At 70.5% G+C, this 57,488-nt stretch carries 48 protein-coding genes (2 of these 48 running past the window's edge); 25 read left to right on the top strand and 23 right to left on the bottom strand.

From position 1 onward, the window contains the following. A protein-coding gene (locus BKA14_RS16170; protein ID WP_184951763.1) for a hypothetical protein crosses the window boundary here: on the top strand, positions 1-728 show its 3' portion. It extends 7 nt beyond the left edge of the window; only the last 728 of its 735 coding nucleotides appear in the window; its start codon lies off the left edge, out of view; the stop codon is at positions 726-728. Positions 729-781: 53 nt separating this feature from the next. On the opposite strand, the gene BKA14_RS16165 is transcribed toward BKA14_RS16170, so the two are convergent. From BKA14_RS16165 to BKA14_RS16135, 7 genes are all read right to left on the bottom strand, one after another. Then, positions 782-1,219, bottom strand: coding sequence for an ATP-binding protein (locus tag BKA14_RS16165; protein WP_184951762.1), 438 nt, complete (start codon positions 1,217-1,219; stop codon positions 782-784). A 113-nt stretch (positions 1,220-1,332) separates the two neighbouring features. Then, positions 1,333-2,754 carry a non-reducing end alpha-L-arabinofuranosidase family hydrolase gene (locus tag BKA14_RS16160; protein ID WP_184951761.1) on the bottom strand — a complete coding sequence of 474 codons (1,422 nt, stop codon included), beginning with the start codon at positions 2,752-2,754 and terminating at the stop codon, positions 1,333-1,335. 14 nt (positions 2,755-2,768) lie between these two features. Continuing rightward, the gene (locus tag BKA14_RS16155; RefSeq protein WP_184951760.1) at positions 2,769-4,472 is read right to left on the bottom strand and encodes a cellulose binding domain-containing protein; all 1,704 of its coding nucleotides are present in this window, start codon (positions 4,470-4,472) and stop codon (positions 2,769-2,771) included. Continuing rightward, positions 4,469-5,740 carry a cellulose binding domain-containing protein gene (locus BKA14_RS16150; protein ID WP_184951759.1) on the bottom strand — a complete coding sequence of 424 codons (1,272 nt, stop codon included), beginning with the start codon at positions 5,738-5,740 and terminating at the stop codon, positions 4,469-4,471. The genes BKA14_RS16155 and BKA14_RS16150 overlap by 4 nt, the downstream gene beginning before the upstream one ends. 20 nt (positions 5,741-5,760) lie before the next feature. Continuing rightward, complete coding sequence (locus tag BKA14_RS16145) at positions 5,761-7,482, bottom strand: family 43 glycosylhydrolase (RefSeq protein WP_184951758.1); 1,722 nt, start codon at positions 7,480-7,482, stop codon at positions 5,761-5,763. Then, complete coding sequence (locus BKA14_RS16140; protein WP_184951757.1) at positions 7,479-9,476, bottom strand: family 43 glycosylhydrolase; 1,998 nt, start codon at positions 9,474-9,476, stop codon at positions 7,479-7,481. The genes BKA14_RS16145 and BKA14_RS16140 overlap by 4 nt, the downstream gene beginning before the upstream one ends. Before the next feature lie 67 nt (positions 9,477-9,543). Next, entirely contained in the window at positions 9,544-10,893 is a 1,350-nt protein-coding gene (locus BKA14_RS16135) for a glycoside hydrolase family 10 protein (RefSeq protein WP_203722950.1), read from the bottom strand. Positions 10,894-11,183: 290 nt separating this feature from the next. On the opposite strand from BKA14_RS16135, the gene BKA14_RS16130 reads away from it, so the two are divergent. Beyond that, positions 11,184-12,719: a sigma-70 family RNA polymerase sigma factor gene (locus BKA14_RS16130; RefSeq protein WP_184951755.1), complete on the top strand. Its 1,536-nt coding sequence runs from the start codon at positions 11,184-11,186 to the stop codon at positions 12,717-12,719. On the opposite strand, the gene BKA14_RS16125 is transcribed toward BKA14_RS16130, so the two are convergent. Next, positions 12,700-13,002, bottom strand: a complete 303-nt coding sequence (locus BKA14_RS16125; RefSeq protein WP_438861887.1) for a helix-turn-helix transcriptional regulator — start codon at positions 13,000-13,002, stop codon at positions 12,700-12,702. The two genes, BKA14_RS16130 and BKA14_RS16125, sit on opposite strands and share 20 nt — an antisense overlap. A gap of 261 nt (positions 13,003-13,263) precedes the next feature. On the opposite strand from BKA14_RS16125, the gene BKA14_RS16120 reads away from it, so the two are divergent. Together BKA14_RS16120 and BKA14_RS16115 are read left to right on the top strand one after the other, a co-directional pair. Continuing rightward, positions 13,264-14,208 carry a TerC family protein gene (locus tag BKA14_RS16120; protein WP_184951754.1) on the top strand — a complete coding sequence of 315 codons (945 nt, stop codon included), beginning with the start codon at positions 13,264-13,266 and terminating at the stop codon, positions 14,206-14,208. 179 nt (positions 14,209-14,387) lie between these two features. Next, positions 14,388-14,570 carry a hypothetical protein gene (locus BKA14_RS16115; protein WP_184951753.1) on the top strand — a complete coding sequence of 61 codons (183 nt, stop codon included), beginning with the start codon at positions 14,388-14,390 and terminating at the stop codon, positions 14,568-14,570. Between the two features lie 11 nt (positions 14,571-14,581). On the opposite strand, the gene BKA14_RS16110 is transcribed toward BKA14_RS16115, so the two are convergent. After that, entirely contained in the window at positions 14,582-15,595 is a 1,014-nt protein-coding gene (locus tag BKA14_RS16110; RefSeq protein ID WP_239093739.1) for a permease, read from the bottom strand. Positions 15,596-15,821: 226 nt separating this feature from the next. Between BKA14_RS16110 and ctaD the strand changes: the two genes are divergently transcribed. Both ctaD and BKA14_RS16100 read left to right on the top strand, forming a co-directional pair. After that, complete coding sequence (gene ctaD / locus BKA14_RS16105; protein WP_184951751.1) at positions 15,822-17,597, top strand: aa3-type cytochrome oxidase subunit I; 1,776 nt, start codon at positions 15,822-15,824, stop codon at positions 17,595-17,597. A gap of 15 nt (positions 17,598-17,612) precedes the next feature. Then, a complete protein-coding gene (locus tag BKA14_RS16100) occupies positions 17,613-17,954 on the top strand; it encodes an STAS domain-containing protein (protein WP_184951750.1) in 342 nt (113 codons plus the stop codon). Here the strand turns inward: BKA14_RS16100 and BKA14_RS16095 are convergent. Together BKA14_RS16095 and BKA14_RS16090 are read right to left on the bottom strand one after the other, a co-directional pair. After that, entirely contained in the window at positions 17,932-18,288 is a 357-nt protein-coding gene (locus BKA14_RS16095; protein ID WP_184951749.1) for an anti-sigma factor antagonist, read from the bottom strand. The genes BKA14_RS16100 and BKA14_RS16095 overlap by 23 nt on opposite strands. 68 nt (positions 18,289-18,356) lie before the next feature. Then, a complete protein-coding gene (locus BKA14_RS16090) occupies positions 18,357-19,520 on the bottom strand; it encodes a sigma-70 family RNA polymerase sigma factor (protein WP_184951748.1) in 1,164 nt (387 codons plus the stop codon). 165 nt (positions 19,521-19,685) lie between these two features. Here BKA14_RS16090 and BKA14_RS16085 point away from each other — a divergent pair, with 165 nt between their 5' ends. Beyond that, positions 19,686-20,270, top strand: a complete 585-nt coding sequence (locus BKA14_RS16085; protein ID WP_184951747.1) for a GAF domain-containing protein — start codon at positions 19,686-19,688, stop codon at positions 20,268-20,270. A 1-nt stretch (position 20,271) separates the two neighbouring features. Continuing rightward, complete coding sequence (locus tag BKA14_RS16080; RefSeq protein ID WP_184951746.1) at positions 20,272-20,979, top strand: GAF and ANTAR domain-containing protein; 708 nt, start codon at positions 20,272-20,274, stop codon at positions 20,977-20,979. A gap of 15 nt (positions 20,980-20,994) precedes the next feature. Here BKA14_RS16080 and BKA14_RS16075 read toward each other — a convergent pair whose 3' ends face one another. Genes BKA14_RS16075 through BKA14_RS16065 form a run of 3 tightly spaced genes read right to left on the bottom strand, consistent with a single transcriptional unit; the run spans position 20,995 to position 24,082 of the window. Continuing rightward, the gene (locus BKA14_RS16075; protein WP_184951745.1) at positions 20,995-21,810 is read right to left on the bottom strand and encodes a carbohydrate ABC transporter permease; all 816 of its coding nucleotides are present in this window, start codon (positions 21,808-21,810) and stop codon (positions 20,995-20,997) included. A gap of 2 nt (positions 21,811-21,812) precedes the next feature. Further along, the gene (locus BKA14_RS16070; RefSeq protein ID WP_184951744.1) at positions 21,813-22,784 is read right to left on the bottom strand and encodes a carbohydrate ABC transporter permease; all 972 of its coding nucleotides are present in this window, start codon (positions 22,782-22,784) and stop codon (positions 21,813-21,815) included. A 2-nt stretch (positions 22,785-22,786) separates the two neighbouring features. Next, positions 22,787-24,082, bottom strand: a complete 1,296-nt coding sequence (locus tag BKA14_RS16065; protein ID WP_184951743.1) for an ABC transporter substrate-binding protein — start codon at positions 24,080-24,082, stop codon at positions 22,787-22,789. Positions 24,083-24,293: 211 nt separating this feature from the next. On the opposite strand from BKA14_RS16065, the gene BKA14_RS16060 reads away from it, so the two are divergent. Then, positions 24,294-25,526 (top strand): endo-1,4-beta-xylanase, encoded by a 1,233-nt coding sequence (locus BKA14_RS16060; protein WP_184951742.1) that lies wholly within the window; start codon positions 24,294-24,296, stop codon positions 25,524-25,526. Positions 25,527-25,532: 6 nt separating this feature from the next. Here the strand turns inward: BKA14_RS16060 and BKA14_RS16055 are convergent, their stop codons facing one another. The 3 genes from BKA14_RS16055 to BKA14_RS16045 form a co-directional block, all read right to left on the bottom strand. Beyond that, a complete protein-coding gene (locus BKA14_RS16055; RefSeq protein WP_239093737.1) occupies positions 25,533-27,200 on the bottom strand; it encodes a glycoside hydrolase family 43 protein in 1,668 nt (555 codons plus the stop codon). 56 nt (positions 27,201-27,256) lie between these two features. Further along, the gene (locus BKA14_RS16050; RefSeq protein ID WP_184956773.1) at positions 27,257-28,693 is read right to left on the bottom strand and encodes an endo-1,4-beta-xylanase; all 1,437 of its coding nucleotides are present in this window, start codon (positions 28,691-28,693) and stop codon (positions 27,257-27,259) included. 413 nt (positions 28,694-29,106) lie between these two features. Continuing rightward, on the bottom strand, positions 29,107-30,600 hold the full coding sequence (locus tag BKA14_RS16045; RefSeq protein WP_438861886.1) for a non-reducing end alpha-L-arabinofuranosidase family hydrolase: 1,494 nt from the start codon (positions 30,598-30,600) through the stop codon (positions 29,107-29,109). A 308-nt stretch (positions 30,601-30,908) separates the two neighbouring features. On the opposite strand from BKA14_RS16045, the gene BKA14_RS16040 reads away from it, so the two are divergent. The 4 genes from BKA14_RS16040 (at position 30,909) to BKA14_RS16025 (ending at position 35,186) form a co-directional block, all read left to right on the top strand. Continuing rightward, the gene (locus BKA14_RS16040; RefSeq protein WP_184951740.1) at positions 30,909-32,333 is read left to right on the top strand and encodes a sigma-70 family RNA polymerase sigma factor; all 1,425 of its coding nucleotides are present in this window, start codon (positions 30,909-30,911) and stop codon (positions 32,331-32,333) included. A 426-nt stretch (positions 32,334-32,759) separates the two neighbouring features. After that, the gene (locus BKA14_RS16035) at positions 32,760-33,548 is read left to right on the top strand and encodes a polysaccharide deacetylase family protein (RefSeq protein ID WP_184951739.1); all 789 of its coding nucleotides are present in this window, start codon (positions 32,760-32,762) and stop codon (positions 33,546-33,548) included. A 3-nt stretch (positions 33,549-33,551) separates the two neighbouring features. Next, on the top strand, positions 33,552-34,619 hold the full coding sequence (locus BKA14_RS16030; protein WP_184951738.1) for an LCP family protein: 1,068 nt from the start codon (positions 33,552-33,554) through the stop codon (positions 34,617-34,619). Positions 34,620-34,910: 291 nt separating this feature from the next. Further along, positions 34,911-35,186: a hypothetical protein gene (locus BKA14_RS16025; protein WP_184951737.1), complete on the top strand. Its 276-nt coding sequence runs from the start codon at positions 34,911-34,913 to the stop codon at positions 35,184-35,186. Here BKA14_RS16025 and BKA14_RS16020 read toward each other — a convergent pair. Beyond that, positions 35,176-35,556, bottom strand: a complete 381-nt coding sequence (locus BKA14_RS16020) for a hypothetical protein (protein ID WP_184951736.1) — start codon at positions 35,554-35,556, stop codon at positions 35,176-35,178. The two genes, BKA14_RS16025 and BKA14_RS16020, sit on opposite strands and share 11 nt — an antisense overlap. A gap of 221 nt (positions 35,557-35,777) precedes the next feature. Here BKA14_RS16020 and BKA14_RS16015 point away from each other — a divergent pair, with 221 nt between their 5' ends. Next, positions 35,778-36,524 (top strand): isocitrate lyase/phosphoenolpyruvate mutase family protein, encoded by a 747-nt coding sequence (locus BKA14_RS16015; protein ID WP_184951735.1) that lies wholly within the window; start codon positions 35,778-35,780, stop codon positions 36,522-36,524. A gap of 91 nt (positions 36,525-36,615) precedes the next feature. Here BKA14_RS16015 and BKA14_RS16010 read toward each other — a convergent pair whose 3' ends face one another. After that, a complete protein-coding gene (locus BKA14_RS16010; RefSeq protein ID WP_184951734.1) occupies positions 36,616-36,903 on the bottom strand; it encodes a hypothetical protein in 288 nt (95 codons plus the stop codon). Positions 36,904-36,922: 19 nt separating this feature from the next. After that, entirely contained in the window at positions 36,923-37,387 is a 465-nt protein-coding gene (locus tag BKA14_RS16005) for an Hsp20/alpha crystallin family protein (protein ID WP_184951733.1), read from the bottom strand. A 116-nt stretch (positions 37,388-37,503) separates the two neighbouring features. On the opposite strand from BKA14_RS16005, the gene BKA14_RS16000 reads away from it, so the two are divergent. The 3 genes from BKA14_RS16000 (at position 37,504) to BKA14_RS15990 (ending at position 40,448) form a co-directional block, all read left to right on the top strand. Next, positions 37,504-38,118: an HSP18 transcriptional regulator gene (locus tag BKA14_RS16000; protein WP_184951732.1), complete on the top strand. Its 615-nt coding sequence runs from the start codon at positions 37,504-37,506 to the stop codon at positions 38,116-38,118. 723 nt (positions 38,119-38,841) lie between these two features. After that, entirely contained in the window at positions 38,842-39,345 is a 504-nt protein-coding gene (locus tag BKA14_RS15995; protein WP_184951731.1) for a SigE family RNA polymerase sigma factor, read from the top strand. After that, positions 39,342-40,448: a hypothetical protein gene (locus BKA14_RS15990; RefSeq protein ID WP_184951730.1), complete on the top strand. Its 1,107-nt coding sequence runs from the start codon at positions 39,342-39,344 to the stop codon at positions 40,446-40,448. The genes BKA14_RS15995 and BKA14_RS15990 overlap by 4 nt, the downstream gene beginning before the upstream one ends. A gap of 47 nt (positions 40,449-40,495) precedes the next feature. On the opposite strand, the gene BKA14_RS15985 is transcribed toward BKA14_RS15990, so the two are convergent. Then, on the bottom strand, positions 40,496-42,427 hold the full coding sequence (locus BKA14_RS15985) for an APC family permease (protein WP_184956772.1): 1,932 nt from the start codon (positions 42,425-42,427) through the stop codon (positions 40,496-40,498). A 425-nt stretch (positions 42,428-42,852) separates the two neighbouring features. Between BKA14_RS15985 and BKA14_RS15980 the strand changes: the two genes are divergently transcribed. The 8 genes from BKA14_RS15980 to BKA14_RS15945 all read left to right on the top strand — a co-directional run bounded on the left by BKA14_RS15980 (position 42,853) and on the right by BKA14_RS15945 (position 52,779). After that, positions 42,853-44,034, top strand: a complete 1,182-nt coding sequence (locus tag BKA14_RS15980; RefSeq protein WP_184951729.1) for a diaminopimelate decarboxylase family protein — start codon at positions 42,853-42,855, stop codon at positions 44,032-44,034. Positions 44,035-44,228: 194 nt separating this feature from the next. Then, the gene (locus BKA14_RS15975; RefSeq protein WP_184951728.1) at positions 44,229-44,573 is read left to right on the top strand and encodes a hypothetical protein; all 345 of its coding nucleotides are present in this window, start codon (positions 44,229-44,231) and stop codon (positions 44,571-44,573) included. Positions 44,574-44,761: 188 nt separating this feature from the next. Beyond that, on the top strand, positions 44,762-44,851 hold the full coding sequence (kdpF, locus tag BKA14_RS45060) for a K(+)-transporting ATPase subunit F (protein ID WP_184951727.1): 90 nt from the start codon (positions 44,762-44,764) through the stop codon (positions 44,849-44,851). Continuing rightward, on the top strand, positions 44,851-46,497 hold the full coding sequence (gene kdpA / locus BKA14_RS15965) for a potassium-transporting ATPase subunit KdpA (protein WP_184951726.1): 1,647 nt from the start codon (positions 44,851-44,853) through the stop codon (positions 46,495-46,497). Before kdpF ends, kdpA begins: the two co-directional genes overlap by 1 nt. After that, on the top strand, positions 46,494-48,614 hold the full coding sequence (gene kdpB, locus BKA14_RS15960) for a potassium-transporting ATPase subunit KdpB (protein ID WP_184951725.1): 2,121 nt from the start codon (positions 46,494-46,496) through the stop codon (positions 48,612-48,614). Before kdpA ends, kdpB begins: the two co-directional genes overlap by 4 nt. Positions 48,615-48,665: 51 nt before the next feature. Further along, on the top strand, positions 48,666-49,517 hold the full coding sequence (locus BKA14_RS15955; RefSeq protein ID WP_184951724.1) for a potassium-transporting ATPase subunit C: 852 nt from the start codon (positions 48,666-48,668) through the stop codon (positions 49,515-49,517). Between the two features lie 116 nt (positions 49,518-49,633). Then, positions 49,634-52,114, top strand: a complete 2,481-nt coding sequence (locus BKA14_RS15950; protein WP_184951723.1) for a DUF4118 domain-containing protein — start codon at positions 49,634-49,636, stop codon at positions 52,112-52,114. Then, positions 52,111-52,779, top strand: a complete 669-nt coding sequence (locus BKA14_RS15945; RefSeq protein WP_184951722.1) for a response regulator — start codon at positions 52,111-52,113, stop codon at positions 52,777-52,779. Before BKA14_RS15950 ends, BKA14_RS15945 begins: the two co-directional genes overlap by 4 nt. On the opposite strand, the gene BKA14_RS15940 is transcribed toward BKA14_RS15945, so the two are convergent. Beyond that, entirely contained in the window at positions 52,761-55,748 is a 2,988-nt protein-coding gene (locus BKA14_RS15940) for a TIM-barrel domain-containing protein (RefSeq protein WP_184951721.1), read from the bottom strand. The two genes, BKA14_RS15945 and BKA14_RS15940, sit on opposite strands and share 19 nt — an antisense overlap. Before the next feature lie 54 nt (positions 55,749-55,802). Further along, on the bottom strand, positions 55,803-57,488 hold the 3' portion of the coding sequence (locus tag BKA14_RS15935; protein ID WP_184951720.1) for a substrate-binding and GGDEF domain-containing protein. It continues 141 nt past the right edge of the window; the window shows 1,686 of its 1,827 coding nt (coding positions 142-1,827); the start codon falls outside the window, past its right edge; the stop codon is at positions 55,803-55,805.

The raw sequence follows: 57,488 nt of genomic DNA, 5'->3' as shown, positions 1-57,488 counted from the left end.
ATCTCCACAGCCGCTTGCAGCACCTGGCCGGCCCCGCCGACGAGACGACGGCCGACGTCATCCAGGACGACCTGGCCCGCGGTCGCCGGGCCGTCCGGCGCAACCAGGCCCTCCGGGTCGCCGCCGGGTCGGCGCTCAGCATCGCGGTCGCCGCGACCGCGCTGTCACTGGGCCCCGGCCTGCTCGACGGACCCACCGGAAGCTCACCCACCACGGCCGCCGCCATCCAGCTCGTGAGTTACACCGGGAAGCAGCCCGACCTGTTCACCATCGACACGGTGCCGCAGGGGTTCTTCGTCCAGGGCCAGAACGAGTACGAGCTGGTGATCGCACCGGAAGAGGCCAGGACCCCCGACCCGGCGAAGCCGTACCTGTCCGACCCCGGCGTCTACACCGGCAAGATCGCGGTCTATCTCCAGAACAAGGATTTCACGGTCGAGCCGGCCGGTGACGAACAGTTCAGAATCGGCACCAAACCGGCCGCTCTGCGGTACATCCACAACGACGAGGGAACCCCGGACGAGGGGAAAACCGTCGAGGCGATCCAGATCTTCGTCGTTCAATCGCCCCGGGTCTACCTCACCGTGCAGTTCGATGCGGTCACCGGCCTGACCAAGGAACAAATGATCAAGGTCGCGGGCGGCATCAACCTCACCGCCGAAGCGGTCGCCGAGGCCGAAAAGGGATACGCCGCGCAGACCACCACCGTCAAGCCCGGTAAGGACTGACTCTCACCGGCGGGGCCCTGCCGCGACGACGTAGTCGTCACAACAGTGCCCGTTCATGAGCCGCGCCGGGCGAAGGCGGCCCAGATGTGCTTGGTGGTCGGACCGGCGTACCAGCCGACCTGCAGCGACATGTCCATGGCGAGCTTGAGCCCCCGCCCGCCGGCGTCGATCGGCCGGGTGTGGGCCAGCTCCGGAATCTTCGACAGGTCACGGTCGGCGACGTCGAGGATGAAGCGTTCCTCGGTGCGCATGAGCCGGATCTCGGTCGGCGGCCGGCCGTGCTTGATGGCGTTGGTGGCCAGCTCGGTGGCGACCAGCACCATACAGTCCGCGATCTCCGACCCGTGCTCGTCCATGGTGAGCTCCTGCCGGGTCAGGGCCTCCCGGAGCGCCGCCCGCAGGTGTTTCAGTTCGGTGCTGTTGTTGAGGATCCAGACGTGCAGCTCGGTGGCGTCGGGCGGCGGCGGCGAGGTGACGAGCTGCTGATCCATGGCTGTCACCTTGCCCTTATCGCCGCCGGTTCAGTCCTCTTTTCGAGTTGATTCACACCTCATCCGGCGCGGCCGCCGCGACCCACGATCGCGACGGCCGTACACCGAAGGGGTCAGCGTTGCTGGGTGAGCAGGCCGGGCCGGTAGGGCAGCAGGCCGTAGTCGCCGCCGGAGCTGGGGGAGCGGCCCTGGTAGAGCAGTTGCAGGTTGCAGGGGTCGATGGTGTTGGTCTGGTCGGCGCTGACGCGCAGCAGCTCGCCGTGGCTGATGTCGTTGGTCCAGGTGGCGCCGCTGTTGGCCTTGCCCGCGAACGGGTTGCTGTAGGTGGCGGCGTTCGGGGTCCAGGTGCCGCTGAGGCTGGTCGCGGTGAACGAGCGGAAGTAGCGCTCCCACGAGCTGGTCCGGGCCTCGACGATCATCAGGTACTGGTTGCGGCCCTGCACCTTGTAGACCTGCGGAGCCTCGAACAGGTTCTCCGAGGTGTCGCTCATGATGGTGGTGTAGTTCGAGCCGAAGCTGCCGGGGAAGTTGCCGATCGGCATGATCTGGCGGTAGATCTTGCCGTTGTCACCGGCGAAGAACAGGTACATGTTCTGGTCGTCACCGATGATCGTCTGGTCGATCACACCGGTGCCGGAGTCGGTGATCTTCGCGGTGGACAGCGTCTGCGCGGCCGACCAGCCGTTGGCGTTGGCCGGGTTGGTCGAGGTGCGGTAGGAGAACGACGTCGGGCCCCACTGGTGGGCCAGGACCCAGATGTTCTTGGGCGCGAAGTAGAACAGCGACGGCGCGACGGTGCCCTGGTTCATGGTGTTCTGGGTGGCCGAGCCGAGTTGGTTGAGGTTGTCGACGAGGCTGAAGTTCATCGAGCCCCAGCCGCCGGTGGCGCTGCTGCTGTGGGTGGTGGCGTAGACGAGCTGCTTGCCCTGGTAGGGCGCGATGGTGAAGTCCTTGAGGGAGGCCCACCCGGACTTCGGCTGGGCCAGCGGGCCGGTGGAGCTCCAGCGGTACGACGACGGCAGCGCGCACGTGGCGGGCGGTGTCGTCGGGGGCGGCGTGACCGGCGGTGTGGTGACCGGCGGCGTCGTGACCGGTGGGGTGGTGGCCGGCGGGGTGGTGGTGCCGCCCGTGCAGGTCACGCCGTTGAGCGCGAAACTCGAGGGCACCGGGTTGGCCGAGGTCCACGTGCCGGTGAAGCCGAACGACGCCTGGCCGCCGGTCGCCACCGAGCCGTTGTAGCCCACGTTGCGAGCGGTCACGGCGCTGCCGGACTGGGTCACCGTGGCGTTCCAGGCCTGCGACACCGACTGCCCGGACCCGTACGACCAGGTCAGCGCCCAGCTGCTCAACGGGTCGCCCAGGTTGGTGATCGACACGTCGGCGTTGAAGCCGCCCTGCCACTGCGACGACACGGCGTAGCTGACCGAGCAGCCCGCGGCGGCGGCGTCGGCGGGCAGCGCCACGAGCGCGCCGGTTGCCGCGAGCAAGCCGACACCGGCCGCGGTGAGACCGGCCTTTCTGTTTCCGAGATGCATCGAAGGGTCCTTTCCTAGTGGGTCAGCACGACCGTGGAGATGCTGCGAGCGGGGACGGAAACGGTGACCTGGGAGCCGTTCACGCTGGTCGGCTGGGCCACGGCGTTGTCCGTACGGGAGGTCAGGTAGTGCTCGGCCCGGGTGATGGTCTGCGGCGCCTGGAGCACGGCGTTGCTGACGGCCGAGTTCGAGCGGTTGAGCACGACGAGCGTCGTCTTGCCGCCGCCCTGATAGGCGGTCACCTCGAGCGGCGACGCCTTGGTGCTCTTGGCCAGCGCGACCCGCTGGTAGCCGGGGCGCACGTACTTGGCGAACTGCGAGAACGCGTAGCCCCGCTTGAGCGGGACCCCGGCGCTGGTGCCGTACGCGGCCTCGCCGTCACCGATGAACGAGTAGTAGCGCTTGCCGTACCACCAGATGTAGGCGTTCCAGTTCGCCTCCATCGACTTGTGGACCGTGCGCATGATGTCGTCGAGCGTCTCGTCCCACACGGCCTGGTTACTCGGGTTGCCCCAGATGGTGGAGCCGTTGCCGTCGGCCTCGTGGAAGTTCCATTCGGTCATCCACACCGGCTTGTTGTTCTGCTCGGCCAGCGTGTACGGCTTGAGCCGCCCGGAGTCCTCGGTGCCGTACAGGTGCCCGCCGATGTAGCCGATGTTGTTGCGCGCGCTCGCGTCGTTGAGCGTCGGGTCGGTGTAGCTGTAGTTCATGTTCACCGCCTCGGCCACCATCAGCTTGGTGTTCTGCACCTTGGCGCCCTGGTCGCGGACGAAGGTGCGCAGCTCGGTGCCGCTCCAGTCCATCGAGTCGTAGTCGGGATGCCAGTCGGGCTCGTTCTGCACCGACGTGACGTCGATCGGCACGCCCTGGCCCCGCATGTATTGCACGTAGCTGTTGAGGTGGCCGGCGTAGTCGTCGTAGTAGTCGGTCTTGAGCTTGCCGCCGTTGACCCGGCTGTTGTTGGTCTTCCACGCGGCCGGGGCCGTCCACGGCGACGCCAGGATTTTCACCCCGGAGCCGGACGACTTGGCCGTCTTCAGCGCGTTGACCTGCGTCGGCCATTCACCGGAGACCGGCGAGATGCCCGTCCGGACGATCGACAGCCCCAGCTGCCCCGCGCCGAGCCCGACCAGCGTCTGGGTCTCCGCCGTGGACCACGCGCCACCCCAGATCGGCGTCGCGGCGCCGAAACCGTCGACCGTCTGGTACTTGGTGGCCGCGTTCACCGTGATGTCCGCGGCGCCGGACGGCGGCGTGGTCGGTGGGGTGGTCGGCGGAGTCGTGGGCGGGGTGGTCGGCGTCGTGGCGCCGGTGCACGTCACACCGTTGACGGCGAAACTGGCCGGCGCCGGGTTGGTGCTGCCCGACGAGCCGCTGAACCCGAACGACACGCTCTGGTTGGTCGCGACCGAGCCGTTGTAGCTCGCGTTGCGCGCCGTGACGGCCGAGCCGGACTGGGTGACGGTGGCGTTCCAGGCCTGGGTGACGGTCTGGCCGGCGCCGAACGTCCACGTCACGGCCCAGCTCGTGAGCGGGTCGCCGAGGTTGGTCACGGCGACGTCGGCGTTGAACCCGCCCTGCCATTGCGACGACACGGCGTACTTGACCGAGCAGCCCGCGGCGGCGGCCCCGGCCGGCAGGGCCACCGCGACGGCGGCCGAGGCCAGCAGCACGCCGGCGGCCGAGGCGAGGGCGGTGGTGACTCTGGTTCTCATCATGCTCCCTGGAATTGCGAGAAGAACTTCCAGACCTCGCCCTTGGTCCACGTCGTGACGCCGCTCTCGGCGGTGGTGCCGTCCACGTGGCCGGGCAGGTGACCGCCGTCGAACGCGGCCCAGACGACCGGATGACCGGCCCGGCATCCGGCGTACGCGGTGGTGATGTGGGTCCGGCTGCCGGCGGCCGGCTCCCGCGGGTTCTGCGGGGTGCAGCCGTTGGTGGCGACGAACTTGTCGCGCAACGCCCGGCCCTGCGCGATGGACAGCACGGTGTCGCTGATCCCGTGGATGCCGAGGTACGCGACGGGCTGGGTGCCGCCGCTGCAGCCGCTGATCTGGGCGCCGGAGAACACCGCGACGGCGCGGAAGACCGCAGGCCGGGCGCAGGCCAGGGCGTAGCTCATCCCGCCGCCGTAGCTGAACCCGGTGGCGAACCGCAGCTTCGGGTTGACGCACAGGTCGCTCTCGATGCGCCGGATCATGTCGTCGACGAAGGTCACGTCCTCGCCGCCGCTGTTGGCCCAGCCGGCGTTGAGGCCCTGCGGCGCGACCAGGATCGCCGTGTTGTTCGACTGCTCCTGCTGGCCGTAGTAGGACCAGGCGGCGCCGCTGGTGCCGCCCGAGCTGACGTCGGTGGCCGACCCGCCCCGCCAGTGGAAGGCGAAGATGATCCGGTACGGCGTGCTGTTGTTGTAACCGCGCGGCACGCGCAGGATGAAACTCCGGCTCTTGCCGCCGCTGGAGATCGTGTGGGTGCCGTCGGCCAGCGTCGGAGTCCGTCCGCAGCCGCCGCTGCCCGTGGGCGGTGTCGTCGGCGGAGTTGTGGTCGGCGGGGTGGTGGGCGGTGTCGTCGGGGTGGTTCCGCCGCCGCAGGTCACGCCGTTGACGGCGAAGCCGGTCGGCGCCGGGTTGCTGCCGGTCCAGGAGCCGTTGAACCCGAAGGAGACGGTGGCTCCGGTGGCGATCGTGCCGTTGTAGCTCGCATTGCGCGCAGTGACCTGCGAGCCGCTCTGGGTCACTGTCGCGTTCCAGGCCTGGGTGATCTGCTGACCCGCGCCGTACGCCCAGGTCAGGGTCCACCCGTGGACGGGGTCGCCCAGGTTGGTCACGGCAACGTCAGCGCCGAAGCCGCCCTGCCACTGCGAGGTCACGGTGTAGCGGACCGAACATCCGGTCGCCGCCTGCGCCGGGCCGGTCGCGACGGCGATGCCCGTGGCGGCCAGCACGGCGGCCAGGGCTGCGGCTTTGAGTGGGCCGAGGTGTCGCATGACTTCCTCCTTTCGTCGGGTCAGGCGGTGGCGCAGCTCAGCGCCGGCGTTGCGGGGCTGCCCGTGGCCAGCAGACCGAAGGTGGTCGAGGCGCCGGGGGCAAGGCTGCCGTTGTACGAGGCGTTGCCGACCGTCACGTTCGAGCCGCTGGTGGTCAGCGAGCCGTTCCAGACCTGGCTCACGCTCTGCCCGGAGGCGAGGGTCCAGCCGACCCGCCAGCCGGTGACCGCGGCTGCGCCCGCAGTCACGGTGACCTCCGCCTGGAAACCGCCGTTCCAGGTGCTGGTGACGCGCAGGGCGGCCGTGCAGCCGGCGCCGGTGGGCGGCGGCGTCGTGGGTGGCGGGGTGGTCGGGGGCGGGGTGGTCGGCGGTGGCGTCGTGCTGCCGGCCCGGGTGAACTGCCAGCGGTCGACGTTGAACAGGCTGCCGCTGCCGCCGGTGAAGCGCAGGTACAGATCCTGCGTTCCGGACGCCGTCACCGGGCAGGTGACGTCGGCGAAGGCCTGCCAGCCACCGGTGCCGGGCACGGTGCACGTGCCGGCCAGGGTGCCGGTGCTGCTGCCGAGCCGCAGTTCGATGCGGCCCCCGCTGGTGGCCGAGGCCACGCGGGCCGTGAAGCTCGCGGCGCCCGTACCGAAAGCAACGCCCTTGATTTTGATCCAGTCGCCGTTGTCGATGAAGCTCACGCTGCGCCCGCCGGCGGTCAGGGCCTCGGTCTCGACGCCGGACTCGGTGGCGATCGTCTCGGCTTCCTGCCGGGTGTACGGGTCGAGGGTGCCGACCTGCGGAGCCCCGGCGGTGGTCATGGTGATGGACGGGATGGTGCCGTCGGAGCGGTAGCTGAACTTCTCGACCGCGACCGAGCGGGTGTAACCGCCACCGCCGGGCAGGGCGCCGTTGTGGTAGAAGAAGTACGAGCTACCGGCGAAGTCGATCAAGCCCGGGTGGTTGGTGAAGCTGCTGCCCTGGGTGGGCATCACGGTGCCGCGATAGGTCCAGGGCCCGAGCGGTCCCGGCGCGGTGGAGTAGGCGATGAATTCCGAGCAGCATTTCGCGGCGTAGACGAGGTAGTAGAGGCCGCCGCGCTTGTAGACCCACGGCCCCTCCTCGTAGAGGGTGGGGCGGTTGGCGTCGCCCGTGCGGGTGCCGAAACCCGCGGTGGTCAGCGGGATCTTGGCCGGGCTGCCGCTGAACGAGATCATGTCCGGGTTGAGCTTGACGTACCACAGGTTGGGGTTGCCCCAGTAGAGATAGGCCTGACCGTCGTCGTCGATGAACACGCTCGGGTCGATCTCGTTGGTGTCGGCCAGCGGGCGGCCCAGCGCGTCACGGAACGGGCCGGTGGGGCTGTCGGCGACGGCGACGCCGATGGCCATCCGCCCGGTGGCGCGTACCTTCATCGGGACGTACCAGTAGAACTTGCCGTTACGCTCGACGGCCTGCCCGGCCCAGGCGTTGTCGCTGGCCCAGCTGAAACTGGCCAGGTTGAGCGGCGAGCCGTGGTCCGTCCAGTTGACCATGTCGGCGGACGACCACACCCGCCACTCCTTCATGGTGAAGTAGGTCGAGCTGTCCTCGTCGCGGCCGGTGTAGAGGTAGACCCGGCCGTCGTGCACCAGGGGAGCCGGGTCGGCGGTGTAGACGGTCTGCACGATCGGGTTGTCGGCGCGCGCCGGGCCGGGAACGACCAGGACGGTCAGGACGAGCGCGCACAGGGCGATCAGGCTGCGGGCTCGGCTCATGGCGTGCTCACCGCGAACTGGTTGACGGTGACCGCGCCGCCCAGCGCCTGGGTGGCGTGGTTGAACAGGCCGAAGCGGTAGCCCATGAAGAACTGCCAGTCGTTGTTCAGCGTGAAGGCCGGGCCCAGACCGGTGAACGTGGTGCCGTTGGTGCTGTACGAGAACGTCGCCGTGCGCCCGGATCCGGGCCGGATGTCGGCGCTGACCCGTAGCCAGATCCGTCCGCCACTGACCGGCGCGCCGGCTCGTTCGCTGCCGGTGCCGGTGGTCGCCCACCCGCTGGTCGACATGGTCAGCCCGTCGGTCATCGAGACCCGGGTGGTGCCGTTGTCCTTGCGGATGCCGATCCACGCGGACCGGTCGCGCAGCATGGCCAGCCCGGCCCGGTCGCCGTTGGCCATCGCCGAGTAGTCGAGCTGCACGGTCGCCGTCGACGACGGGCCCTGGATGCGGCGGGTCAACGTGTTGCGGGCGTTGTAGAGGTCGTTGGTGACGGTGGCGGTGGACAGCCGCAAACCGTTGCCCACACTGACCTTGGACGTGTCCGGGTTGTGGTTCCACTCGTACTGCGGGCCCAGCGTGCTACCGGTGAACGAGTCGCTGCCGGTCATCGGGGTTACCGGGCGCCACGGCAGGTTGGGTCGTGGGTAGCTCGCGCCCCAGCGGCCGTTGACGGTCTGCAGCACGGGCCAGCCGTCGCCGCTCCACGTGATCGGGGCCAGCGTGGGCATCCGGCCGCCCGGGTAGGCGTCGGTGAAGGCCATGTACCACCAGTCGCCGTTCTGCGTCTGCACGAGACCGCCCTGATGCGGCACGCCGCCACCGGAGATCGGGCCGGGCAGGTTGAGCAGGACCTGACGCTGCTCGTACGGGCCGAACGGGCTGGTCGAACGCAGCACGTACTGGCCGTTGGCGGGCCGGGTGAGCCAGATGTAGTAGTAGTTGCCGCGCTTGTACATCCGCGCGCCCTCGAGCGTGCCGATGCTCGACGGAGTGGTGTAGACGGTCTGCGACCGCACCTCGGAGGTCAGGTCGGAGGAGAGTTGCGCGACGCTGATCGTTCCGTTGCCGTAGGCCACGTACGGGGTGTTGTTGTCGAACAGCAGCCCGGCGTCGTAGTAGCACTTGTTGATGCGTGCCTTCTTGGACCACCCGCTGCCCGCGCTGGCCGACGTGTAGACGTATGTGCGGTTGAACTCGGTGCAGCCCAGCCAGTAGTAGGTGCTGTTGGCCGGGCGGTAGTTGAAGGCCGAGGCCCAGATGCCCTTGACGTAGGCCCGGCCGCCGGACAGGTCGTAGGCGCCGGAGTCGAAGTCGAGCCGGGGCACCGAGTGGCCGTAGTACTCCCAGTTGACCAGGTCGTACGAGCGCAGGACGGGCGCACCGGGCGAGTAGTGCATGGTCGAGGCGGAGTAGTAGTACGCGTCGCCGACCCGGATGATGTCGCCGTCGGCGAAGTCCTGCCACACGACCGGGTTGGTGAACGTGCTGGGGGCCGACGGGTCGGGTGGTGGCGTGGTGGGCGGGGGTGTGACCGGTGGTGTGGTGACCGGCGGCGTGGTGACCGGGGGCGTCGTCGGCGTCGTGGCTCCGGTGCAGGTGACGCCGTTGAGCGTGAAAGCGGCCGGGGCCGGGTTGGCCGCACCGTTTCCGTTGAAGCCGAAGGAGACGCTGCCGCCGCTGGGCACGCTGCCGTTGTAGGCGGCGTTGGTCACCGTTACCTGCGAACCGGACTGCGTGACCGAGCCGTTCCACAACTGCGCGACGGTTTGCCCGGCGGTGAAAGACCAGCCGAGCTGCCACCCGGTGAGCGGGTCGCCGAGATTGTCGACGGTCACGGCGGCGCCGAATCCGCCCTCCCACTGGTTGGTGATCGAGTATGTGACCCGGCAGCCCGCGGCGGCCTGGGCGCTGGTGGTGACGGCGGCGCCGGCGGCGCCGACTGCCATGACGAGGCTCGCGGAGAGCCAGAGGCGCATGCGGGTGCGGGACATCTGCGGCTCTTTTCTGGGCGCAGGGGTCCCGCCGGCCCGGCCACCCCGGGCCGGCGGGAGACGGGGGTCAGGCTGCGGCGCAGGTGAGGGTGCCCGGGCCCGTGCCGGTGCCCTGGAAACCGAACTCAGTGGAGCTGCCGGCCGGGACCTGCCCGTTGTAGGCGACGTTACGGAAGCTGACCGCGCCCGACGTGCCGGTGTTGGTCGCGCTCCAGACGCCGGTGATCGCGCTGCCGGACGGCAGGGTCGTGGTCACGGTCCAGCCGTTGACGGCGGCCGAGCCCGCGGTGACCCGGACGTTGGCGACGTAGCCGCCGTTCCACGAGTTGAGCGTGACGGTGGCGCTGCAGGCGCCGCCGGTCGGCGGCGGGGTGGTGGTCGGCGGTGTGGTGGGCGGGGTGGTGGTGGGCGGCGTGGTGGTGCCGCCGGCGTTGAGCGCGTTGAGCACCGAGGTGTACGCGGCCTTCTTGTTGCCCGAGCCGTCGAAGAGCAGCGGGTTCTCGCCGCCGCGCCACGAGTCGGTGTCGCGGATGCCCCACACGGTGATGCCGGTGCAGCGGGACACGGCCAGGCACGCCCGGGTGACCGTGGCGTAGATGTTGGCCTGGTTGCCGCCCTGGGCGACGTCGAGCTCGGTGATCTGCACGTCGACGCCCAGGTCGGCGAAGCGCTTCAGGTTGGCCTGGTAGGTCGAGTCGATGCCGGTGCCCAGGTGGGACTGGAAGCCGACGCAGTCGATCGGGACGCCGCGGGACTTGAAGTCGCGGACCATGTTGTAGATGCCGGTCGACTTCGCGTTGATGCCGTCGGTGTTGTAGTCGTTGTAGCAGAGCTTGGCGGCCGGGTCGGCGGCCCGCGCGGCCCGGAACGCGGCCTCGATCCAGTCGTTGCCGGTGCGCTGCAGGTTCGAGTCGCGACGGGCGCCGGAGCCGCCGTCGGCAAAGGCTTCGTTGACGACGTCCCAGGCGTAAATCTTGCCCTTGTAGTGGGAGGCGACCTGGGTGACGTGGTTGATCGCGGCGTTTCGAAGTGCGGAGCCGGACAGCGACTGGGCCCAGCCGGGCTGCTGGGCGTGCCAGAGCAGCGCGTGGCCGCGCACCTTGGCCCCGTTGGACAGGCCCTCGTTGAGGATGCGGTCGCCGTTGGTGTAGTTGAACCGGCCCTGTTGCGGCTCGGTCGCATCCCACTTCATCTCGTTCTCGGGTGTGACCGAGTTGAATTCCGTTCGGAGGATGCGGGTGTAGGTGGAATCACCGAGCCGGCCGGCGGCGATCGCGGCGCCGAAGTAGCGGCCGGACTGGGCGGCCGAGGCGCCGAGCGTGCTGGCGGCCTCGGCGGTGCCGATCACGGCGATGCTCGCGGCGACCACCGTGCTCGCGGCCGCCGCCGCCAGCAACAGGCGGCGGGGCCGGGTCATGCGGGGACTCATCAGGGATGGCCTTTCTGCGGGGGACGGAAAGCCGGAGCGCAAACGGGGAATGGGAGCGCTCCCAGCTCAATAAGGGATGTTGCCAGGATGTTTCCGGACACTCAAGGCGAAGTGCCTGCGACTCAATTCGAGGAGGCCGCGTAACACTTTTTAAGCACGTGTACGGACACAAAAATAGACGGGACGACCATTCGTCCGGGGCCGACACTAATGTGATTTCGGGGCTTTCGTCGATATCATCGGTGCGCATTCATCGATGACGGCAATACGGAGGCGTGGTGGCGGACAGCAGCGGAGCCGGACGCCACGCCCGTATGGAAGGCTCCGGCCGGGGTGACGCCGTAACAGAAAATCCGGTCGCTCTGGTGCAGGCGGCCCGCGCCGGCGATCGGCTCGCCGCGGACGCCCTGATCTCGGCCCACCTGCCGCTGCTCTACCGGGTCGTCGGCCGCGCGCTGGACGGGCACGCCGACGTCGACGACGTGGTGCAGGAGACGGTGCTGCGGGCGCACCGCGACCTGCCGGCCCTGCGGGCGCCGGAAAGCTTCCGCTCCTGGCTCGTCGCCATCGCTATGCACCAGGTCAGCGGCCGGTTGCGGGCCTGGCAGGTGGAGCGCGAACGAACGGCCGCGCTGACCGACGCCGAGCAGATCGCCGACCCGGGCGCCGAGTTCGCGGGGGTCACCGCGCTCCGGCTGGAACTGTCCGCGCAGCGCCGGCAGGTGGCCGAGGCCATGCGCTGGCTCGACCCGGACGACCAGCAGCTGGCCGCGCTGTGGTGGCGCGAGGTGCTCGGCGAACTCGACCGGGCCGAGGTCGTGGCCGCGCTGGGGGTGAACGCGGCGCACGCGCGTGTCCGCATCCAGCGGATGCGCCGGCAGCTCGAGCTGTGCCGGCATCTGGTCGTCGCGCTCGAGGCGCGGCCCCGCTGCCCCCGGCTGGACGAGGTGCTGGCGGGCTGGGACGGCGTGCCCAGCCCGCGCTGGCGCAAACGACTGGCCCGCCACCTGCGCGACTGCGACGTCTGCGGGGCCACCGGGCCCGACCTGCTGCCGCTCGAACGGCTGGTGGCCGGGGCGGCCGCGGTGCCGCTGCCGGTGGCGGTGGGCGCCGCCGTCGGTGGTGCGACCGCCGGGGCCGGGTCGGCCGTGGGTGGCGCGACCGCCGGGGCCGGCTCGGCCGTGGGCTGGCTGGGGCAGGCGGTCGGCGTCAAGGTGGCGGCCGCGGTGCTGGTCACCGCGACAGTGTCCGGCGGCGTGTACCTGGCCCGGCCCGAACCCCGCCGAGGGGCCGCCCCGCCGGCCACCCCGGTCCGCAGTTTCCCGGCCCTCGCAGCCTCCCCGTCCCTCCCCGACGCGCCCGCTGACCCCACCCCCTCCCGGACGGCTTCGCCCCGTCCGGCGAGGCTGGTGGCGCTCGGGCCCGCGGTCCTGCGGCCGGTCGCCCGCCCGGGCGCCGTGGTGGCGCTGAACGGGGACAGGATGGTGGCGGCATCCGGAGTGCCGGCTGTGGAGGTCACGGTGATTCCCGGCGTCGCCGACCCGGACTGCCTGTCGATGCGCTCCGCCGACGGCCGCTACGTGCGGCACGCCTCGTTCCGGATTCTGCTCAACACCGACGAGAACCGTGACCTGTTCCGCCGCGACGCCACCTTCTGCCCCCGCCCCGGCCCGCAACCCGGCACCGTACGGCTGGTCTCGCTGAACTATCCGGACCGGATGGTGCACCTGCGCGGCAACGAGCTGTGGCTGGATCCGGAGCAGACCGATCAGGCGTACGTCGCGGACTCGGCCTTCACGATCGCGGACCGCTAGCCGGCGCGAACAGGGCCAGCAGTTCGCCGATGTGATGGCCGGCCTCGGCGGGGTGCCGGAACGGGCCGGCTGCGTCGATCGTGTACTGGTTGCGCCGGCCGACCCGTTCCCGGCGCAGATAGCCCGCCGCCTCGAGGTCGGCCACGATGGCCTGGGCGGCGCGCTCGGTGATGCCGACGGCGCCGGCCACGTCGCGCAGCCGGGTGGTCGGCTCGCGGGCGATGGCCAGCAGCACGTGGGCGTGGTTGGTCAGAAAGGTCCAGCCCCTCGCTCGGTCGGTCACCTGGTCACGCGCTCCCCACGTACGCAGCCGAAGCCCTCATCGTAGTGGCCTCGCCGGCCCCGGTTTGACATACGAACTCTGCTTCATGAATACTGGATCGTAGTTCGAGGGGGAGTACCCGAAGCTCAGCGCGTCGCCGTCAATACGATCCGGGCCGTCCCGGTTCCGGCGCCGCAGTCACCGGCCCGCGGTGACCCGGGGAGACCGTCGTCCGGCACCACCGGTCCCGTCGGGGTCCGGTGTGGACGAGGGGAGCCCCCGTTGACTGTGTCCTGGTGGGTCTGGGCCGCGCTGATGCTGGCCATCGCGGCGATGCTCGCCATCGATCTGTTCCTGCACCGCGACAACCACGTCATCGGATTCCGCGAGGCGGCGATCTGGTCCGGGATCTGGATCGCGGCCGGACTGCTGTTCGGCGTGCTGCTGCTGGCCTGGCAAGGCGGTGACGTGGCCGGCACGTACTTCGCCGGCTACCTGATCGAGAAGGCGCTGTCGATCGACAACGTGTTCATCTTCGCGTTGATCTTCACGACGTTCGCCGTGCCCGCGGCGCTGCAGCACAAGGTGCTGTTCTGGGGCGTCATCGGCGCGCTGGTCTTCCGGTTCGTGTTCATCTTCGTCGGCGCCGAACTGCTCGAGACCTTCTTCTGGACGGCGTACGTCTTCGGCGCCTTCCTCATCTACACCGGCTACAAGATGGCGTTCCGCCACGGTGAGCAGACACCGCCGGACCGCAACCCGGTCGTCCGCCTGGTCCGCCGGATCGTGCCGACCGACCCGCAATACCACGGAGCCAAGTTCTTCACCCGGATCGACGGCAAGCGCGTGGCCACCCTGCTGTTCGTCGTGCTGATCGCCGTCGAGGCCACCGACCTGATCTTCGCCGTCGACTCGGTGGCCGCGATCCTGGCCATCACCACGAGCACCTTCATCGTCTGGAGCGCCAACGCCTTCGCCATCCTGGGCCTGCGCAGCCTGTACTTCTGCCTGGCGGGGCTGCTGCGCCGGTTCGTGCACCTGCACTACGGGCTGGCCGTGCTGCTCGCCTTCGCCGGCGTGAAGCTCATTCTGTCCGAGACCCCGATCGGCAAACTGCCCATCCCACTCACCCTCGGCGTCATCGTGATCACGATCGCGGTCTCCATCGTCTCGAGCCTGCGCAGCACCCGTGAGGCCGCAGCTCCGGCTCCGCCGGGCAAGAGCTAGGTGTTCTGCCCGGCGAGGTCAGCCCGCGGCCGGATTCAAGCGCCGCCAGATGCGGACTTCGCCGTGGTCCCGGTCCCACGCGCTGGAAGTGTTGCGGGAAATGGGTTCGGCAGAGGGGTTCCGTTGCTCGAGCCGGTGGCGTCGTTGCCTTTCCCCGGCCGGGGCCCGGCAGCGTGCTGGTGAGCCCGGACCGTCGCCGAGCCGACGCGGTCGTCGAACCGCACGCCGACCTGGACGACATCGCCCGCGCGGCCGACATGGTCGCCACGGACCTGCGTGCCGTGCTGGGCCGCGACGACATGACCGCCCGGTTCACCCTCTCGGTGGCCGCCCGCCGCCGGGCCCTCGCCCGGGTGCGCTGACCCCCGCTGCTTCACGCGGGCAACAACTCCAGTACGGCCGCGCCGGTCAGGCCGCCGATCACCACCACGGCCGCCGTGGCCAGGGTGACCTTCCAGCCGAAGGCACGCCACACCATCGCCGCGCCGGGCAGGCTGACCGCGGGCAGGGTGATCAGCAGCGCGCCCACCGCGCCGAGCGAAAGGCCGGCCAGGGCGAGCCCCTGCGCGATGGGGATCTCGCCCGCGGTCGGGATGACCATGGCGGTGCCGACGATCGCGGCCACCAGCACGACCAGCAGCCCCGAGCCGGCCGCGTCGAGCGGGAACAGCCAGCCCCGGAACGCACCGACCAGCATGATCACGACGAGGTACTCCGGGATGAGCACCACGGCCATGCGGACCAGCACGCGCAGATAGCGCCCGAAGGTCACGGGCGGATCGGGCGTCTCGGCCTCCGGCCCGGCGGGGGCCGTCCGCGCCTCGGCGAGCCGGGCCACCAGGGCCGACCCGGCCACCACGACCAGCACGCCGACAACGATCCGGGTGAGGGTCCACTGCCACGGCGCGACGAGCCCCAGGAAGATCAGCACGGCCGGGTTGAGCAGCGGGTTGCCCAGCCAGTAGGCGACGACGGCCGAGGTGGACACTCCGCTGCGCCGCAACCCGACGACGACCGGCGCGGTGCAGCAAGCGCACATCATGGAGGGGGTGGACGCCACCCCGCCGGCCACCGCGGCGCGCAGCCGGCCCGGCCGGTTGAGCACCCGCAGCAGCCAGGCCCGCGGGACCAGGGTCTGCAGGGCGGCGCTGATCAGCAGGGCGGCCAGCAGCGCACGCCACACCGCCTGACTGTAGGCCCGGGTGAAACTGGTCGCGGCCGACCACGAGGGCGCGTCCCCGGGCTGCACGCCGCCGGTTCCGAGGATGCTCGACCCGCTCCACGTGTGTCCCGTGGCCAGGCCGGGGACCTTTCCGGCGTACGGGAGCCATTTGGCCCACAACAGCAGAGCGGCCGCAACTGTGGCCGCGATCAGCACGCCGGTCACCGGCCGGGTCCGTCCCGGTCCACTGCGAAGGTGCGAGCCGGTCGCCTGCGACATGTGGCCCCCTGGTTCCGGTCCATCGATGAGCGTCGCGGCTACCCCGGCCCCGGCGACCTGAAACAAGATCAGAAGCGGAATTCCGGATTACTTCGAACGGGTACGTTTGCGGCGGATCCGCAGGGGTAGGCGCGCGGCCGATGCCCCCTTTGGACCTTGAGGAGTCGCTGCCGTGACCTCAGTAACCCCCCGTCCTGTGGTGACGCGGCCCTACCCGGTACGGCGGCAGGTCAAGGGGTCGGCGCTGGCCCGGATCCTGCGGACGACCGACGCGAAACAGATCGGGATCATGTACATGGTCACGTCTTTTCTGTTCTTCCTGGTCGGCGGGGCGATGGCGCTGCTCATGCGGGCCGAGCTGGCCCGCCCCGGCATGCAGATCCTGTCGCCGGAGCAGTACAACCAGATGTTCACGATGCACGGCACGATCATGCTGCTGTTCTTCGCGACGCCCATCGTGTTCGCCTTCGCCAATTACGTCGTCCCGATCCAGATCGGCGCCCCCGACGTGGCCTTTCCCCGGCTCAACGCGTTCGCGTACTGGCTCTACCTGTTCGGCGGCCTGACCGCGTTGTCGTCGTTCCTCACTCCCGGCGGCTCGGCCGATTTCGGCTGGACGGCGTACGCGCCGCTGAGCGATTCCCTGCACTCACCCGGGCCCGGCCCCAACATGTGGGTGATCGGCCTGGCCCTGAGCGGCCTGGGCACGATCCTGGGCGGCGTCAACATGATCACCACGATCCTGACGCTGCGGGCTCCCGGCATGACCATGTTCCGGATGCCCATCTTCACCTGGAACATCCTGCTCACCAGCCTGCTGGTGGTGCTGGTGTTCCCGTTCCTGGCGGCGGCCCTGTTCGCGCTGGCCGCCGATCGCGTGCTCGGGGCGCACGTGTTCGACGCGTCGACCGGCGGGCCGATGCTGTGGCAGCACCTGTTCTGGTTCTTCGGCCACCCCGAGGTGTACGTGGTGGCGCTGCCCTTCTTCGGCATCATCACCGAAGTCATCCCGGTCTTCAGCCGCAAACCCGTGTTCGGCTACAAGGGTCTGGTCGCGGCCACGCTCCTCATCGCGGGCCTGTCCATGTCGGTGTGGGCGCATCACATGTTCGCCACCGGCCAGGTCCTGCTGCCGTTCTTCAGTCTGCTCAGCTATCTGATCGCTGTGCCCACGGGCATGAAGTTCTTCGTCTGGATCGGCACGATGTGGCGGGGGCAGATCAGCTTCGAGGCGCCGATGCTGTTCGCCCTCGGCTTCCTGGTCACCTTCCTGCTGGGCGGGCTGACCGGGGTGCTGCTGGCCTCCCCGCCCATCGACTTCCACGTGCACGACTCGTACTTCGTGGTTGCGCACTTCCACTACGTGCTGTTCGGCACCATCGTGTTCGCCGTGTTCTCGGGCATCTACTTCTGGTTCCCGAAGATGTTCGGCCGCATGCTCGACGACCGCCTCGGCAAGGTCCACTTCTGGCTGACGTTCGTCGGCTTCCACGCGACGTTCCTGGTGCAGCACTGGCTGGGCGCCGAAGGCATGCCCCGCCGCTACGCCGACTACCTGCCCGACGACGGCTTCACGACGCTCAACACGGTCTCCACCATCGGCTCGTTCGTCCTCGGCGCGTCCACTCTGCCGTTCCTCTACAACGTGTGGAAGTCGTACCGGATCGGTCAGGTCGTCACGGCCGACGACCCGTGGGGCCACGGCAACTCCCTGGAGTGGGCGACGTCGTCCCCGCCGCCGCTGCGCAACTTCGACCGCATGCCCCGCATCCGGTCGGAACGGCCGGCCTTCGACGCGAAGTTCCCCGAGCTGGCCGCGGGCGGCCAGTCACCCGAGGGGCCGCCGGAGGGCGGCGCACGCCCGGGAACGGCGGAGTCGCACGGCGGCAGCCGCCACCCGGACGAATCCGGCCGGCGGCAGACGGCCGGCACCGACGAGCGCGACTGAGGCGGGGTGATGCACATGGTGGACGACGGTTCGCCGCTCGACGTCCGGCTGCGCGAGCGGGACGGTGATGCGATGGTGGTGACGGTGACCGGTGAGGTCGATGCCGACAATAATGATCAACTAAGGCAGCAAATCCTGGACCTGATTCCCCGCGGCGCGGCCGATGTCGCGCTCGATCTGAGCGGGCTGAGCTTCCTCAGCTCGGCCGGTATCCAGACGCTGCTCGAGTGCCATGAGAAGGTCTCGCGGCAGGGCGGGCGGTTCGTCGTCAGCCGTGCCCACGATAACGTCCGGCAAGTGCTGGTCATCTGCGAGCTGACGGAGTTCTTCCAGCTCACAGCGGCTGATGCTCGGTAGCGGCGGCCTCCGGTTCGGTAGTGACCGCCAGGATGTGGTGGACCCCGCTGATCTTGATGACCTGCAACACGATTCCCGCGGCGTTGACGACCCGGAACGCGCACCCGCGCCCCGCGGCGGCCGCACGTCCGTGCAGCAGGGCGCGAATACCGGCGGCGGCCAGGAACGAGACCCGTCGCAGGTCGACGACGATCTCCACCACGTCGGCCTGCCCGGCGGCGTTGGCCATCACGACGACGAGGCCGTCACTGGTGTCCTCGTCGAGTTCACCTCCCACCATCAGCCGGTACACACCCGCTCCGTCGTTGCGCTTGGTCACGGCAAAGGGCGTCACTGAGGGTTCCTCCGGGCAGAATGTGCCGCTGTGGCGCGGCCGGGACGGAATGGCCGATCAACGGAGGATCAAACGTTGCCGTCCGCTGTCATCATCGGGCCCAGCCCGGCCACCGCGGCCATCTGACGCAGGAGCGGCGGCGCGGCCACGATGCTGACGGCGACGCGACGGACGCGGCCGGCGTCGTAGGCGTTCCGCAGCGCCCAGGCTCCGGCCGCGGTCAGCAGCGGCACTCCACCGAGGTGGATCTCCACCACGGTGCCCGCGGACGCCCGGCCGATCACCCGCAGCAGGTCGCGTTGCAGCGGGTCGGCGTTGTCGCGATCGACCTCGCCGAGCACGACGACCCGTACGGATCCGGTGGCCGTCCGGCGGATGTCCAGAACCGGGCCCGCACCGGGCGTGCCGGCTCCGTCGGGCTGCCAGGCCGGCACCTCGTCGGTCAGCATGGCCGTCCGCAGCCAGGCCAGAGTGCGGTTGATCAGCCGGGACACGTGCATCTGCGAGATGCCCAGCTCGCCGGCGATCTCCGACTGGGTGCGGTTGCCGTAGTAGTGCTGGACCAGGATGTGTTTGTCCCGCGGGGACAGCCGATCGATCAGGCGGCGCAGGGTCAGCTGGTCGGCGACCAGTTCGAGGTCCCGGTCGGAGCCGCCGAGCAGATCACCGAGGGCCGTGCCGGAGTCGCCGACGGGCAGGCTCAGCGACATGGGCCGATAGCCGGCGCGGGAAGCTGACGCCTCGGCCAGCTCGGCCACGGTGACGCCGCAGCGCGCCGCCAGTTCGGCCTCGGTCGGCGGCCGGTGCAGCTCCGCGGTCAGCGCCTCGGCGGCCCGCGCGGCCACCCGCGACAGGTCCTGCAACCGGCGCGGCACCTGCATGCTCCAGGTGTGATCACGGAAATGGCGTTTGAGCTCGCCGTCGATGGTGGTGACCGCGTACGCGGTGAACGATCCACGCTGCGGGTCGTAGCGGTCGATCGCCTTGACGAGGCCGAGCCGGGCCACCTGCTGCAGGTCGTCCGAGGACTCCTGCCGGTGCCGGTAACGGGCCGCCAACCGGGCCGCGAACGGCAGCAGCCGGCGGATGACGTCGTCGCGCAAGCGGCGCGCCAGCACCGGATCGAGTCCGGCGCGTTCGCGGACGTACTGCTCGGCGATGACGTCGAGATCGTCGGAAAGCTCGACCGGCGGAAGCATCCGGGTCGAACTGCCACTGTGGTCCGTGAGCATGCGTCACCCTCCGTGACACCAGGCTCCGCGGACACAGGGCGAAGAGGTCGTTGAAAACTCACACTAGCCGCATTGCGCCGGATCGACACCTCAGGGTCACCCGTTTCGTCTCCGGCAGGCCGGGCAACCCCGCCGGGTCCCGATCCTCGCCCGGAAGGAAAGACTGTGCCCGTAGACCACCGTGCGCTCTCGTCGTCCCTGGGCGGCCTGTTACGAGCCGTGGACCTCCCGGTTACCACCGGCAGCGCCGCGCTGGTCGGCCACCTCAACGGGGTGCTGGAGGCGGCCCAGGACGTGCTGCAGATCGACGCGACCGGCCTGATGCTCCTCGACGAGGACCAGCACCTGCGGCTCGTCGGCGTCTCCGGACCGGCGGCGGAGACCCTGGAACGCGGCCAGCTCGAGCAGGGCCAGGGGCCCGGCATCGACTGCGTCGCGCGGAACACAACCGTGGAGGTCGGTGACCTCGGTGGTGCCGGGGCGTATGCCGGGCTGTGGGAGTGGCTGACCGCGCACGCGGGTGACGGCCACCCGGCGCGGTCGGTGTTGTCGGCGCCGGTGCGGGTCGCGGGCGCGGTCGTCGGCACGCTCAACGCCCTGCGGACGGGGCCGCAACCGTGGACTGCCGACGACATCGCGGCCGCGGAGGCGTACTCCGGGATCATCGGGGTGTTGCTGCGCCTGCAGTCCGGGAGCGGCGGAGGGCCTCTGCGTCCCGGGCGCCCGCCCGAGCCGGCCGGGGGGCGTTGACATGCCGCCCGTCGATCCCGAATCCCTCGCGAGCAGTCTGCGCCGCCTGGCCACCGGCCCCGAACACGACGTCACCGCCGCGATCGACGAGGCCGTCCGGGCCTGTGCCGCGTTGTTCTCGGTGAGCGGCGGCGGGCTGATGATAGTCGACGAGAACAGCACGCTGCACTACGTCGCGGCCAGCGACGAGCGTGGACACGTCCTCGAGAAGGCGCAGTCCGCCACGGGCACCGGTCCCTGCGTCGAAGCGTTCGTCCGCGACGAGGTCGTGGTCGCGAACGACCTCCGTTCCGACCCGCGGTGGCCTGAGGTGACGCCCGTGCTGACCCGCGAGGGTGTGCTCGCCGTGCTGGGCTGCCCGCTGCGGCTGGGCGGCGTGCCGGTGGGCACTCTCGACGTCTACCGCAACGAACCGCACACCTGGGACGAGTCGGAGCGGACCGCGCTGATCCGCTACAGCGAGGTCATCGAGGCGATGCTCAGCACCGCCCTGAATGCCCAGCGAGCGGGGGAGCTGGCTGGTCAGCTCCAGTACGCGCTGGACTATCGGGTGGTGATCGAGCGTGCCGTCGGCTACCTGATGGCCCAGCACCGGGTGGACTCCGTCACCGCCTTCAACGTCTTGCGCAGCACCGCCCGCGACCAGCGGCGCAAAGTCGCCGACGTGGCGCAGGAGCTGCTGGACACGGGCACGATCACCCGGCGCTGAGCGATCACGGCGGGGTCAGCCCTTGACCGCGCCGGTCAGGCCGCCGACGATGCGCCGCTCGAACAGGCTGAAGAAGACCAGCGCCGGGATCATCGACAGTGACGTGAAGGCCAGCACCCGGGCCGTGTCGACCGAGTACTGCGAGGCGAAGGCCTGCACCCCCAGCGGCAGGGTGAACGTGTCCTGGTCGTTGAGGATGAACAGCGGCAGCAGATAGCTGTTCCAGCTGCCGATGAAGGCCAGAATGCCGGTGGTGATCAGGCCGGGCACCGACAGCGGCAGCACCATGCGCCAGAAGAAGCCGAGCCGGCTGCACCGGTCGATCATCGCGGCCTCCTCGATCTCCTTGGGGATGGCCCGCAGGAACGGGACCAGGATGATGATCGTGGTCGGCAGCCCGAAGGCGATCTGGGGCAGGATCACCCCGGGCAGCGTGTTCACCAGGCCCAGGTTCTTGATCAGGATGTAGAGCGGAGTGATGGCGACCGTGGCCGGGAACATCAGCCCGGCGGCGAACAACGCGTACATCGCCCCGCGGCCGCGGAACCGGTAGCGGGCCAGCACATAGCTGGCCATCACGCCCAGCGTGACGACGGCGACGGTCGTGACGACGGCCGCGATCGTCGAGTTGCCGACCTGGCGCCAGAAGGCGTCGCTGGCCAGGATCTCGGTGTAGTTCTCGGTCACCCACGGGTCGGGCAGGCCGGCCGGCGAGACGGTGATCTGCGAGTTGGTCCGGAACCCGCCGACGATGATGTAGATGACCGGCCCGAGCATGAGGCCGATCAGCAGCAGCGCGACGAGGTACACGATCGGGGTGCGCCGGGCCATTGCTAGCTTCCTCCGGTGAGGGCGCCCTCGGTGTCGCGGCGCAGCACGAAGCGCTGATAGATCAGCGCGATGACCATCGAGATGATGAAGAGCACGACCGCCACGGCGTTGCCGTACCCGTAGTTGGCCGCGTTCCGGCCCTCGACGACCATGTAGGTGGCCATGGTCGAGGTGCCTGCGGTCGAGGCGACGTACTGGCCCCAGATGATGTAGACGAGGTCGAACAGCTGCAGCGATCCGATGATCGACAGGAACGCCCAGATGCGGATGGTCGGGCCGAGCAGAGGCAGCGTGATGTGCCGCTGGATCTGCCAGAACGACGCGCCGTCGACCGCCGCCGCCTCGGACAGCTCGTCGGGGATGTTCTGCATGCCGGCCAGGAACAGGATCACCGCGAACCCGACGTACTTCCAGGTCAGGATGAACATCAGTGACCAGATGGCCAGCTTCGGGTCGGCCAGCCAGTCCGCCGTCAGTCCACCCAGTCCGATCGACTCGAGGATGTCGTTGCCCGCGCCGTTGGTCTGCAGGATCAGCGCCCACGCCGTGCCCGTGATGACCTCGGAGATCACGTACGGGACGAAGATGAGCACGCGGATGACCGACTGACCCCGCATCCGCCGGTTCAGCAGCAGGGCCAGCGCGATCGCCACCGGGCCCTGCAGAACCAGGGACAGCACCAGGATCTCGGCGTTGTGCCACAGCGCCTCGTGGAACGCCGTGTCCTGCAGGATGGTCTTGTAGTTGTCGAGCCCGACGAAGTTGGTCGGGACGCCGTAGCCCTTCCACTTGTAGAAGCCGTAGTAGGCGGCCATCAGCACGGGGAAGATCACGAAGCTGACGAAGACCAGGATCGCCGGGCCGGACAGCGCCGCGATCTCGAGGCGCTGTCCCCAGCCGATGCCGCGGCGGCGAGGGCGCAGCGGAGGCGGCGCCTGGACGCCACCTCCGCTCCGCAGACGGGTGACCGTCACGCTCAGCCCTTCTTGGCCGCGTCGTTGGTGGCCTTGATGATCCCGGCGACGTCGCCCTTGCCGGCGAGCAGGTTGACGACCCCGACGTTCAGCGCGTTGCCCACGTTCTGGCCGTAGATCGTGTCGAGCCACTGCGAGACGTACGGCGCCTTGTTGTAGGCGTCGAGGACGGCCTTGAGGTAGTCCTCGGTGACCGCGCCCTGCGCCTCCTTGCTGACCGGCAGCGAGTTGAAGGCCTTGTAGTACGCCTCCTGCAGGGGCTTGGTGAGGATGTAGTTGAGGAAGTCGGCGCACTCCTTCGGCGCCTTCTCGGAGCACGAGAAGCCGTCGGCGCCGCCCATGATGGCCGCCGGGTCACCCTGGCCGCCGGACACCGCGGGGAAGGGGAAGAAGCCCAGGTCGGGCAGCGGCTTCTTGTCCTTGGTGAGGCCGGCGATGACGCCCGGGTCCCACGAGCCCATCAGCTCCATGCCCGCCTTGCCGTTGGCGACCAGGCCGGCCGAGCTGCCCGCGCCCTGCTGGGCCGAGGTGGTCAGGAAGCCGTTGTTGAAGGGCTGGGTGTCGGCGAACGCCTTGAGGTCGTTGCCGGCCTTGGTCCAGCAGGGATCGGTGAAGTTCTTGTCCTTGGCCGCGGCGTCGAGTGAATCCTTGCTGCATGCGCGCAGGGCGTAGAAGTAGTACCAGTGGGCGGCCGGCCAGGCGTCCTTGGCGCCCAGGGCGATCGGCGTTCCGTTGGCCTTGAGCTTGGCTGCGGCCGCGGCCAGCTCCTCCATCGTGGTCGGCGTGGCCGTGATGCCCGCCTTCTTGAAGATGTCTTTGCTGTACCAGAAGCCGCCGGGAAGGATCGACACCGGCACCGCGTACGTCTTGCCGTCGAGCTGCCCGGTGCCGAGGGCGGCATCACCCACCGCGGCCTTGGTCTCCGGGGTGACGAGGTCGGTGATGTCCTTCAGCTGACCCGCCTCGACCATGGCCGCCATCTTGCCGCCGCCGCGCTGCAGGAAGATGTCGGGCGCCGATCCCGAGTTCAGCGACGTCTGCAGTTTGCCGTCCAGGTCCTCGTTCTGGATCGACTGGATCTTGATCGTGACGTTCGGGTTGACCGTCTTGAAGTCGGCCACCGCCTTGTCCCAGAACGCCTTGCCGGGACCGGTGGTGGAGTTGTGCCAGAGCGTCATCGTGACGTTGCCGCCCGAGCTGGAATCGCCGCTGTCGTCGTCGCCGCCGCTGCAGGCGGCCAGGCCCGCAGTGCTCAAGGTCAGGGCGGCAGTGATGGCCAAAAATCTTCTGGGTGCCACGAAGTCACCTCTCGGAACCGAAAGTTTCGGAGTGTTTCCGGAATGTGAAGCCAAGCTATGAAGTGATCAATGTGCATGTCAAGATGTTCAACACGATGAGGTGGAAGTGTTGTTAACGCGCACTTCCCGAACTCTCGGCTGCCCGTCGGACTGAAACGTTTCGCAAACCTTCGGAAGTTCCAATTTCCCAGTACACGGCAGGGGGTCCGCAGTGACGGCACCACAGATCGACCACCGGATCGGCGCAGCCGCAGTCACCGTGCTCGACACCGAGGGCCGGCCGCTGAGCCATCGCGACGTCGTCGTCGAGCAACGCGCCCACGCCTTCTCGTTCGGCAACATCGGCTTCGAGCTCATCCCCATGGCGAACGGGGAAGCCGGCCCGTCCACGGCGAACGCCGGCCTGTGGTTCGACGTCTTCAACACGGCGACCCTGCCCTTCTACTGGGGTCCCTTCGAGCCGGAACGGGGGCGGCCCGGCACCGAGCGGCTGCGCCGGACCGCGGAGTGGTTCGCCGCCCACGGGTGCCGGGTCAAGGGCCACCCTCTGGTGTGGCACACGCTGACGGCCGACTGGCTGCGCGACCGCCCGGCCGACGAGGTCGAGGCGGCCGTTCGCGCGCGCATCCGGCGGGAGACGGCCGACTTCGCCGGCGTGATCCAGGCCTGGGACGTGGTCAACGAGGCGGTGATCATGCCGGTGTTCCGCAACGAGCGGCATCGCAACGCGATCACGCGGCTGGCCTGGGAGCGGGGCCGGCTCGCCCTGATCCGCCTCGCCTTCACCGAGGCCCGTGCGGCCGGACCGGCGGTGACGCTGCTGCTCAACGACTTCGACATGTCCCCGGCGTACGAGTGCCTGATCGAGGGTGTCCTCGAGGCGGGCGTCCCGGTCGACGCCATCGGCCTGCAGAGCCACATGCACCAGGGCTATTGGGGCGAGGAGAGGACCCTGGCCACGATCGAGAGGTTCGCCCGGTTCGGGCTGCCCATCCACTTCACCGAGACCACGCTGCTCTCCGGCGAGCTGATGCCGTCCCACATCGAGGACCTCAACGACTACCAGGTCCCGTCGTGGCCGTCCACGCCGGACGGCGAACAGCGGCAGGCCGACGAGATCGTGCGGCACTACCGCACCCTGCTCTCGCATCCGGCGGTTCATGCGATCACCTACTGGGGTCTGTCGGACAACGACGCCTGGCTCGGTGCCCCGTGCGGGCTGATCCGGGCCGACGGCACCCCCAAACCCGCCTATGAGGCGTTGCGGGGCCTGATCAAGGGGGAGTGGTGGCTGCCGCCGACGACGATGCGCACCGACGCCGCCGGACACGTGGAGGTGCGGGGCTTCTACGGCGAATACCGGCTGAGCGCGGCCGGCCGCGCCGCGTCCTTCCCCGTCACCCTGCCCCGAACCGACGTGTCCCTGCGCCTGCAAGGCTCCTGAGCGGCGTCAGGACGCGCGATAGGCCGCCCGGTCGAAGTCGGCGTAGCCGCCCTCGGCGCCCAGGTCCTGCACCCAGAGTCCGGCGAAAGCCCCGGTGAACCCCCATGCCTCCGGTTCGCCGGGCACGATCGTCGCCGCGTACTCGTCGGACAGGGTGGTGGCGTCGAACGCGCGGCCCAGGTCGTACCAGACCGGTGTCTCGCCCGGGTTCGTCGTGTAGGCGAAGGTCAGCAGCGGCCCGTCCAGGCGCAGGCGCAGCCCGACGCGCGGGATGCCGTCGACGACTGTGCGCAGACCCGGCGCCGTGGTGACCCGCCCGCTGTCGCAGACGAGCAGATCGAGCACCGGGGTGCCGTCGTCGTCCGCCGTCAGGTGCAGGTAGTACCAGTTGCGGGTGTTGTAGTAGGCCGTGATCCCGGCCAGCTGGCGGGCGTTGCGGGGCGTGAACTCGCACGTCGCCTCGAACGTGCACCGCCGGGCTGTCACCCGGCGCGCGACCAGGCTCGGCCGGTGCCGGGCCATCGGTGACCGGCCACCGTGGATGCGCAGATGCGAGGGACGCGCGGACAGGTCGACCCAGTCCGGCGTGGCCGGGCGGCGCAGGGTCGACCAGTTGGGCCCGAGCACGGGCGCGTCGAAGTGGTCGTCCTCCAGCAGCTCGGAAGAGGGTGGGCGGGTGGTGAGCGCGGTGCCGGCCGGGGCCGGGACCAGCTCGGCGGGCACTCCGTCGGAGATCCGGGGCCAGGCGCCGTCCGCCCATTCCACCCTCTGCAGCGCGGCTTCCCGGCCGAGGACACAGCGCCCGTACGGGGTGTAGGGCCGCGCCACGAGGTGCGCCAGGTACCACTCGCCGGCCGGCGTCTGCACGAGGCTGCCGTGCCCGGCCTTCTGCAACGTCAGCTCGGGCCGCCCCGACGAGGTCAGCAGCGGTCCGCCCGGATCCACCTCGTACTCGCCGAACAGGTGCCGCGACCGGGCCACGGTGACCTGGTGGGCCCAGCTGGTGCCACCCTCGGCGGTGATCAGGTAGTACCACCCGTCCTTGCGATAGACGTTGGGTGCTTCCGTGAGGCCGGCGCCGGTGCCCGTGAAGATCAGGCGGGCCGGGCCGGTCAGGCGGCGCTCGTCCCGGTCGTACCGCTGGATCTCGATGCCCCCGAAGCGGTCGCGGCCGGGCCGCCAGTCCGCGCGCATCGACAGCATCCAGGTGGTGCCGTCCTCGTCGTGGAACAGCGACGCGTCGAAGCCGCGACCGTGCAGCACCACCGGGTCCGACCACGGGCCGGCCATGCTGGGCGCGGTGACCAGGTAGTTCTGCGGGTCCCAGTAGCCGCCCGCGAACGTGGCCACGTCGGTGTAGAGCAGATGGAACAACCCATGGGCGTACGTGAGGTTGGGCGCCCAGATGCCGCAGGAGTCGGCGGCCCCGGTCAGATCGAGCAGCCGCGTCTCCGTCAGCACGCCGCCGAGCGGCTGCCAGTGCACCAGGTCGGTCGAGTGATGCACCCGTACGCCCGGGAACCACTCGAACGTCGACGTGGCGATGTAGTAGTCGTCGCCGGCCCGCACGATCGACGGGTCCGGGTGGAAGCCGGGCAGCACCGGGTTCCGGATCATCCAACGGTCCGTCCCGTCGTCGCCGACGGGGGAGAGACCGGGCTGGGCAAGCGTCATGAAAAATCCTCCACCGGTGGTGGCGCGGCGGCGCCGGGGCCGCCGCGCCGTCGCGGTCAGCTCAGGCTGAAGCGCTGGTTGGCCTGGCCGTTGCAGTCGTAGATCTGGACCTGCTGGCCGTTGCCGGTGCCCCACACGTCCAGGCACCGTCCGGACTGGACGCCGGTGATGGTGCCGTTGCTGTTGACGTTCCACTGCTGGTTGGCCTGGCCGTTGCAGGCGTAGATCTGCACGGCCGAGCCGTTGCCGGAGCCGGCCGCGTCGAGGCATCGGGAGCCGTACACGGTCAGTTGCCGGCTCGACGTGAGCGTCCACGTCTGGTTGCTCGCGCCGTTGCAGTCATAAAGCTGAACCCGGGTGCCGTTGTTCTGCGTCGCGCCCGGCACGTCGATGCAGCGGCCCGATTGCGCGCCCAGAATCCTCGTGCCGTTGCCCGAGGGCGGCGGCGTGGTGGTCGGCGGGGGAGTCGTGGTGGTCGGCGGAGGAGTCGTGGGGTTGGTCGGTCCGGCCGCGTTGAGGGCGTTGAGCACCGACGTGTAGGCGGCCTTCTTGTTGCCGTTGCCGTCGAACAGCAGCGGGTTCTCGCTGGAGCGCCACGAGTCGCTGTCCCGTACGCCCCACACGGTGATGCCGATGCAGCGCGCCACGTTGAGGCAGGCCTGGGTCAGCCCGGCGTACTGGGACGTCGAGGAGTTGGTGACGTCGACCTCGGTCAGGGCCACGTCCACGCCGAGCGCGGCGAAGCTGGACAACGTGGTCTGGAAGTTGCCCGGCAGTGAGCTGCCCCCGGTGAAGTGGGTCTGCAGCCCGACGCAGTCGATCGGCACGCCCCGGGACTTGAAGTCACGGATCATGTTGTAGACGCCCTGCGTCTTGGCGTACGTCCAGTTCTCGATGTTGTAGTCGTTGTAGCAGAGCTTGACCGACGGGTCGGCGGCGCGAGCCGTGCGGAACGCCACCTCGATCCAATCGTTGCCGGTGCCCTGCAGGTTGGAGTTGCGCCGGCTGCCGTTCTCCTCGAACGCCTCGTTGACGACGTCCCAGGCGGCGAGCTTGCCCTTGTAGTGGGCCATCACGCCGTTGATATGGTCGATCATGGCCTGGCGCAGGGTGCCGCCGCTGAGGTTCTGCATCCAGCCCGGCTGCTGCGCGTGCCAGGCCAGGGTGTGGCCGCGCACCTTGAGGCCGCGCTGGGTGGCCCAGTTGTAGATCTGGTCGCCCGCGCTGAAGTTGAACTGGCCACGGTTGGGCTGGGTGGCGTCCGGCTTCATCTCGTTCTCGGCCGTGATCATGTTGAACTCACGGGCGGCGATGGTGCTGTACGTGGAGTTGCTGAGCCGGCTGGCCGCGATGGCCGTGCCGAAGTAGCGGCCCGATTGCGCGGCCGCGGCGCCCAGGGTGCTTTCGGCGGCGCTCGCGTCCGGCATCACCGCGATCACGCCCGCGGCCGTGACGGCGGCGACCGCGCCGCTGAGCAGCAGTCGGAGCCGCATCGAGCGGCGTCGGGGATTGGCTGCCACAACAGTCTCCCTTCTCGGTTCCGTGTTCCGGGCAGGGGGCAGCGCACAGTTCTCTGCGGTGCGGGAAGGTGCGCGAGCCCGGAGCAAGAACGACAGGCTTCGATTTCGCGTCATGGTGGCACGAGAAACACCGGCGAAACAATATGTTCCGGAAAACTATCGGAAGTTGCTGTCTCGGCAGCTCCCGGCCATCAGGCGTTGAGCTGGGCTTTCACGGTAATTCCGGATCCGCTGGACGGGCGACTCGGTGCTGCGGGCGAGGTCAGGTGGATCTCTCTCCGAAACTTCCAGCTCTGATGATGCTGCGAAAAACGAACGGTGAAAATCTGTTACGCCGGAGGGTCCCCGTACGGCCGCGGACGCGCCGGCCGTACGGGGAAACGGGGTCAGCGCTGACGGGTCAGCAGACCCGGCCGGTACGGCCACTGGCCGTAGTCGCCGCCCGAGCCCGGGGCCCGGCCCTGGTACAGCAGTTGCAGGTTGCAGGGGTCGACGGTCATGGTCTGGTCGGCGCTGGTGCGCAGCAGCTCGCCGTGGCTGATGTCGTTGGTCCAGGTGGCGCCGCTGTTGGCCTTGCCCGCGAACGGGTTGCTCTGGGTGGCCGCGTTCGGCGTCCACGAGCCGTTCAGGCTGGTGGCGGTGAACGAGCGGAAGTAGCGGCCGTTGGAGCCGTCGGCCTCGACGATCATCAGGTACTGGTTCTGACCCTGTACCTTGTACACCTGCACCGCCTCGAAGAGGTTCTGCGGGGTGTCGCTCATGATCGTGGTGTACGAGGAGCCGAAGTTGCCGGGGAAGTTCCCGATCGGCATGCTGGCCCGGTAGATCTTGCCGTTGTCGCCGGCGAAGAACAGGTACATGTTCTGGCTGTCACCGATGATCGTCTGGTCGATCGGGCCGGTGGGCGAGCCGGTGATGCTGCCGGTGAACAAGGGCTGCGCCGCGGACCAGCCGTTGGGGTTGGTCGGGTCGTTCGACGTGCGGTACATGAACGGGGCCGCGCCCCACTGGTAGGTCAGCACCCAGATGTTCTTGGGCGCGAAGAAGAACAGCGACGGCGCCACCGCGCGCTGGCTCATCGCGTTCTGCGACGCCGAGCCCATCTGCGACCAGCTCGAGAACAGGCCGAAGTTCATCGAGCCCCAGTCGCTGCCGGTGCCGACACCGTGCGTGGTGGCGTACACGAGCTGCTGGCCGTTGTAGGGCGCGACGGTGAAGTCCTTGAGCGACGCCCAGCCGGACCTGGGCTGAGCCAGCGCACCGGTCGACGACCAGCGGTACGACGACGGCAGCGTGCAGGAGCCCGACGGCGGCGGTGTCGTCGGCCCGGAGCCGCCGCCGACGCGGACCAGCTGCCACTGCTGGTTGGCGCCGTTCCAGTCGCTGTACTGGACGATGTTGGCCCCGTCGGCTGTGGAGCCGCCCTGCACCTCGACGGCCTTGCCGCTGTTGCGGTTGATCAGCTGGATGTAGCCGTCGACGTCCTGCACGCTGAACTGCTGGTTGGTGGTGTTGTTGTCGGTCCACTGGACGATCTGGCCGCCGTCCGCGGTCGACAGGTTGTAGACGTCGAGCACCTTGCCGGACAGGCGCGACTTGAGGCGGTACTGCCCGCCGCCGGAGTCGACGAACTGCCACTGCTGCTGGGTGCCGTCGTTGCGGGTCCATTGAGTGATGCGGGCGCCGTCGGTGGTGGCCAGGTTGTAGACGTCGAGGGCCTTGCCGCTGGTGCGGTTGACCAGCACGTACCAGGCGCTGGTGTCGATGGTGGCGGCGTACGCGGCCGGGGCGTTGACGGCCGCCAGCAGGCCGCCGGCCAGGGCGGTGACGAGGCCCGTGGCCGCGGCGAGCCATCGGCGGCGGGTTCGGGACAAAGGCACGGAGGTCCTCCCGGGGGAATGACAAGGGGGATATCGGCGGGCCGATACACAAGGGAAAATGAACGTTAACAAGCTCGACCCGGAAAGTGCTATCCATCGATAAAAGCGGCTCGTATCACCGTTTTTCAGTGCCATTTCCGGTCCATTTGCAGTGATCATTGAAAGATTGGCACTGAACTTTTGTTATGCCGATCCGCCGGTCAAAGTCCGGTCGACGCCGGCGGGCGTCCGCCTTGAACGGCGCGGTGAGCGCTCTTACGATCCGGTCGCAGCGGTAGTGTGAGCGTTCACCGGAATGAGGGCAGCTGATGAAGGTTCAGCCTCGGCGCGACCTCGGCGACGTCGTACGCGCGGCCCAGACCGGCGACCGCGAGGCCCTGGACGAACTGGCCCGTCGCTACCTGCCGATCGTCTACCACCTCGTGCAGCCGGTGGTGGACGACGAACAGGTGGACGACGTGGTGCAGGACGTCATGGTCCGCGCCCTGCGGCAACTGGGCGACCTGCGCTCGCCGGACAGCTTCCGGTCCTGGCTGACCGTGATCGCCGTGCACGAGATCGGCACCCACGTGGCCCGCGAACGCCGCACGGCCGGGCGCGCGACCCCGCTCGGCGCCGGGATCGACCGCCCCGACGCGGCGGCCGACGTGGAAGGCCCGGCCGTGCTGCGGGTCGAACTGGCCGGCCAGCGCCGCCAAGTGCGCCACGCCGCGCAGTGGATGGGCCCGGCCGAACGCACGGTGTTCGCGCTGTGGTGGCTCGAACTGATCGGCGAACTCACCCGGGCCGAGGTCGCCACCGGGCTCGGCCTCGGAGTGACCCACACCGGCGTACGGATCCAGCGGATGCGCGAACAACTGGAGACGGGCCGGAGCATCGTCGCGGCGCTGGAGGCCCTCCCCGGCTGCGACGCGCTGGGAGACGTCGCCGCGGAGTGGGACGGACGCCCCAACCCCTACTGGCGCAAACGGATCGGCCGCCACGTGCGGTCCTGCCCCGTCTGCACCCGCGCGGCCCAGCACCTGGTGCCCGCCGACCGGCTGCTGCCCACGCTGCTGCTGCTCCCCGTGCCGATCGCGCTGGCCGGAGCCGCACTGGCCAAGACGGCCGCCATCACCCCCGCGCCGGTGGTCGCCTCCGGCCTCGCGCAATGGGCGGGCGGCGTGCTGGCCGCGCACCCCCTGGCCGCGGCCATCGGCGCCGGAGTTCTCGCCGTGGGCGTCACCGTCCCCGCCACCGGGTGGGCCACCGCCCCCGCGCCCCCACCCCGCACCGGCACAGGTTCCGGTTCGAGCGCCGCCCCGCCGCTGCGAACCGGGCCGGTGTCCCTGGAATCGGTGGCCACGCCCGGCCGCTACGTCACCGTGGCCGGAACGGACGGGATGCTCGAGCCGGTCACCACCGCTGAGGAGCGCAAGGACGCCACCCTGCAGGTGGTGGCCGGCCTGGCCGACCCGTCCTGCATCTCCTTGCTCGGCCCGCAGGGCCGCTACCTGCGCCACTCATCGTTCCGCCTGCAACTCAGCCCACCCGAAGGCACCGTCCTCTTCCGCGGCGACGCCACGTTCTGCCCCCGGCCCGGCGCGACGGCCGGCACCGTCTCGTTCGAGTCGGCCAACTACCGCACGTTCTACCTCCGCCGCGTCGGCGACGAACTCTGGGTCGACAAGTCCGACGGCACCGACACGTTCCGCACCGACAGCTCGTTCCTCATCCGGCCCCCGCTCGGCTGACCGGGACAACGGGAACACGGCAGTGCAGGGATCACCGTGAGCCGCGCCGGTGGGTCCTGAACCATCGGGGTGGTGCTCGCGGCCCTCGTCGTCCTGCGGTGGCTGATAGGTGACCTGGCCCGCGGCCGTACGGAAAACTCGCGCGGGCCGGCCGACGTGCGCGAAGTGATCGCGGTGCTGCGGGACGAGGCCCCGGTCGCCGACGGGCCCTCGACCGCGCGGACATCGAACCGATCGCCGGCATGGTCCGGGCCGAGGCCGACGTCCTGAACCGCCTTTGCGGTTACCTGTGCGGGCCAACTGTGAGAAAACACCGCCGTACGGGAGCCTCATCGATTCCTGACAACTCGTCACCAGACTTTCCGTACTTCGCGAACGGACCGCCGCTCCCTCTGCGGCGGCCGCGCGGAGCCGGAGGTGATGTCGATGACGCAACAACCGTGGACCGGCAGCCGGCGGGTGCTTCTCGCCCTCGGCGGGCTCTCCCTGCTCAGCGCCTGCGCCAAGCCGCCCCGGCCGGAACCGCAGCCCGCGGCGTCAGCGGTCACCCCGGCCACCTACCGGCCCTCGCCGACGCCGTCGCCGTCGCCCACGCCGACGGGCCCGGCCCGCATCCCGGTGCAGAAGGAGCCGCGTTACGTCGTGCCGGCCGGCCGGGGCGCGAAGGTCGTGGCGCTCACCTTCGACGACGGCCCGCACCCGGCATACACCCCGCAGGTGCTCAAACTGCTGCGCAAGCACCACATCACGGCCACCTTCTTCGTGATCGGGCAGGAGGCGGCCGCGCATCCCGATCTCGTACGGGCCATCGCCGCCGACGGGCACACCATCGGCACACACACCTGGTCCCACGTGGACCTCAAACGGCAGACCGCCGGACGCGTGAAGACCGAGGTGGGCCGCGCGGTGGACACCGTCGCCGCGACGACCGGGCGGGCCCCCGCGCTCTTCCGGGCCCCGTACGGGAGCTGGTCCAAAACGGCCTTCCAGGTGTGCGCGGCGCTGGGACAGACATCGATCGCCTGGGACGTGGACCCCCGCGACTGGGATAATCCCGGTGCGAGCCGGATCCGCTCGAAGATCCTGAACCAGGTCGGCAACCGGTCGATCGTGCTGACCCACGACGGGGGCGGCGACCGGTCCGAGACCGTACGGGCGCTTCGGGGTGTCCTGCCCGTGCTCCTCGATTCCGGCTATCGATTCGTGGGGGTGTGAGCGATGCGCCGTCGCTGGTGGCTGATCCTGTCCATTGTGGTCGCCGTGCTCGCCACCGGGTCGGTGGCCGCCGTGGCCGGGATGCGGGCGCTCTCCCATCGCTACGAGGACGCGGTCGACCGGGCCGATCTGCTGCCGCCCGCGCCGTCACGGTCCGCAGGCGCCCCGGCCGAGCCGCCCAAGGTCAAAGGGCCGATGAACCTGCTGCTCATCGGGTCGGACAGCCGCACCAAAGGTGAACCGGGGGACGGGCGCAGCGACGTCGTGATCCTGGTGCACATCCCCAAGTCGACCGGCAAGGCGTACGTGATCTCGATCCCGCGCGACACGTACCTGCCGATCGCCACGGAGGACGGCGAGCGCGGGCCCCGCAACAAGGTCAACGCGGCCTACGCCTGGGGTGGCGCGCCGCGGCTCGTACAGACGATCAACCGATTCACCGGCCTCACCGTCGACTGGCCGATGATCATCGACTTCGCCGGCATCCGCAAGCTCACCGACCTGGTCGGCGGCGTCGACGTGACCATCGACAAGAAGAGCGTGGACCGTTACCGCTTCCTGCCCGACGACAGCCCGTACCCGTCGGCGCCGTGCACCGACCCCCGCGGCCGGTCCCGCCGCTGCGTCGCCTTCCCCGCCGGTCAGGTGCACCTCGACGGTCAGCTCGCCGAGTACTACGTGCGGCAGCGCCGGGGCCTGCCCAACGACGACCTCGACCGGTCCAAGCGGCACCAGCAGTACCTGCGGGCGCTGGCCGAGAAGATCGCCGGCCAGAATCTGCTGACCGATCCGCGCAAGCTCGACGGGCTGGTCCGTACGGCGGCCGGCATGCTCACCGTCGACCGGCGCATGCCCGTGCAACGCCTCGCGTTCACGCTGCGCCACCTGCGGGCCAAGGACATGACGTTCATGACGGTGCCGATCGCCGAGAACCGCAACGTGCCGGGCGTCGGCGCGGTGATGGTGCCCGACGCGGACCAATGCCGCGACCTGTTCGCCGCGCTGCGGGCGGGCCGGCTGGACGAGTATCTGCGCGAGCACCCGCCCAACGACGTACGGCATGGCCGCTGAGCTTGATCTTCACGGCGGCGCCGGTTAGTGTCGCGCGCCGTGAGCCGAACCCGAGTTGCCTCCGCCGTGCTGGCCGGAATGTCCTGGCTGTCGCTAGCCGCGTGCGGCAGCGACGACGCCCCGACCTGGAAGGAACCCGCGGCTGGGGCCGGCGCTGCGCCCGCCTCGGCCGCACCGGCTGGCGAGGCTCCGGCTGGGGCAACCGCGCCGGCTGGGGCAACCGCGCCGGCTGGGGCGGCCGCGCCGGCCGACAAGGCCGTCTGCACGGCCGCGGACAAGGTGGGCAAGGCCATGAGCGCCCAACTGGTCGACTTCGTCGCCTCCGGTGCCACGGACGCCGCCGAGGCCAAAAGGATCCTCACCGTTTTCGCAGCCGGTCTGACCAAGGCCGCCGGATCCAGCGAGACGGAGGTGGGCGCGGCCGTCAAGGAGGTCGTGGCCCGCTCGTCCGAGGCGGCCGCCGCGGCCGACCCGATGACCGCGATCGAGCAGGACCCGAACTGGGAACAGGCCGGTTCGGACCTCACCGCCGCCTGCAAGACAGCCGGCGTGAAGATCAACTACTGACCCGCCACCCGGCGCGCCGGGGTCGGGTCAGGCGCGCGGGTTCGCCGAACAGTTCACCCTCTGCGCCCGCACCCTGTACGCGCCGGGCAGCTTCCTCGCCGACCAGCACGTCGTCGAGCTCGCCCTTCCCGCCGACGCCCCCATGCGGGCGCCTGAGGACTCGATCGGCTCGTCCGCCCAGGAATGCGCGATCCAGACGGCCGAGTTCCGCGTACGACGCGAGCTGCACCGGGCGCGTCCTGAACCCGACGACCGCGGCCGGCCAGGACCGGCTCGACCACCCCGGCCCGCGCGCGCCGATGGGCGGCCACGGCGTCGGCGAGATCAGCGTCACCGGCGGGCCGCGGCCGTCGCCGACGCGATGCACCACGCGGCCGGGATCCGGCTCCGCGAGCTGCCGCTGCCCCGCGGCCGGATGCTGCCGGCCCGGCTGGGCCGGGGCTGAGGTCAGGCGGACGATCCCGGTGCCGGGAGCGCGCGCCCGAGTGGGTCGCCGGGCGGTTGTCGTCGTGTCTTGCGCGCGCCGGGGTGGGTCGCCGGGCGGTTGTCGTCGGGGCGACGGCACTGTTTCTCGATCGGAGCTCGGAACGCATGACTGAGTCGCTTGTCGCCCGGGCCCGGAGGCCGGCCGCCCTGCACGCCGGCGGCCGCCCGCTCGTGCTGCCCACCCTGTGGGACGCGCGGTTGGCCCGGACGGCGGTCGCGGCCGGGTTCGAGGCGCTGACCATCGGCAGCCATCCGCCGGCGGGCTCGCGGGGCGCGCAGGACGACGAGGGGGAGACCTTCGCCGAAGTCGTCGCCGCGGTGCGGCCGATCGTGGCGGCGGTCGACGTGCCGGTCTCGGTCGACTTGGAGGCGGGCTACGGGCAGAGCCCGCCCGACCTGATCGCGGGCCCGCTCGACGCGGGCGCGGTCGGGCTCAACATCGAGGACACCGTGCATTCCGAAGGCGGGGCGCGCGCAGCACGCGGGAACACGCCGGCTACGTCGCAGGGCTGCGGGCAGCGGCGGATTCGGCAGGCGTGCCTTTGTGGATCAGCGGCCGCACCGACCTGTTCCGGCACGACGGCCGTGGCCGGGGAAGCCGTCCACCGGCTGCGGGCGCTCGTGCAGGCGGGGGCGAAAAGCGTCTACCCCGTCAAGATCCAGGACAACGACGAGCTGATCACGGTCGCGGTCGAGGCCGTGCCGGGCCCGGTCAACTGCACCGCCCACCCGGTCCGGCACGACCTGGCGCGGTTTGCCCGGCTCGGCGTCGGCCGGATCACCTACGGCCCGTTGCTGCAAGGGGCCCTGACCGAAGCCATGACGGAGATGATCGGCCCCTGGAGCCGCTGAGCCGGTTGCCCGCTGAGCCGGTTGCCGCTGAGCCGGGCGCCCGCTGAGCCGGTTGCCCGCCGGCCGAACCGGCCGGCGGGCGTTACCGGGGTCAAGGTGGTGACTGTGGACGGTCAGGGTCGTGGCCGGACGTCTCGTCCGGGCGGGGTGCCGGTGGCGGCCGCCCCGGGCTGCGGGGCGGCGGTGCCGAACGTGCGGTGGGGTCGGACGGTGGTGCGGGGCCGGACGCGTCGGGCCACGAGGCGGCGATGAGGTCGTCGAACTCGGCCTGAACCAGGTCGGGGTCATTGCTGACGAGTTCCGCGAACGCCTCGTCGAACCCGCGGTCCCACTCCGGGGACAGCGCGGTCCGGGCCCGCACCACCACGTTGTCGATCATGGCGCACCACCCGCGGGGCTCAGCCGGTGATCACCTTTTGCTTACCGGACCGGTCCGCGGTCACCTCGCTGGACTGGCCCGCGGTCACGGATACCTTGCGCGGCTTGGCTCGTTCGGCGATCGGGATTCGCAGCACCAGGACGCCGTTGTCGTAGGCGGCGTCGATGTGGTCGGTGTCGAGGGCGTCGCCGAGGAACAGCTGGCGCGAGAAGACGCCGAGGGGACGCTCGGTCAGCTGTGTGACCGCGCCCTCACCCAGGTCGATGGGGCGGCGCTCGGCCCGGACTGTCAGGACGTTGCGCTCGACGTCGATGTCGATGCTGTCGGCGCTCACGCCGGGCAGGTCGAACGCGATCACGAACTCGTCGCCGTTGCGGATCGCGTCGACGGGCATCGTCGTCGGGCGGGACCAGGTGCCGGTGGCGCCGAAGAACTGCTGGGCGAGACGGTTGACCTCGGTGAAGGGTTCGCTGCGCATCAACATTGTTCCACCTCCTGCGGTTTGACTGGGCCGGTCAATGCGCTGAGACCTTTGTATCACGTCATCGTTCCGATGACAAGCCACTTGTCATCGAAAAGATGACGGATAGGATCTGGTCCATGACAGCCGACCTCGCCGCCGTCGTGGCAGACCTCGCCGCCACCGCCGAGGCGGTCCGGCGTGGCGCCGCCCAGGATCCCGCCGACCTGCTGGAGGCGCTGGTGCTGCTGCGCCGGGCACAGGCCGAGCTGGCCGCGCTCGAACCGGAGCTGATCACCGCCGCGCGCGCCGCCGGGGTCTCCTGGCAGAGCCTCGCCCCGGCGCTCGGGGTGGCCAGCCGGCAGGCCGCCGAACGCCGCTACCTGCGCAGCACCTCCGCCGACCCGGCGAACCCGGGCGCCACCCGTGACGCCCGCGTGCAGGCCGAACGCGACCGCCGGGCCGGCGACCGGGCCGTCACCCGGTGGGCCAACGACAACACCGCCGACCTGCGGCGGCTGGCCGGGCAGGTGGTCGCCCTGACCGACCTGAGCGACGCGGCCGCCGGCCCGATCGGGCGGTTGCACGAAGCCCTCGGCGCGCCGGACGCCGCGGCCCTGCCCGGCCGGCTGGCCGACGCCCAGTCCCACCTGCGCCGGCATCCGGACCTGGCCGCCGAGATCGACGCCGTCACCGAGCAGACCGCCCACCTGCGCCGCGGCCCGGCCGACCGGCGCCGCGACACTTCGGGCTGACGCTTTCCGGCGTCGCAGCCGGCGACAGAGGCCGACCGGCGCCGCGACACTTCGGGCTGACGCTTTCCGGCGTCGCAGCCGGCGACAGAGGCCGACCGGCGCCGCGACAGTCCGGGCTGGCGCTTTCCGGCGTCGCGGCCGGCGACAGAGGCCGACCGGCCCCGCGACACTTCGGGCTGGCGCTTTCCGGCGTCGCGGCCGGCGACAGAGGCCGACCGGCCCCGCGACACTTCGGGCTGTCCGGCGTCGCGGCCGGCGACAGAAGCAAGCTGGCCCTCGCCCACCGTGCCCGCCTGATGGCGGGTGGGCCCGGTGCGTCACGGCCGGCGGGCGTGCTGGTGGCGTGGCGCGGCAGGCGGGCGGTGTCGTTCGGGTCTGGTTGCGGCGCAACCACTCACGCAGGTCGCCCGGGTGGGTTTCGCGTTCTGGGCGCGCCAGCGGCCAGCGAAGCCCGCCCGGGTCCCCGCGGGAGCGACGGCCCGTAACCACCACCACGCGAGGCCATCCGGATCTTGATTTTCCAGGCCGGCGTCCTCACCGCGGGATGCGGCCGGCGGGGGCGGCCGAGGCGCTGGGGAAACTGAGCCGGCCTGCTTCGAGCTGGGCCGGACGACGGCGACCGGCGGCGGTGCGCGGGTTGCTGTAAGGCGCGTGCAGCGGATCCGAGGAGGAACGCGTTCTTAGTCCAGGGACACCGTACGGGTCACCTACGGGGGAGGACGAATGGGCTTCGAGGAGTTCGCGGCGGCGCGGCTGGCCTCGCTTTTGCGGTACGCGGTGCTGCTCAGCGGCGACCGTGAGGAGGCCCGCGACATCGTTCAGGAGGTGCTGGCCCGGGCGCTCGTGAAGTGGGGGCGGATCGGGTCGGTGCAGGACCCGTACGGCTATGTCCGCCGGATGGTGACCAACGAGTTCCTGTCGCTGCGCCGCCGCCGGCGTGTGTGGACGGTGCCGCTGGGGCCGGAGACGGTCGACGGGGCGTCGGCGCCGCACGCCCCGGACCCACCACCCGAACCCGACGACGAGCTGTGGCGCCTGCTGATGCAGCTGCCCCGCCAGCAACGGGCGGTGATCGTGCTGCGGTACTACGAGAGCCTGAGCGACCTGGAGATCGCGGAGGTGCTCGGCTGCCGCAGCGGGACCGTGCGCAGCAACGCCAGCCGGGCCCTGGCCACGCTCCGGGTCGAACTCGACGAGCCCGCGACCAGCGAAAGGATCCTCTCGTGACCAGCCTGGACGAGCTCCGGCGCACCCTGGAACAGGGCGCGGACCGCGCGCCGGACGCTACCGGGCTGGTGGAACAGGCCCGGGCCGGCGCCGCTCGCCTGCGCCGGCGCAACCGGATGCGGGCGATCGCCGCCGCCGTGGTCGCCGTGGTGCTCGCGGTGAGCGTGCCGTCTTTCGTGCGGTTGCGTACGGCCGAGCCGCCGCCCAACCCGGCCGGCCCGTTGACGTACTACCGACAGCCGTACGAGCTGACCCTGAAGCTGGCGCCCAGCAAGGCGCACTTCGCGATGGTCTACGGCACCCAGGGCACCACCCAGTTCGTCATCGCCCGGCCGATCGGCAACCCCAAGAACGACTCCGGTGGCAGCATCGCCGCGTACGACCCGGGCACGTTCGACCCCACCCGGTTGCGCCGCGGCGAGCCGGTCACCGTGCAGGGGCGCCCGGCCTTCTGGGTGGAGCACCTGGAGGAGCCCGCGCCGGCCTCGTCCGGGCCCGGCGGGGGTCAGGAGTACCGGGTCGGGGCGGCGGTGGGCTGGCAGGATCCGTCCGGGGTCTGGGTGACCGTGTCCGAAGGGTTCGATCGCGCCTCGACGCTGCGGCTGGCCGAGAGCGTCCGGCTGACGTCGCCGCGCACCGTACGGTCGCCGGTGCGGTTCGGCTGGGTGCCGCAGAACCTGCCGGTCTCCTACGCCGACGCCCGCGACGTGGCCGAGCACGGGGTCGAGGCGCACATCGGGTTCGGCCGGCCCGAGCGGTCCAACGGGCGCAGCGGCCCGTTCTTCATGATCCCGTACGACACTCCGCTCAGTGTCATGACGTCGTCGATGGACGGCATCATGACCGCGTGGGGCGAGGACTACGCCAAGCGGCCGATGCGCGTGATCAACGGGTACAAGACCTGGTACTTCGAGGGCACCGAGGATTCGTACATCCGCCGCAACAGCAGTCAGATGATGATCGAGGCCGGCTCGTGCGGGGTCACCGTCGTGGTCCACGACCGCGACAAGATCTCGTACGCGGAACTGGAGCGAATGGTCCAGAACATGACCTTCCACGGCTGCGAGAACGCCGACGGCTGGCAACCGGCGGTCGGCCCCTGACCGGACCGTGGCCGACCTGGGGATCCGACCCCGTACGCCGTACGGGGTCAGGAACCCACGTGGACACCCGGGCGGCGGGCCTGGTCGGGCTCGTGGCGGCGGATGATCTCGCGGGTGACCGGGGCGGTGTCGCCGCGGCCGAGCAGGAAGTAGCGGATCATGTGGACCAGCGGGCTGCCCTCGGCCCACGCGAAATAGCAGTGCGGGCGGACACCGGTGGCGTCGCGCAGCGCGAGCAGGATCGCGGCGATGGCGTTGGGGGCGGCCGGGGCCTCGGTGCGCAGAATGCGGTAGCCGTCGACGTCGATGCCCCGGACGACCAAGGTCTCGCTGAACTCCGAAGGGTCCACGACGTCGATCTCGAGGAACAGGATGTCGTTGGCCCCCGGTACGGGGTTGTCGCCGCGCTGCTCCCGCTCCTTGAACCGGTACTCGGCGGCGTCGCCGGTCTGGCGGCGGTGGGCGACCAGGTCGAGGGCGCCGTCGAGCTCGATCGACTCGGTGATGAAGCGGCGGGCGGTCTCGTCGAACTCGATGCTGTCCACGCGCAGCTCGGTGGTGCGGCTGACCCTCGAGATCAGCGAGACCACGATGATGCCGGCGATGAACAGCCCCGAGATGGCGATGCCGTCCGGCTTCTCGATGATGTTCTCCACCAGCGCGTAGCCGAGGATGAGCGTGAGGACGGCGAAACCGGCCGTGGCGCCGCGTTTGCGGTGGCGGAACGCCCACGCGGTGACGGCGAAGGCCCCGGAGACCATCATGGCCAGGATGCCGGTGGCGTACGCGCCGGCCTGGGCGTTGACGTCGGCGTCGAAGGCGATCGTGATGATCACGGTGATGGCGGTGTAGACCAGCACCACCGGGCGCACGGCCCGGCCCCACTCGGGCGCCATGCCGTACCCGGGCAGGTACCGCGGCACGATGTTGACCAGGCCCGCCATCGCCGACGCGCCCGCGAACCACAGGATCAGGATCGTGCTGATGTCGTACGCGGTGCCTACCGCCTCGCCCAGCTCCTCGTGGGCCAGCCAGGCCAGGGCCCGCCCGGTCGCCTCGCCACCCGGCCCGAACTCGTCGGCCGGGATGAGCACGGTGGTGACGAAGCTGGCCGCGAGCAGATAGACGCTCATGATGAGCGCAGCCGTGGTGAGCAGACGCCGGCTGTTGCGGACCCGCTGCTCCAGGTTCGCCGCGGACACCAGCGGCACCATGCTGACCCCGGTCTCGAAACCGGACAGACCCAGCACCAGCAGCGGGAACGCCACGACGGCGGGTTGCAGCAGGCCGCCCACGCCACCGCCGCCCACGTCGCCCAGCGCGGACGTCCAAGCCGACCAGGCGGCGCCGTCGGTGACCACGTGGACCAGGCCGGCCCCGATGACCAGCGCGTTGAGGCCCAGGAAGAGCGCCACCAGCGGGATGGCCACGCTGACGGCCTCGCTGAAACCGAGCAGGAAGACGAAACCGAGCAGCAGGAGCAGCGCCACGGTCAGCGCGACCTCGTGGCCGTGCAGGAACGACGGGAAGAACGGATTCTCCACCACGTGCACGCTGGCGTCCGCGGCCGACAACGTGATCGTGATCAGCCACGACGTGGCGACGAAGCCCAGCAGCACCAGCACGAACAGCTTGCCCTGCCAGAACGGCAGCAGCCGCTCCAGCATGGCCACCGAGCCGGCGCCGTGCGGGCTCTCCCGCGCCACCCGGCGATACATCGGCAGCACCCCGAACAGGGTGAGCGCGACGATCAGCAGGGTCGCCAGCGGGGAGACCGCCCCCGCCGCGGCCACGGCGATCGCGGGCACGTAGGCCAGGCTGGAGAAGTAGTCCACCCCGGTCAGGCACATCACCTTCCACCACGAGTGCTGCTCGGTGTGTCCCTCCCCGGCCGCCGGCCCGACCGGCTGCACCCGGTGCCGCAGCAGCCAGCCGGCCACCCCCTTCGACGGCGGGGTCTCGTGGGCCGGGGAGGCCATGACCGCCGGAACGGCGTACTCGGGTGGCGTCTCGACGGGCGGGGGTTGCTGGTTCACCGGACCAGAGTCCTCGACCGGGCCCGCCGCTGCCCGGGCCCGGGCGTTAATAACGCGTCAAAATTTCCGCCCCCGCCGCTGTATTGACGTCAAGACTCGCGGACGATGAACCGGTCTCGCTGTATACGAGGCGTCAATATCGGCCGGTACTGCGTGAACATCACGTCACCGTCTCTTTCTGCTGAGGCGATCGGGGCGCACCGTCGAGACATGGAACGAGACTTCACTCTGACCGGACGGGCGTCATGACGCTCACCGAATTGCTCCCTTCCTTGCGTACGTCACTGCGTTCGCCCCTCGACCCGGCGGTCTGGCCGGTTACCGCTCGGTGGGCGCCCCAGGGTGACCTGCTCGTCGGTGCAATGCGCATGACGGCCTTGGCCGCCACGTACGGCACTCCCGTGCACGTGCTCGACGAGGCCGATGTCCGGGCCCGGTGCGGGGAGTACCTGGCCGCGTTCGGTTCCGGGGCGGTCGCTTACAGCGCCAAGGCGGGGCTGACCATGGGTGTCGGACGGTGGATCGCCGACGCCGGACTCGGTTGCTACGTCTCTTCGGCGGCCGATCTGCAAACCGCGCTGCTGGCCGGGTTCGCCCCGGCCGGCCTGGTGCTGTTCGGCGAGAAGAAATCCGTCGCCGGCCTCGAAGCGGCTCACGCCTGCGGCGCGGCGATCGTGGCCGGCTCGATGGCCGAGGTCGAGGCGATCGCCGCGCGGGCGCCGACCGGCCAGCGTGTGCTCGTGCGGGTGGTGCCCTCGAGGGCGGGGCGTGGCGGACGCTACCGCTACGGATTGCCACTGGGGTCCGGCACCGCCCTGGCCGCGATCAAGCAGGTGTTGCAGTCACCGAACCTGGTCCTGGCCGGGCTGGATTGCTCGATCGGGCATCAGCTCAGCCGCTTCGGCACGTTCGAGTCCTGTCTGCGCGAGGCCATGGGCTTCTGCGCTGTCGTTCAGGCCCGCTACGGCGCCGGTGTGCCGGCGCTCAACCTGGGTGGCGGGCACGCGGTCGCCTACGCCGGCGGTGACGACGGTTTCGCCGTCGCTGCCTTCGCGAGCCGGGTCCGTGCCATGCTGCGGTTGTCGGCCGAGCGCTACCGGATTCCGGAACCCCGGCTGACCGTCTCACCCGGCCGCGCCGTCGTCGCCCGGGCCGGCGTGACCCTGCATCGGGTCAGCGAGGTCATCCCCGGCCGGAAACGCACCATCGTTCAGCTCGACGGCAGCGTGCCCGACTGCGCGGCGACCGAGCGATGCGCGGGCCGGCACACCGCCTACCTGATCGGCCGGGAATCCTCGGCCCGCTCGCACCCGGCGGCCGTCGTCGGCGGGCCGGAACAGGGCCCGGGGGCGGCGGTGGCGTCGGTGCCGCTACCCGCCGACGTCGCAGCGGGGGACTTGGTCGTTGTCGCCGGCACCGGTGCCTACCACCATCGCCGCGACACCTTCGTCGGCCGCCCACCTGTGCTGGGTGTGTCGGTCGGCATGGCGCGCACTCTGGTGCGCCGCGTCACCCCCGAGGACCTGCTGCGCCGCGAGCCACTGTTTTGACGCCTTTTCACGCGTCATCCTCACGCGCCGGAACGCGATGAGCGGGTGCACGTGCACTACCTGGAGCTCGACCAGTTCATCGGTCACCGCTGTCTGGTCACCATTCACGGGCCGCTCAATCCAGCCGTCGTCCGGCCTCGGCCGAGCGGGAGACGCAGTCGGGGCGCAAGCGCCTCGCCAACGGCCGGCTCAGCGTGACGTCACCGTTCGCGTCGACCCGCAACCAGGAGAAGTACATCGAGCAGGCGACCGCGAACGTCTGGCGCCTCGAACAGCAGGTGACCGGCGGGCATGTCCGGCACGGGCTGCTCGCGGTCCGGACCATGGCTGCTCTCAGTGATGCCATCTACGGCCGGCTCGCGGCGCCGGCCGGGCTGCCCGACGACCAGGCACCGCTTGTGGCCGACAACACGGACCAGTTCTCCCGCGTCCGGCGCTCTGCCGACGGTCTCGGTGCGCTGCCCAGTCAGAGGCCGGCGGTTCGATCACACGATCGGCTCGGGTGGCGGCGATCACCCGTGACGTCAAAAGGCCGTTAACGATGGGCCGGTGGGCGTAGTCATCGTGTGAACGCCGATGACAAGGGGTTTCGGCGCGCCGATGCTTCCTGACGAAGCAACACCACACCCTCGTCTAGGAGTTCTGTCGTGGCTGATCTCGTGTTCGTCGTGATCACGGCGGCGCTGTTCGCAGCGCTGGCCGTGCTGATCAAGGCGGTCGAACGCTGGTGAGCGCCGTCAACATCGTCGGCCTGATCGTGGCCGTCCTGCTGGCCGCCTTCCTGGTGGCCGCCCTGCTCTTCCCGGAGAAGTTCTGATGGCCGGCTGGCTTTTCGTCATCACGCTGGTGCTCGCCCTGGTGGCGGTGTACCGGCCGTTCGGTGACCACATGTACCGGGTCGTGAGCGGCCGCCGGGACAACGCGGTGGAGCGCGGCGTCTACCGGCTCGTCGGCGTCGACCGCAACGCCGAGCAGACGTGGGGCGTCTACGCCCGCAGCGTGCTCGCCTTCTCGGCCGTCTCGATCCTGTTCCTGTTCGCCTTCGTCCGGCTGCAGGACAAGTTGTGGCTGTCGCTGGGCGTCGACCCGGTCAACAGCCACGTCGCCTGGAACACCGCGGTCAGCTTCGTCACCAACACGAACTGGCAGGCCTACTCGGGTGAGTCGACCATGGGTCACCTGGTGCAGATGGCCGGCCTGGCGGTGCAGAACTTCGTCTCGGCCGCCGTCGGCATCGCGGTCGCGGTCGCCTTCGTCCGCGGGTTCGCGGCGCGCAAGTCGGCCGTGCTGGGCAACTTCTGGGTCGATCTGACCCGGATCACGCTGCGCATCCTGCTGCCGGTCTGCGTGCTGGCCACGCTGATCTTCATGATCGCCGGCATGGTGCAGAACCTGTCCGGCGGCACCGACGTGACCACCTTGACCGGGGCCACGCAGCACATCACCGGCGGGCCGGTCGCCTCCCAGGAGGCGATCAAGGAGCTCGGTACGAACGGCGGCGGTTTCTACAACGCCAACTCGTCCCACCCGTTCGAGAACCCGACCGCGTGGACGAACTGGCTGCAGATCTTCCTGATCTTCCTGATTCCGTTCAGCCTGCCGCGGGTGTTCGGCCGGATGGTCGGGCAGAACCGCCAGGGGTACGCGATCGTCGCGGTCATGGCCGTGCTGGCCGTGGCCTCGGTGGCGCTGACCGTGGGCTTCGAGCTGCACGGCTCCGGCACGGTGCCGCAGGCCGCCGGGGCGGCCATGGAGGGCAAGGAGACCCGCTTCGGCATCCCCGGCTCGGCCACCTTCGCCGCCGCCACCACACTCACCTCGACCGGCGCCGTCAACTCGTTCCACGACTCGTACACGGCCCTGGGCGGCATGATGCCGTTGGTCAACATGATGCTGGGTGAGGTCGCCCCGGGCGGCGTCGGCTCCGGGCTCTACGGTCTGCTCATCCTCGCGATCATCACGGTTTTCGTGGCCGGTCTCATGGTCGGGCGGACGCCGGAATATCTCGGCAAGAAGATCGGCGCCCGCGAGATGAAGCTGGCGTCGAGCTACTTCCTGATCACCCCGGCCCTGGTGCTGATCGGCACGGCCGCGGCCTTCGCCACCGGCAACAACTCGACCGCGCTCAACATCGGTCCGCACGGGCTCTCCGAGGTCCTGTACGCCTTCACCAGCGCGTCGAACAACAACGGCTCGGCCTTCGCGGGCATCACGGTCAACACGCCGTGGTGGGACACCGCGCTCGGCCTGGCCATGCTGCTCGGCCGGTTCCTGCCGCTCGTGCTCGTGCTGGCCCTGGCCGGTTCACTGGCCCGGCAGAAGGCCACCCCGGAATCCGAGGGCACCCTGCCCACCCACCAACCCCTGTTCGTCGGGCTGGTCGTCGGCGTCACCGTCGTGCTGGTCGCGCTGACCTTCCTGCCCGCTCTCGCTCTCGGACCCATCGCGGAGGGCCTGTCATGACCACCCCCACCATTGAAGAACCGCAGCTCGAAGAGGCGGCGCCGACAGGTGACCGCAAGGTCGGCGGCGGCCTGCTCGACCCGGAACAGCTGTGGCAGTCGCTGCCGGCCGCGGTCAGGAAGCTCGACCCGCGGGCCATGTGGCGCAACCCGGTCATGTTCATCGTGGAGATCGGCGCGGTCTTCACCACCGTTCTGTCGATCGTCGACCCGTCGGTTTTCGCGTGGATCATCACGGTCTGGCTGTGGCTCACCGTCATCTTCGCCAACCTGGCCGAGGCGGTCGCCGAAGGACGCGGCAAGGCCCAGGCGGCGGCCCTGCGTGCGGCCAAGCAGGACACCGTCGCGTATCTGCGCGACGGTCGCGAGATCCCGGCCACGCAGCTCAAGCTGGGCGATGTGGTAGTGGTCGAAGCCGGCCAGGTCATCCCCGGTGACGGCGACGTCATCGAGGGCATCGCCAGCGTCGACGAATCGGCCATCACCGGCGAATCGGCCCCGGTCATCCGCGAGTCCGGCGGGGACCGGTCGGCTGTCACCGGCGGCACGAAGGTGCTCAGCGACCGGATTGTCGTCCGGATCACCCAGAAGCCGGGGGAGAGCTTCGTCGACCGCATGATCGCCCTGGTCGAAGGAGCCAACCGGCAGAAGACGCCGAACGAGATCGCCCTCAACATCCTGCTCGCGGCCCTGACGATCATTTTCCTGCTGTCCGTGGTCACGTTGCAGCCACTCGCCATCTTCTCGAAGGCCTTCAACGCGGCCGCCCCCGACACCGTGGCCCTGGACGGCAACGGTGTCACCGGGATAGTGCTGGTGTCGCTGATCGTGTGCCTCATCCCGACCACCATCGGGGCCCTGCTGAGCGCCATCGGGATCGCCGGCATGGACCGGCTCGTGCAGCGCAACGTGCTGGCCATGTCGGGCCGGGCCGTGGAGGCCGCCGGTGACGTGAACACGCTGCTGCTGGACAAGACGGGCACGATCACCCTGGGCAACCGGCAGGCGGCCGAGTTCCTGCCGGTGGACGGGGTCACGGCGGCCACCCTGGCCGACGCGGCCCAGCTGTCGAGCCTGGCCGACGAGACGCCTGAGGGCCGTTCGGTGGTCGTGCTGGCCAAGAACCGGTTCGGGCTGCGCGAGTGGGAACCCGGCCTGATGCCGGACACGACGTTCGTGCCGTTCACCGCCCAGACCCGGATGAGCGGCGTCGACCTGCCGGATCGCCAGGTGCGCAAGGGCGCCGCCGCGGCGGTCCTCAAGTGGGTGCGGCAGAACGGCGGGCACCCCACCGACGAGGTCGGCGAGATCGTGGAGGCGATCAGCGGCAGCGGGGGCACGCCGCTGGTGGTGGCCGAGTCGGCCGCCGGGCAGCCGGCCCGGGCCCTGGGCGTGATCCACCTCAAGGACGTGGTCAAAGCGGGCATGCGGCAGCGCTTCGACGAGATGCGCCGGATGGGCATCCGCACCGTGATGATCACGGGTGACAATCCGCGGACCGCCCAGGCGATCGCCGACGAGGCCGGGGTCGACGACTTCCTGGCCGAGGCCACTCCCGAGGACAAGCTCGCCTACATCAAGAAGGAGCAGGACGGGGGCCGCCTGGTCGCGATGACCGGCGACGGCACCAACGACGCGCCGGCTCTGGCCCAGGCCGACGTGGGCGTGGCCATGAACACCGGCACGTCGGCCGCGAAAGAGGCCGGCAACATGGTCGACCTGGACTCCGACCCGACGAAGCTGATCGAGATCGTCGAGATCGGCAAACAGTTGCTGATCACCCGGGGCGCGCTGACCACGTTCTCGATCAGCAACGACATCGCCAAGTACTTCGCCATCATCCCGGCCATGTTCGCGGCGGTCTACCCGGGCCTGGACACGCTGAACGTCATGCGGCTGCACTCGCCGGGCTCGGCGATCCTGTCCGCGGTCATCTTCAACGCCCTGATCATCGTGGCGCTGATCCCGCTGGCGTTGCGCGGTGTCCGGTACCGGCCGTCGAGCGCCTCCGCCTTGTTGCGCCGGAATCTGTGGATCTACGGACTCGGCGGCGTGGTCCTGCCGTTCCTCGGCATCAAACTCATCGACCTTCTCGTCCAGTTCATCCCCGGGATCTGAGCATCATGCCCGGTCCGACCACCCCGCCCGCCACCCTGAATCGGAATTGACATGCGACTTCCGGCCTGGCTCGGCCAGCATCTCGCGGCGCTGCGTGCGCTGCTCGTCCTCACCGTCCTGCTCGGCCTGGCGTACCCGCTGGCCTTCGTCGCGATCGGCCGGGTGCCCGGCCTGTCCGACCGGGCGGACGGCTCGCTGATCGGTTCGAGCGGTAGCAGCCTGATCGGCCAGTCCTTCACCGACGCCGATGGCAACCCCGTCCCGAAGTACTTCCAGAGCCGGCCGTCCGCGGCCGGTGACGGTTACGACCCCACGTCGACCGGCGCGTCGAACCTGGGCCCGGAAAGCGTGGTCGACACCCTCTCCGACGATCCCGAGGTCGCCTCGCCGAGCCTGCTCACCCGGGTCTGCGAACGGAGCCTGGCCGTCGGCAAGCTCGAGAACGTCGACGGCAGCCGGCCCTACTGCACCCCCGACGGCGTGGGCGCCGTGCTCGCCGTCTTCCACCGCGACGGCTTGACCGGCCCGGTGACCCGGGTCGTGTCGGTCAACCAGACCGGCACCCCGTTCATCGCCACCTATCAGGGCGTCACCGTCGAGGCCGCGATCACCGGCGAGGACTACCAGGCGCTCGGCGGCGTCATCACCCCGATCCGCGGTGCTGCGCCGGCCACGCCGGTCGTCCCGGCCGATGCGGTGACCGCGAGTGGCAGCGGTGTGGACCCGGACATCAGTCCCGGCTATGCCGAGCTGCAGGCGCCCCGGATCGCCCGGGAGCGCGGCTTGACGCAGGACCAGGTGCGCGAGCTCATCGAGGAGCACACTGACGGGCGTGCGCTGGGCTTCCTCGGCGAGCCGGCCGTCAACGTCCTCGATCTCAACCTGGCTCTCGACGGCAGGTGACGCTCGTCGTCCGGGTGGGTTTCGCGTGGGACGCGCCAGCGGCCGGCGAAACCGCCCGGGCTCCGTCGGGAGCGACGGTCCGCACCCACCACCCAGCTACGCCGGAGGACCAACACATGGCACGTGGCGAACTTCGGATCTTTCTCGGCGCCGCGCCCGGTGTGGGCAAGACCTACACGATGCTGGAGGAGGCCCACCGTCGGGCCGAGCGGGGCACCGAAGTGGTGGTCGGGCTGGTCGAGACGCACGGGCGCAAACACACACAGGCCATGATCGCGGACCTCGAGGTGGTGCCGCGGCGCACCGTGGGGTATCGCGGGGCGGCGTTCACCGAGATGGACCTCGATGCGCTGCTCGCCCGCCGGCCCGAGCTGGCGGTCGTCGACGAGCTGGCCCACACGAACGTCCCCGGTTCCCGCAACGCCAAGCGCTGGCAGGACGTCGACGAGCTGCTGAACGCGGGCATCGACGTGTTGACGACGGTCAACATCCAGCATCTGGAGTCGCTGAACGACGTGGTCGCGCAGATCACGGGGGCGCAGCAGCGCGAGACCGTGCCGGACGCCGTGGTGCGGGCGGCCGAGCAGGTCGAGTTGGTGGACATGACGCCGGAGGCGCTGCGGCGGCGGATGGCGCACGGCAACATCTACCAGCCGGAGAAGATCGACGCGGCGCTGGGCAACTATTTCCGTACGGGAAATCTGACCGCGCTGCGGGAGCTGGCGTTGCTGTGGCTGGCCGACAAGGTGGAGGAGCAGCTCGACAAGTATCGGGCCGAGCATCGGATCAGCGCGACGTGGGAGACGCGGGAACGGATCGTCGTGGCGCTGACCGGCGGGTCCGAGGGCGACACGCTGATCCGGCGGGCGGCGCGGATCGCGGCCCGGGACAAGGGCGCCGACCTGATGGCGGTGCATGTGACGCGGAACGACGGGCTGGCGGGGGCGGACCCGGCGGTGCTGGCCCGGCAGCGGGTGCTGGTGGAAAGTCTGGGCGGCACCTACCACCAGGTGGTGGGGGCGGACGTGCCGCGGGCACTGATCGATTTCGCGGGGGCGGTGAACGCGACCCAGATCGTGCTGGGGGCGTCGAGCCGGGGGAAGCTGGCCCAGTTGTTCTCGGCGGGGGTCGGGGTGACCACGACGGCGATGTCGGGATCGATCGACGTGCACCTGGTGACCCATGAGCGGGCCGCGCAGGGACGCCGGAAGGCCCGGCTGCCGGCCGCGTTGTCGCGCCGCCGCCGGATCGCCGGGTTCGTGGTGACGGCGCTGGGGCTGCCCGCGTTGACCGCGGTGCTCGAGGTGGGTCCGTCGTTGTCGCTGACCAACGACATCCTGGTGTTCCTGGCCGCGGTGGTGGGGGTGGCGCTGATCGGCGGGCTGGGGCCGGCGCTGCTGGCCGCGGTGGCCGGGTCGTTGCTGCTCAACTGGTTCTTCACGCCGCCCTTCGGGCGGTTCACCATCGCCGAGGTCGACAACCTGCTGGCTCTGGCGATCTTCGTGGTGGTGGCGCTCGCGGTGAGCTGGGTGGTCGACACCGCGGCCCGCAAGACCCGGCAGGCCGCGGAGGCGTCGGCCGACGCGCAGACCCTGGCCACGGTGGCGGGCGGGGTGCTGCGCGGCGAGCGGCCCCTGATCGCGCTGCTGGAGCGGCTGCGGGAGACGTTCACGCTCGACTCGGTCACGCTGCTCGACCGCGGCGCGGTGGCGGCCCACGTGGGGGAGGCCTGCACGGTTCCGCGGGACGCCGACGTCGAGGTCAAGGTGGACGACAACCTGACCATGCTGTTGCGCGGGCATCCGCTGGAGGCGTCCGACCGGCGCATCGTGGAGGCCTTCGCGGCCCAGGCCACGGTGGCGTTGCGGCAGGAGCGGCTGGCGGCCGAGGCGGCCACGGCAAAACCCCTGGCCGAGGCGGACCGGATGCGCACCGCGCTGCTGGCCGCGGTCAGCCATGATCTGCGGACACCGCTCGCCTCGGCCAAGGCGGCGGTGGCCGGGCTGCGCAGCGAGGAGGTCCACTTCGGGGAGGAGGACCGGCGGGAACTGCTGGCCACCGCGGACGAGTCGCTGGACCGGCTGGTGCGGCTGGTGACCAACCTGCTCGACATGAGCCGGTTGCAAGCCGGAGCGCTGGGCGTGAACGCGGTCGACCTGGGAGCCGACGACGCGGTGGCGCGCGCCCTGGACGAGCTGGGGCCGGAGGGGCGTACGGTCGCGGTGCACATCGCGGACGACCTGCCACCCGTGCACGCCGACCCGGGCCTGCTCGAACAGATCCTGATCAACCTGGTGGCCAACGCGTTGCGCTACAGCCCCGCCGGCGCGTCTCCCGCGGTCACGGCCAGCACGCTCGGCGGGACGCTGGAGCTGCGGATCATCGACCACGGCCCGGGTATCCCGGAGGACCGCTGGGACGACGTGTTCCTGCCCTTCCAGCGGCTGGGCGACCGCGACAACCACACCGGCGTCGGCCTGGGCCTGGCCCTGTCGCGCGGGCTGACCGAGGCGATGGGCGGCACGCTGGTGCCCGAGCACACCCCGGGAGGGGGACTCACCATGATCCTGACCCTGCCCACCGGGAACGGCGCATGACCCGCGTCCTGGTGGTCGACGACGAGCCGCAGCTCGTCCGCGCGCTGCGGATCAACCTGCGGGCCCGCCGGTACGACGTCGACACCGCGCCCGACGGCACGACCGCGCTGCACGTCGCCGCGCGGCAGCATCCCGACCTGGTCGTGCTCGACCTGGGGCTGCCCGACATGGATGGCACCGACGTCATCCGGGGCCTGCGCGGCTGGACCCGCATCCCGATCATCGTGCTGTCGGGCCGGTCGGACAGCCGGGACAAGGTGGGCGCGCTGGACGCGGGAGCCGACGACTACATCACCAAGCCGTTCGGCGTCGACGAGCTGCTGGCCCGGATCCGGGCCGTCACCAGGCGCGGCGGTCCGGCGGGGGAGGCGGAGGCGACCTTCACGATCGGCGGGCACACCGTCGACCTGAGCGCCCGCACCATCACCGGCGACGTGCGGCTCACCCCGACCGAGTGGCGGCTGCTGGATCATCTGCTGCGCCACCCCGGCCAGCTGCTGCCCCAGCGGACCCTGCTCAACGACGTGTGGGGCCCGCAGTTCCGGCACGAGAGCAACTATCTGCGCCAGTACATGGCCCGGCTGCGCCGCAAACTCGAAACCGACCCGGCCCGCCCGCGGCACCTGCTCACCGAGCCGGGCATGGGCTACCGGTTCCGCCCCTGAGCAGCCGGCGCGACAGTGAGGCAGTCGAGGTTGGCGCCGCCGGAACCGGTGCTGGTGGCGCGGATCCGGACCGGGCCGGCGGGCAGGCTCGTGGTCAAGGGGGCCGAGCGCCACACGGCCCAGCCGCCGGTCGGTGGGAACGGGAGCGCGGCGGTGGCGGTCGTGCCGTTGACGGTGACGGCCAGGGGCCGGTCGGCGTTGCTGCCGTTGGCGTAGCGGAAGCCCAGGATGTACGAACCGGCGACGGGCACGGTGACCGTCCACTCGACGTGGTCGCCGGTGGCGTCGGTGTAGTCGGCGTAGCCGTGGCCGGTGTAGCCCGGATGCTGGGTGCCGAGGGCGACGCCGGACAGTGCCGCGTCCTCGGCGGCGTAGGCGACCGGGCCGGTGACCGCGGGGAACGGTTCGCCGATGGGGCGGATCGTGGCCGCGACGCCACCGCCGGGGTTGACCGGGACGGGCGGGGTGACCACGGTCAGGATCTTGCGGGCGGCGTCCCATACCTGTCCGCTGCCGGCCAGCACCGCCGCGGTCTCACCGGTGTACGCGGGCAGGGCCGGGCCGCCGTCGACGCGCAGGCCGACCGGCGCGGACAGGCCGTGGTAGCGGACCACGTAGCGGCGTACGGCCGGGGCGCCGTCGTAGGTCCCGGCGGGGTGGCGGACGGCCACGGTCAGGCCGGCGTGGGTGAAGGTGACACCGGTGACGGCGGCCCGGGTGCTCTCGCTGACGCCGTCGTCCTCGTGCAGGTCGAACGAGCCGTCCTGGCCGGTGTAGACGTCCAGCTCGAGGTGGGTCTTGTCGAGGAACTTCGTGCTCTGGGCGTAGCGGTAGCGCGGCAGGATCGCGCCCGCCCGGACGTACATGATGATCTCGCCCGTACGGGTCACGTATTGCTTGTCGGCGCTGTCGGAACCGGTCGACTTCGCCTCGCTCCAGAAGTTGTACCAGGTCGTGCCGGCGGGCAACCAGACCGGCTGGACCGCGCCGGCCGTGCCGGTGGTCACCGGCGCCACCAGGATCGACGGGCCCCACATGTACTGCTGGTCGTGGCTGTAGGCCTGCGGGTTGTCCTGGTGGTCGACGACCATCGCGCGGGCCATCGGCATGCCGGTCGCGTGCGCGGCGTGGGCGATCGTGTAGACGTAGGGCAGCAGCGTGTACCGCAACCGGCCGTACCGGAGGAAGTCGTTGCTCTCACCGGCGGGCTGATCGGTGGGCCAGCGCGACGCCCGCTGGCCCAGGGTGGCGGTGTCGCCGTAGCCGTGCGGCCGCCAGATCGGCGAGAGCGCGCCCCAGGCCGCGACCCAGTTGCGATACATGTCGGGCGGGATCGGGTTGCCGTTGTGCCCGCCGCCGTCGACGTTGGCGTAGGGGAAGCCGCCGAGCCCGGCGTTGAGCATGCCCCGGATCTGCTGCTGCATCTCCCCGTACGTGGATTGGGTGTCACCGGTCCACAAGTGGGCATGACGTTGCTGGCCCGCAGTGGCCCCACGGCTGAAGATGAACGGGCGCCGGCCGGGCCCGACGTGCCGGTCCCAGCCCTCCTGCCCGACGGCCTTGGCCAGGTACAGGAAGTACGCGTTGCGCAGCTCGGACCAGCGCTGCCCGTTCGCGGCGATCGCCTCGTACGGGATGGGGCCGAGCTCGTCGGGTTCGTCGAGCCACAACGCGTCACCGGGGAAACCCAGCGCCGGGTCGAGCGCCCTGGTCCAGAACACGTTCCACACCCACGCGCGGGTCGCCGGGTTGGACCAGTCCGGTACGGAGTAGTTCTCGGACACGCCGCTGATGTCGGCGGGCTGGAAGCTGTAGCCGGGCGGCGGACCGGGAACCCAGCCCGCCATCAGGTTGGAGTTGTTGCGGTTGTAGTCGAGCGACGTGATGATGCCGTTCTCGTCGGCCCACCGTTTGAAGGCGGCCGGGTCGGGCCAGCGTCCGGCGTCGAACTCGAACCACGAGCCGCTCCAGCCGCCGCTGCCCGCGCGCCACCGGTTGTCGTGCACCTGCAGGTCGAGCGGGAACCCCCGGGTGCGATGCTCGGTGATCTTGTTGACCCACCAGGTCTGGTCGCTGACGCCCGGGAAGTTCTTGTCCGACATCTGCAGGCCGAAGATGCCGAGCTGGGGCAGGCGGGGCCGCCCGGTGAGCTGCGTGTAACGGTCGAGCAGCTGCGCGAATCGCGGGCCCCGGATGACGAAGTAGTCCATCTGCGGCCGGACGCCCGGGGTGTTGTGCTCGTCGGCCGCGAACTCGTAGACCCCGTCCCGGCCGAAGGTGAACGTGGTGTCGAACGTCGTGTTGACGAAGACCGCGTAGCCGCGCGACGACAGGTAGAGCTGCACGATGGCCGGTGACTGCTCGCTGCGGTCGGCGGCCAGGCCGTAGTTGTGCGCGACGACCTCGCCGGTGCGGTCGACCCGTGGCGAGCGGCCCATGAAACCGTGCCCGGCCTTGACGAACCTCTCCCCGGCCGCGGGCGGGGCGAACCGCTGCCGCACGATGCTGTAGTTCTCGCCGTCCCAGGTCATGCTGCGCGTCGCGTCCTCACCGGCCAGCAGCACGTCGTCGTCCTTGCCGTGGAAGGCGATCCGCAGCGGGCTCTTGCGCAGCACGACCTTGACGCCGTCGGCCGGCGCCGTGGTGATGGTCAGCGCGTCGCCGCCGTCGGTCACGCTCAACGTGCCCCCGAGCCCGGCGTGGGCGGCCGGGTCGACCATCTCGTACCGGTCGTCGGCGAAGAAGGTCTCACCCGCTCGGGCGTGACGCACCCGGACCATGTGACCCCCGTACGCGGTGATCCGCACACGCTGCCCGGCGGTGCTGGTCACGGTCACCGTCCGGGCGTCCGCGGTGTGGCTCGCGTAGTCCGCGGGCGTCTCCACGGCCTGAACCGACGGGGGCGTGCCGACGGCAGCTCCGCCCACAGCGAGCCCGGCCGTACGGAGAAAATCGCGTCGTGAGGTCATGCCTCAACCATAGATGTACATCGATGTAAAATGGTGCGGTGACGGTGTCGCCGATCAAGCCTCGACGCCGGTGCGGCGGGACTTCGCGCGGTACATGGCCGCGTCGGCCTCGCGGACCAGGGTGTCGGCGTCGGTCGTCCGGTGGGCCCGGGCGACGCCGACGCTGGCCGAGACCGTGAGCGGCCGCCCGTCGAGGCGGTAGGGGCGGCCGAGGGCGGACACCAGCCGGCGGGCCGTGGCCTCCGGGGTGTGGCCGTCGGCCAGCGCGTCCAGCAGCACCAGGAACTCGTCGCCGCCGAAACGGCCCGCCGTGCCCAGGGCGCCGAGCTCGGCCCGGAGCCGGTCGGCCACCTCGACCAGGACCAGGTCGCCGACGGCGTGCCCGTACGTGTCGTTGATCTGTTTGAAGCCGTCGAGATCGACGAAAAGCACCGCCACCCGCGCGCCACGCTCGATCGAGGCGGCCAGCAGCTGCAAGAAGTGGCTGCGGTTGGGCAGGCCGGTCAGGTGGTCGTGCAGCGCGCTCGCCCGCAGCTGTTCCTCCTGTTCACGCAGGGTGTGCAGCGCGGCCTGGTAGTCGAGCGCGCCCGTCAGCAGCGCCGCCCACTGATTGATCGCCTCGCGGCCCGTGGCCGGTTGCAGGTCGACCCGGTCGACGGTGGCCAGCAGCCCCCAGTCCCGGTCGCCGACCCGCACCGGCACGACGAAAGCCAGCGAACCCGGCTCCGTGCGGGCCGCCTCCAGGATGTCCGCGGGCGGGAACCCGGCCGCGGGGACCGGCGGGAGCGGCGGCGCCGACGGCGCGAACCGGTCGAAATGCCCGGCGATCTCGAGGGCCGGTTCGCCCGGGGTCCACAGCCCCAGGCAACCCGCCCGCACCGAGGTGCGGCGCAACCAGTCCAGCCGCCGCGGGTCCTCCTCGTGGCTGCGCAACAGGTCGAGGCTGATGTCGTACTGGGTGCTCAGGGAACGCTGCAGCCGGGTGCGCTCCCGGTACTGCGACCGCGCCCCGGCCCGCAACGACGCCGCGTCGACCGGGCTCGGGCAGCCGCAGGACTCCCGGACCACCAGCTCGGTCGCGACCTCGTGGCGCGCCGCCGGCCCGCCCGTGCCGCCCGCCGCGGCCAGCAGCACCCGGGCCGCGGTGGCGCCGATCTCGGACAGCGGCTGCCGTACGGTGGTCAGGCGGGGCTCGGTGAACGACGCGTCCGACAGGTCGTCGAAGCCCACCACGGCCTGGTCGTCGGGCAGCCGGCAGCCCGCGGCGGTCAGCACCCGCAGGACACCCAGCGCGTTCAGGTCGGTGCCGGTCACGACCGCGGTGGACGGCAACCCCGCCGCCAGCATGGCCTCGGCCGCCCCCGCGCCGCCGGCCTCCTGGTTGTCGGCGGCCTCGAAAAGCAGTGCCGGGTCCGGTTCGATGCCGTGGTCGATCAACGTCCGCCGGTACGTGTCGTGCCGCTCCTGCTGGTCCGAAGCGCCCATGAACCCCGCGAAGGCGATTCGCCGATGCCCGTGCCCGATCAGATGCTCGACCGCGGCCCGCACCCCGACCCGGTTGTCGGGGAAGACGGTCGGGCAGTCCAGCTCCGGGTAGTCATGACTGACCACGACAACGGGTCGCCCGGTGGCCTGCAACTCGTGCAGATACTTGGCGCTGGCCGCGTTCACGATCACGACGAAACCGGCGGTGTGTTCCCAGGCCAGCGGATGCGCCGGATGCGGCGGCTCGGTCAACTC

The sequence above is a fragment of the Paractinoplanes abujensis genome, assembly GCF_014204895.1.
GTDB lineage: Bacteria > Actinomycetota > Actinomycetes > Mycobacteriales > Micromonosporaceae > Actinoplanes > Actinoplanes abujensis.
The sequence above is the reverse complement of the archived record's forward strand: the minus strand, read 5'-3'. Positions and strand labels throughout refer to the sequence as shown.

Bases quoted from the DNA above. Each gene is read 5' to 3' on its own strand.
- BKA14_RS16165 (WP_184951762.1), bottom strand. From the start codon at position 1,219: ATGGATCAGCAGCTCGTCACCTCGCCGCCGCCGCCCGACGCCACCGAG.
- BKA14_RS16160 (WP_184951761.1), bottom strand. From the start codon at position 2,754: ATGCATCTCGGAAACAGAAAGGCCGGTCTCACCGCGGCCGGTGTCGGC.
- BKA14_RS16155 (WP_184951760.1), bottom strand. From the start codon at position 4,472: ATGATGAGAACCAGAGTCACCACCGCCCTCGCCTCGGCCGCCGGCGTG.
- BKA14_RS16150 (WP_184951759.1), bottom strand. From the start codon at position 5,740: ATGCGACACCTCGGCCCACTCAAAGCCGCAGCCCTGGCCGCCGTGCTG.
- BKA14_RS16145 (WP_184951758.1), bottom strand. From the start codon at position 7,482: ATGAGCCGAGCCCGCAGCCTGATCGCCCTGTGCGCGCTCGTCCTGACC.
- BKA14_RS16140 (WP_184951757.1), bottom strand. From the start codon at position 9,476: ATGTCCCGCACCCGCATGCGCCTCTGGCTCTCCGCGAGCCTCGTCATG.
- BKA14_RS16135 (WP_203722950.1), bottom strand. From the start codon at position 10,893: ATGACCCGGCCCCGCCGCCTGTTGCTGGCGGCGGCGGCCGCGAGCACG.
- BKA14_RS16100 (WP_184951750.1), top strand. From the start codon at position 17,613: ATGGTGGACGACGGTTCGCCGCTCGACGTCCGGCTGCGCGAGCGGGAC.
- BKA14_RS16090 (WP_184951748.1), bottom strand. From the start codon at position 19,520: ATGCTCACGGACCACAGTGGCAGTTCGACCCGGATGCTTCCGCCGGTC.
- BKA14_RS16080 (WP_184951746.1), top strand. From the start codon at position 20,272: ATGCCGCCCGTCGATCCCGAATCCCTCGCGAGCAGTCTGCGCCGCCTG.
- BKA14_RS16075 (WP_184951745.1), bottom strand. From the start codon at position 21,810: ATGGCCCGGCGCACCCCGATCGTGTACCTCGTCGCGCTGCTGCTGATC.
- BKA14_RS16055 (WP_239093737.1), bottom strand. From the start codon at position 27,200: ATGACGCTTGCCCAGCCCGGTCTCTCCCCCGTCGGCGACGACGGGACG.
- BKA14_RS16050 (WP_184956773.1), bottom strand. From the start codon at position 28,693: ATGCGGCTCCGACTGCTGCTCAGCGGCGCGGTCGCCGCCGTCACGGCC.
- BKA14_RS16040 (WP_184951740.1), top strand. From the start codon at position 30,909: ATGAAGGTTCAGCCTCGGCGCGACCTCGGCGACGTCGTACGCGCGGCC.
- BKA14_RS16035 (WP_184951739.1), top strand. From the start codon at position 32,760: ATGACGCAACAACCGTGGACCGGCAGCCGGCGGGTGCTTCTCGCCCTC.
- BKA14_RS16030 (WP_184951738.1), top strand. From the start codon at position 33,552: ATGCGCCGTCGCTGGTGGCTGATCCTGTCCATTGTGGTCGCCGTGCTC.
- BKA14_RS16025 (WP_184951737.1), top strand. From the start codon at position 34,911: ATGAGCGCCCAACTGGTCGACTTCGTCGCCTCCGGTGCCACGGACGCC.
- BKA14_RS16015 (WP_184951735.1), top strand. From the start codon at position 35,778: ATGACTGAGTCGCTTGTCGCCCGGGCCCGGAGGCCGGCCGCCCTGCAC.
- BKA14_RS16010 (WP_184951734.1), bottom strand. From the start codon at position 36,903: ATGATCGACAACGTGGTGGTGCGGGCCCGGACCGCGCTGTCCCCGGAG.
- BKA14_RS16005 (WP_184951733.1), bottom strand. From the start codon at position 37,387: ATGTTGATGCGCAGCGAACCCTTCACCGAGGTCAACCGTCTCGCCCAG.
- BKA14_RS16000 (WP_184951732.1), top strand. From the start codon at position 37,504: ATGACAGCCGACCTCGCCGCCGTCGTGGCAGACCTCGCCGCCACCGCC.
- BKA14_RS15995 (WP_184951731.1), top strand. From the start codon at position 38,842: ATGGGCTTCGAGGAGTTCGCGGCGGCGCGGCTGGCCTCGCTTTTGCGG.
- BKA14_RS15985 (WP_184956772.1), bottom strand. From the start codon at position 42,427: ATGGCCTCCCCGGCCCACGAGACCCCGCCGTCGAAGGGGGTGGCCGGC.
- BKA14_RS15980 (WP_184951729.1), top strand. From the start codon at position 42,853: ATGACGGCCTTGGCCGCCACGTACGGCACTCCCGTGCACGTGCTCGAC.
- kdpA (WP_184951726.1), top strand. From the start codon at position 44,851: ATGGCCGGCTGGCTTTTCGTCATCACGCTGGTGCTCGCCCTGGTGGCG.
- kdpB (WP_184951725.1), top strand. From the start codon at position 46,494: ATGACCACCCCCACCATTGAAGAACCGCAGCTCGAAGAGGCGGCGCCG.
- BKA14_RS15955 (WP_184951724.1), top strand. From the start codon at position 48,666: ATGCGACTTCCGGCCTGGCTCGGCCAGCATCTCGCGGCGCTGCGTGCG.
- BKA14_RS15950 (WP_184951723.1), top strand. From the start codon at position 49,634: ATGGCACGTGGCGAACTTCGGATCTTTCTCGGCGCCGCGCCCGGTGTG.
- BKA14_RS15945 (WP_184951722.1), top strand. From the start codon at position 52,111: ATGACCCGCGTCCTGGTGGTCGACGACGAGCCGCAGCTCGTCCGCGCG.
- BKA14_RS15940 (WP_184951721.1), bottom strand. From the start codon at position 55,748: ATGACCTCACGACGCGATTTTCTCCGTACGGCCGGGCTCGCTGTGGGC.